General features: G+C 43.7%; 46 protein-coding genes and 1 pseudogene. 25 read left to right on the top strand and 22 right to left on the bottom strand.

What is annotated here, in order from left to right:
• Window positions 1–141: 141 nt before the first annotated feature.
• Window positions 142–1,884: a phospho-sugar mutase gene (locus tag BWI44_RS11820; RefSeq protein ID WP_044534242.1), complete on the top strand. Its 1,743-nt coding sequence runs from the start codon at window positions 142–144 to the stop codon at window positions 1,882–1,884.
• 479 nt (window positions 1,885–2,363) lie between these two features.
• On the opposite strand, the gene nudC is transcribed toward BWI44_RS11820, so the two are convergent.
• The 7 genes from nudC to BWI44_RS11785 all read right to left on the bottom strand — a co-directional run bounded on the left by nudC (window position 2,364) and on the right by BWI44_RS11785 (window position 10,865).
• On the bottom strand, window positions 2,364–3,167 hold the full coding sequence (gene nudC, locus BWI44_RS11815; protein WP_195209667.1) for an NAD(+) diphosphatase: 804 nt from the start codon (window positions 3,165–3,167) through the stop codon (window positions 2,364–2,366).
• Window positions 3,168–3,238: 71 nt separating this feature from the next.
• Complete coding sequence (locus tag BWI44_RS11810; protein WP_138292474.1) at window positions 3,239–3,730, bottom strand: GNAT family N-acetyltransferase; 492 nt, start codon at window positions 3,728–3,730, stop codon at window positions 3,239–3,241.
• Window positions 3,731–3,824: 94 nt separating this feature from the next.
• Window positions 3,825–4,547: a LytR/AlgR family response regulator transcription factor gene (locus tag BWI44_RS11805; protein WP_195209666.1), complete on the bottom strand. Its 723-nt coding sequence runs from the start codon at window positions 4,545–4,547 to the stop codon at window positions 3,825–3,827.
• Window positions 4,544–5,596: a sensor histidine kinase gene (locus BWI44_RS11800; RefSeq protein ID WP_195209665.1), complete on the bottom strand. Its 1,053-nt coding sequence runs from the start codon at window positions 5,594–5,596 to the stop codon at window positions 4,544–4,546. Before BWI44_RS11800 ends, BWI44_RS11805 begins: the two co-directional genes overlap by 4 nt.
• Window positions 5,593–6,666 (bottom strand): sensor histidine kinase, encoded by a 1,074-nt coding sequence (locus tag BWI44_RS11795; protein WP_044155076.1) that lies wholly within the window; start codon window positions 6,664–6,666, stop codon window positions 5,593–5,595. Before BWI44_RS11795 ends, BWI44_RS11800 begins: the two co-directional genes overlap by 4 nt.
• A 67-nt stretch (window positions 6,667–6,733) precedes the next feature.
• Window positions 6,734–9,127, bottom strand: coding sequence for a TonB-dependent receptor (locus tag BWI44_RS11790; protein ID WP_195209664.1), 2,394 nt, complete (start codon window positions 9,125–9,127; stop codon window positions 6,734–6,736).
• Between the two features lie 136 nt (window positions 9,128–9,263).
• Window positions 9,264–10,865: an ABC-F family ATP-binding cassette domain-containing protein gene (locus tag BWI44_RS11785; protein ID WP_195209663.1), complete on the bottom strand. Its 1,602-nt coding sequence runs from the start codon at window positions 10,863–10,865 to the stop codon at window positions 9,264–9,266.
• 462 nt (window positions 10,866–11,327) lie between these two features.
• Between BWI44_RS11785 and BWI44_RS11780 the strand changes: the two genes are divergently transcribed.
• On the top strand, window positions 11,328–13,457 hold the full coding sequence (locus BWI44_RS11780) for a GAF domain-containing hybrid sensor histidine kinase/response regulator (protein ID WP_286813858.1): 2,130 nt from the start codon (window positions 11,328–11,330) through the stop codon (window positions 13,455–13,457).
• Between the two features lie 19 nt (window positions 13,458–13,476).
• Here BWI44_RS11780 and cdd read toward each other — a convergent pair whose 3' ends face one another.
• Window positions 13,477–13,956 carry a cytidine deaminase gene (gene cdd / locus BWI44_RS11775; protein ID WP_286813856.1) on the bottom strand — a complete coding sequence of 160 codons (480 nt, stop codon included), beginning with the start codon at window positions 13,954–13,956 and terminating at the stop codon, window positions 13,477–13,479.
• 98 nt (window positions 13,957–14,054) lie between these two features.
• Between cdd and BWI44_RS11770 the strand changes: the two genes are divergently transcribed.
• From BWI44_RS11770 to BWI44_RS11680, 19 genes are all read left to right on the top strand, one after another.
• Window positions 14,055–14,981, top strand: a complete 927-nt coding sequence (locus tag BWI44_RS11770) for a glucosaminidase domain-containing protein (RefSeq protein ID WP_044533163.1) — start codon at window positions 14,055–14,057, stop codon at window positions 14,979–14,981.
• Between the two features lie 542 nt (window positions 14,982–15,523).
• Entirely contained in the window at window positions 15,524–16,771 is a 1,248-nt protein-coding gene (locus BWI44_RS11765; protein ID WP_138292479.1) for an efflux RND transporter periplasmic adaptor subunit, read from the top strand.
• Between the two features lie 60 nt (window positions 16,772–16,831).
• Window positions 16,832–18,103, top strand: coding sequence for an ABC transporter permease (locus BWI44_RS11760; RefSeq protein WP_138292480.1), 1,272 nt, complete (start codon window positions 16,832–16,834; stop codon window positions 18,101–18,103).
• A 3-nt stretch (window positions 18,104–18,106) separates the two neighbouring features.
• Window positions 18,107–19,366 (top strand): ABC transporter permease, encoded by a 1,260-nt coding sequence (locus BWI44_RS11755; RefSeq protein ID WP_138292481.1) that lies wholly within the window; start codon window positions 18,107–18,109, stop codon window positions 19,364–19,366.
• Window positions 19,367–19,387: 21 nt separating this feature from the next.
• Window positions 19,388–20,704, top strand: coding sequence for an ABC transporter permease (locus BWI44_RS11750; protein WP_138292482.1), 1,317 nt, complete (start codon window positions 19,388–19,390; stop codon window positions 20,702–20,704).
• Between the two features lie 5 nt (window positions 20,705–20,709).
• A complete protein-coding gene (locus BWI44_RS11745; protein ID WP_286813848.1) occupies window positions 20,710–22,008 on the top strand; it encodes an ABC transporter permease in 1,299 nt (432 codons plus the stop codon).
• Between the two features lie 15 nt (window positions 22,009–22,023).
• Window positions 22,024–23,313 carry an ABC transporter permease gene (locus BWI44_RS11740; RefSeq protein ID WP_007664736.1) on the top strand — a complete coding sequence of 430 codons (1,290 nt, stop codon included), beginning with the start codon at window positions 22,024–22,026 and terminating at the stop codon, window positions 23,311–23,313.
• 6 nt (window positions 23,314–23,319) lie between these two features.
• On the top strand, window positions 23,320–24,606 hold the full coding sequence (locus BWI44_RS11735) for an ABC transporter permease (RefSeq protein WP_286813842.1): 1,287 nt from the start codon (window positions 23,320–23,322) through the stop codon (window positions 24,604–24,606).
• 174 nt (window positions 24,607–24,780) lie between these two features.
• Window positions 24,781–25,446 (top strand): ABC transporter ATP-binding protein, encoded by a 666-nt coding sequence (locus BWI44_RS11730; RefSeq protein ID WP_286813840.1) that lies wholly within the window; start codon window positions 24,781–24,783, stop codon window positions 25,444–25,446.
• A gap of 67 nt (window positions 25,447–25,513) precedes the next feature.
• Window positions 25,514–26,788, top strand: coding sequence for an ABC transporter permease (locus BWI44_RS11725; RefSeq protein ID WP_286813919.1), 1,275 nt, complete (start codon window positions 25,514–25,516; stop codon window positions 26,786–26,788).
• A 14-nt stretch (window positions 26,789–26,802) separates the two neighbouring features.
• Window positions 26,803–28,065: an FtsX-like permease family protein gene (locus BWI44_RS11720; RefSeq protein WP_007664729.1), complete on the top strand. Its 1,263-nt coding sequence runs from the start codon at window positions 26,803–26,805 to the stop codon at window positions 28,063–28,065.
• 26 nt (window positions 28,066–28,091) lie between these two features.
• Complete coding sequence (locus BWI44_RS11715) at window positions 28,092–28,724, top strand: GIN domain-containing protein (protein ID WP_007664727.1); 633 nt, start codon at window positions 28,092–28,094, stop codon at window positions 28,722–28,724.
• 31 nt (window positions 28,725–28,755) lie between these two features.
• The gene (locus tag BWI44_RS11710; protein ID WP_195209659.1) at window positions 28,756–30,048 is read left to right on the top strand and encodes an ABC transporter permease; all 1,293 of its coding nucleotides are present in this window, start codon (window positions 28,756–28,758) and stop codon (window positions 30,046–30,048) included.
• Window positions 30,049–30,081: 33 nt separating this feature from the next.
• Window positions 30,082–31,320: an FtsX-like permease family protein gene (locus BWI44_RS11705; protein ID WP_195209658.1), complete on the top strand. Its 1,239-nt coding sequence runs from the start codon at window positions 30,082–30,084 to the stop codon at window positions 31,318–31,320.
• A 23-nt stretch (window positions 31,321–31,343) separates the two neighbouring features.
• Window positions 31,344–32,624, top strand: coding sequence for an ABC transporter permease (locus BWI44_RS11700; RefSeq protein WP_195209657.1), 1,281 nt, complete (start codon window positions 31,344–31,346; stop codon window positions 32,622–32,624).
• A 2-nt stretch (window positions 32,625–32,626) separates the two neighbouring features.
• Window positions 32,627–33,901, top strand: a complete 1,275-nt coding sequence (locus BWI44_RS11695) for an ABC transporter permease (protein ID WP_195209656.1) — start codon at window positions 32,627–32,629, stop codon at window positions 33,899–33,901.
• A 25-nt stretch (window positions 33,902–33,926) separates the two neighbouring features.
• Complete coding sequence (locus BWI44_RS11690; protein ID WP_195209655.1) at window positions 33,927–35,165, top strand: ABC transporter permease; 1,239 nt, start codon at window positions 33,927–33,929, stop codon at window positions 35,163–35,165.
• 27 nt (window positions 35,166–35,192) lie between these two features.
• On the top strand, window positions 35,193–36,506 hold the full coding sequence (locus BWI44_RS11685) for an ABC transporter permease (RefSeq protein WP_195209654.1): 1,314 nt from the start codon (window positions 35,193–35,195) through the stop codon (window positions 36,504–36,506).
• A gap of 141 nt (window positions 36,507–36,647) precedes the next feature.
• Window positions 36,648–39,260 carry a sensor histidine kinase gene (locus BWI44_RS11680; RefSeq protein ID WP_278704367.1) on the top strand — a complete coding sequence of 871 codons (2,613 nt, stop codon included), beginning with the start codon at window positions 36,648–36,650 and terminating at the stop codon, window positions 39,258–39,260.
• Window positions 39,261–39,262: 2 nt separating this feature from the next.
• Here the strand turns inward: BWI44_RS11680 and BWI44_RS11675 are convergent, their stop codons facing one another.
• Window positions 39,263–40,498, bottom strand: coding sequence for a fucose isomerase (locus BWI44_RS11675; RefSeq protein ID WP_138292492.1), 1,236 nt, complete (start codon window positions 40,496–40,498; stop codon window positions 39,263–39,265).
• Between the two features lie 217 nt (window positions 40,499–40,715).
• Between BWI44_RS11675 and BWI44_RS11670 the strand changes: the two genes are divergently transcribed.
• Together BWI44_RS11670 and BWI44_RS11665 are read left to right on the top strand one after the other, a co-directional pair.
• Window positions 40,716–41,915, top strand: a complete 1,200-nt coding sequence (locus BWI44_RS11670; RefSeq protein ID WP_138292493.1) for a pyridoxal phosphate-dependent aminotransferase — start codon at window positions 40,716–40,718, stop codon at window positions 41,913–41,915.
• A gap of 133 nt (window positions 41,916–42,048) precedes the next feature.
• Complete coding sequence (locus tag BWI44_RS11665) at window positions 42,049–43,293, top strand: ABC transporter permease (protein WP_195209652.1); 1,245 nt, start codon at window positions 42,049–42,051, stop codon at window positions 43,291–43,293.
• 178 nt (window positions 43,294–43,471) lie between these two features.
• On the opposite strand, the gene BWI44_RS11660 is transcribed toward BWI44_RS11665, so the two are convergent.
• From BWI44_RS11660 to BWI44_RS11620, 9 genes are all read right to left on the bottom strand, one after another.
• A complete protein-coding gene (locus BWI44_RS11660; RefSeq protein WP_195209651.1) occupies window positions 43,472–44,644 on the bottom strand; it encodes a glycosyltransferase in 1,173 nt (390 codons plus the stop codon).
• A gap of 48 nt (window positions 44,645–44,692) precedes the next feature.
• Window positions 44,693–45,334, bottom strand: coding sequence for a dethiobiotin synthase (gene bioD / locus BWI44_RS11655; RefSeq protein WP_195209650.1), 642 nt, complete (start codon window positions 45,332–45,334; stop codon window positions 44,693–44,695).
• A gap of 4 nt (window positions 45,335–45,338) precedes the next feature.
• On the bottom strand, window positions 45,339–46,094 hold the full coding sequence (gene bioC, locus BWI44_RS11650) for a malonyl-ACP O-methyltransferase BioC (RefSeq protein ID WP_007664706.1): 756 nt from the start codon (window positions 46,092–46,094) through the stop codon (window positions 45,339–45,341).
• Complete coding sequence (locus tag BWI44_RS11645) at window positions 46,079–46,777, bottom strand: pimeloyl-ACP methyl esterase BioG family protein (RefSeq protein ID WP_007664705.1); 699 nt, start codon at window positions 46,775–46,777, stop codon at window positions 46,079–46,081. Before BWI44_RS11645 ends, bioC begins: the two co-directional genes overlap by 16 nt.
• Before the next feature lie 79 nt (window positions 46,778–46,856).
• The gene (locus BWI44_RS11640) at window positions 46,857–48,011 is read right to left on the bottom strand and encodes an 8-amino-7-oxononanoate synthase (protein WP_195209649.1); all 1,155 of its coding nucleotides are present in this window, start codon (window positions 48,009–48,011) and stop codon (window positions 46,857–46,859) included.
• Window positions 48,008–50,266, bottom strand: a complete 2,259-nt coding sequence (gene bioA, locus BWI44_RS11635; protein ID WP_195209648.1) for an adenosylmethionine--8-amino-7-oxononanoate transaminase — start codon at window positions 50,264–50,266, stop codon at window positions 48,008–48,010. The genes BWI44_RS11640 and bioA overlap by 4 nt, the downstream gene beginning before the upstream one ends.
• Window positions 50,267–50,299: 33 nt before the next feature.
• A complete protein-coding gene (locus BWI44_RS11630) occupies window positions 50,300–50,728 on the bottom strand; it encodes a hypothetical protein (protein ID WP_138292498.1) in 429 nt (142 codons plus the stop codon).
• Window positions 50,729–50,841: 113 nt separating this feature from the next.
• Window positions 50,842–51,279 carry a PepSY-like domain-containing protein gene (locus tag BWI44_RS11625; RefSeq protein WP_138292499.1) on the bottom strand — a complete coding sequence of 146 codons (438 nt, stop codon included), beginning with the start codon at window positions 51,277–51,279 and terminating at the stop codon, window positions 50,842–50,844.
• A gap of 93 nt (window positions 51,280–51,372) precedes the next feature.
• Window positions 51,373–53,445: a HelD family protein gene (locus BWI44_RS11620; RefSeq protein ID WP_286813790.1), complete on the bottom strand. Its 2,073-nt coding sequence runs from the start codon at window positions 53,443–53,445 to the stop codon at window positions 51,373–51,375.
• 137 nt (window positions 53,446–53,582) lie between these two features.
• Between BWI44_RS11620 and BWI44_RS11615 the strand changes: the two genes are divergently transcribed.
• Window positions 53,583–54,167 (top strand): nucleotidyltransferase domain-containing protein, encoded by a 585-nt coding sequence (locus tag BWI44_RS11615; RefSeq protein ID WP_117707764.1) that lies wholly within the window; start codon window positions 53,583–53,585, stop codon window positions 54,165–54,167.
• 19 nt (window positions 54,168–54,186) lie between these two features.
• Here BWI44_RS11615 and BWI44_RS11610 read toward each other — a convergent pair whose 3' ends face one another.
• The 3 genes and pseudogenes from BWI44_RS11610 to BWI44_RS11605 all read right to left on the bottom strand — a co-directional run.
• Window positions 54,187–54,954: a response regulator transcription factor gene (locus BWI44_RS11610; RefSeq protein ID WP_195209646.1), complete on the bottom strand. Its 768-nt coding sequence runs from the start codon at window positions 54,952–54,954 to the stop codon at window positions 54,187–54,189.
• A gap of 131 nt (window positions 54,955–55,085) precedes the next feature.
• Window positions 55,086–55,193, bottom strand: coding sequence for a hypothetical protein (locus BWI44_RS22315; RefSeq protein WP_158580822.1), 108 nt, complete (start codon window positions 55,191–55,193; stop codon window positions 55,086–55,088).
• Window positions 55,194–55,311: 118 nt separating this feature from the next.
• A pseudogene (locus BWI44_RS11605) lies at window positions 55,312–55,524 on the bottom strand (family 43 glycosylhydrolase); the annotation flags it as partial.
• A 383-nt stretch (window positions 55,525–55,907) separates the two neighbouring features.
• On the opposite strand from BWI44_RS11605, the gene BWI44_RS11600 reads away from it, so the two are divergent.
• Entirely contained in the window at window positions 55,908–57,200 is a 1,293-nt protein-coding gene (locus BWI44_RS11600) for an MATE family efflux transporter (RefSeq protein WP_195209645.1), read from the top strand.
• Window positions 57,201–57,215: 15 nt separating this feature from the next.
• Here BWI44_RS11600 and BWI44_RS22310 read toward each other — a convergent pair whose 3' ends face one another.
• On the bottom strand, window positions 57,216–57,341 hold the full coding sequence (locus BWI44_RS22310; protein ID WP_333491877.1) for an ATP-binding protein: 126 nt from the start codon (window positions 57,339–57,341) through the stop codon (window positions 57,216–57,218).
• Between the last annotated feature and the right edge of the window lie 330 nt (window positions 57,342–57,671).

The following is a 57,671-nucleotide window of genomic DNA, read 5'->3' as shown; positions in this document are numbered from 1 at the left end:
CAGGAACTTCATTTCTCCTGTGAAATCTGTACAATACAGTGTAAATCTTTCATGAAAATGTAGGATATTTGAACTTATTCGCCTACATTTGTGTCTTACAAATAACAGATATATTTTAACCTCTAAAATAACAATAATTATATGGAGAATCAGGAACTTATCAAACAGGTAACTGAGAAAGCCCAGAGATGGCTCACCCCGGCTTATGATGCCGAAACTCAGGCGGAAGTGAAACGCATGTTGGAGAACGAAGATAAAACCGAACTGATAGATTGCTTTTATAAGGATTTGGAATTCGGAACGGGTGGTTTGCGCGGCATCATGGGCGCAGGAACCAATCGTATGAATATTTACACGGTAGGTGCTGCTACACAGGGACTTTCCAACTATCTGAACAAATGCTTCAAGGATAAAGAGCAGATTTCTGTGGTGGTAGGTTATGACTGCCGCAACAACAGCGACAAGTTTGCTCAGATTTCTGCAGATATCTTCTCGGCAAACGGTATCAAAGTATATCTCTTCGATGATTTGCGTCCTACACCGGAAGTTTCTTTTGCCATCCGTCACTTCGGTTGCCAAAGTGGTATCAATATCACTGCAAGCCACAATCCGAGAGAGTACAACGGTTATAAGGCTTATTGGGATGATGGTGCACAGGTACTTGCTCCGCACGATACCGCTATCATCGATGAAGTAAATAAGGTGACTGTTGCCGACATTAAGTTTAAAGGTAACAAAGACCTGATTCAGACTATCGGTGCTGATGTGGATAAGATCTATCTGGATATGGTTCATTCCATTTCTATCGATCCGGAAGTGATCAAGCGTCAGAAAGATCTCAGCATTGTTTATACTCCGCTGCATGGTGCAGGTCGTGTTTTGATTCCTGCCTCTCTGAAAGAATGGGGATTTGAAAATGTAAATTGTGTACCTGAGCAGATGGTGAAGGATGGTAATTTCCCGACAGTGGTATCTCCAAATCCGGAAAATGCTGAGGCACTTTCTATGGCTATCGCTTTGGCGAAGAAGATCGATGCTGATATCGTAATGGCCAGCGACCCCGATGCTGACCGTGTAGGTATGGCTTGTAAAGATGATAAGGGTGAGTGGGTACTTATCAATGGTAACCAGACTTGTCTGATCTTCCTGTATTATATCATCAAGAACCGTATTGCAATGGGTAAGATGCAGCCGAATGACTTCATTGTGAAGACCATTGTAACTACTGAATTGATTAAGGCTGTAGCTGATAAGAATAAGATTGAAATGCGTGATTGCTACACTGGTTTTAAGTGGATCGCACGTGAAATCCGTTTGAGCGAAGGTAAGCAGCAATACATCGGTGGTGGTGAAGAGAGCTATGGTTTCCTGGCAGAAGACTTTGTTCGTGATAAAGATGCCGTTTCTGCTTGCTCACTGCTTGCTGAGATCTGTGCATGGGCTAAGGACCAGGGCAAGACATTGTATGACGTGCTGATGGATATCTACGTAGAGTATGGTTTCTCTAAAGAAACGACTGTAAACGTAGTGAAACCCGGTAAGAGCGGTGCAGATGAAATCAAAGCCATGATGGATAATTTCCGTGCTAACCCGCCGAAGGAAATCGGAGGTTCACCTGTTAAACTGATTAAGGATTATAAGACGTTGAAGATTACTGATGCCCAGGGAAAGGTTAGTGAACTGGATATGCCGGAAGCTTCAAATGTGCTTCAATACTTCACAGAAGACGGTACAAAGATTTCTGTTCGTCCGTCAGGTACTGAACCGAAAATTAAGTTCTATATTGAGGTGAAGGGTGAAATGGGTTGCCCGAAATGCTATGCCAGTGCTGATGCGGAAGCAGAAGAGAAGGTGGTAGCAGTACGCAAGTCACTCGGTATTTGAGAAAGGTAAACTGTTGATAAGCAGAAGGAAAGGTGTAATCCTGCGAAGGGTTGCACCTTTCCTGTTTTTTATCTGTTGGTGTGGACATTCTTTTCGCTTTAAGGTTCTTTTGCTTTCTTTAAGTCAACTCTGAAATCATTCTCTGTTAAATGCCGTTTTATATGCAACGTATGAACCTAACCTAAACCTTAGTTAATAGCCATCAGGATGGTAAAAGGGGATTTTGGCAATTAGTGGCGTAAGAACGTTTTCAATAGTGAAAGCACCAGTTGATATAAATTGCCATTATCCTCTTTTGTTTCTGATGGATATATTTAGAATGATTTGATGAAGGTCGGATGACCGGGAGATGAGAAGATATACAGATTGCGGTTGCATGCTAATTGGTTGATGTGAATGAGAGTCGTTTCATTCGTAGTTGTTCGTTTGTTGAATGCATGTCCTCCGCAATCTGTTTTTATTTGAATGTTTTTCGTTTTTTAATTATTGATTAGCCACCAGTCTATCATCTTTCGTGCTATGCTCAATTTCCGTGGAATTTCCGGCATATTTTCTTTCGAATAGAATGCTCCGGCACTGAGTTCGTCTTTTTGTAACTTGATTTCTCCGCTTTCATAATCGGCAATAAAACCTACCATTAGCCCGCTGGGATAGGGCCAGGGCTGGTTGCCGAAATAAGTGATATTCTTCACTCGCAATCCGGTTTCTTCCATTACTTCACGTTGTACACATTGTTCCAGAGTTTCCCCTACCTCAAGAAAACCGGCTACCAAGCCATAGAATGTTCCGCGGAAGTTATGGGCATGTACCAGTAAGATTTCTTCTCCGCGACGTATCAATACGATGATAGCTGTAGAAATAGGCGGATATATTTCATAGGCACACGAAGGGCACTTCTTCATGATAGGTGTCTTGTGTTCCGTAGGCATACCACATGCAGGACAAAAACGGCTGTGTTGGTCCCAATACAATATCTGATATGCTTTTCCGGCAGCTTTATATTCATCCAAGGTGATATATTCATAGGAACCCCGGAGATTGACCATAACCCATTCTTCCGTTTCCACAACGAGTTGTTCGATGGCGAATGTACGTACCATTTCATCCGTAGGTAGAAATACTTCGTGAATCGTACTACCTGTACCGGGATTCAACGGTAGTTCTGTACCGTAAGGTACTCTGTATTTTATTTCTCCTTTTTCTGTTTTTTCCTTTTTCAGCAGCAGTTGGTCTTTAAAAAAGACGAACCACTGCGTAGGTTCTTGTTTCTCCGTATCTTCCATTATTCTATGATTTTTCTGTTTTTTGATTATTTATTCTGTGTATAACAGATTTATGTGAAAGCAATTATTGTTCAGACTATCTTTTGATATGCGATTCTTGCTGTACCATTAGATACATACACGATTCCACAGCGGATAAAGCCATTTCTTGTGAGCAGATTTTGCATGATAATATTGTCTTTATGTGTGTCCGCACGTAAATTAGGATGTTGCTTGGCGCACCAATCCAGACAGATATCGCCGATGCCTTTGTAACTTCCGTCGGAGGCGATGCGGTGAATCACATAATAAGGATCATCATTTAACCAGGCTCCATCTTCGATGATGGCATAAAAGGGGTCGGGATTCGGAACAAAACAGAATGTTCCGACGATTTTTCCGTGCTTATCTTCACATGCATAGCAATGTCCGTCGGTGATTTCTTTGGCAATCAGCTCACGTTGTGGGTAGCCATTGATCCACTGATTTCCATTTCCTACAGATGCCATAAATTTGCGGGCATGATCGAATATCTCCATCAGGCGGTCTAAATCTGAAAGCTGGCTGGGGCGAATTTGTATCATATCTGTAAACCTGTTAAGTTGCTTATTCCGGAATACAAAAGTACGTGATTATTTTGAAAAATGATAATTTACACTTTATCACCTCACCACTTTATCACTCTTTTCTTTTTCCTTTCATTAGAAATTCTTCAAAGAATGTATCGCGGTAGCTGTTACCTATGGCAATCTCATAATTACCTATGTAAATGTCATTGTTATCAAATGAATCGATGTGACGGGTATTGACGATATAGGACTTGTTTACCCGTAGGAACAGATCCTGGGGCAGGAGCTCGGAGATGCCTTTCATATTCATGCGGGTAATGATGTGCTGCTCCGGGAGTTGAAGAATTACATAGTCTTTCAATCCTTCGATGAAGAGAATATCAGTGTAGTTTACTTTGAAGTATTTCCGTTCGGATTTCACGAAGAAATACTCGGAAGAAACATTGGTTTCAATGGCCTCTTTCTCCTCTTTCATCAATAATGAATGATAGGAGAGGGCTTTCTGTACTGCCTTTTGGAAGCGTTCCGGTTCTATAGGCTTCACCAGATAATCGATAGCATCGACTTCATAGCTGTCCAATGCATATTCCGTATAGGCGGTCGTAAAGATGATGAGGGTTCGTTTGGAGACGGTATGTGCGAACTCTATACCGGTGATACCCGGCATCTGAATATCCAGAAAGATAAGGTCGACAGAATGTTCTTCCATAAACTGTGTGGCGGATACGGCATTATTGAACATGCCCAGTAAACAAAGCTCTTTATTTTCTTGCACCAGCATTTCCATGGCTTCGCGTGCTAGTGGTTCATCATCTATTATAATACAATTCATAAATCCAGTTTTAAAATTACTACATACTTATTTTCTGTCTCGGCTACTTCCAGTAAATAGCGACCGAGGTATAGGAGCTCAAGCCGGCGTCGGATATTAGTTAGTCCGATTCCCCCCACATGGCTTTTGCCTGTTGCTACGGCAGGCTTGGAGTTCTCACACTGGAATTCCAATTGATTATCCTCGACCTTAAAGAAAAGGTGAACGTATGACGGATGTTCGCTGTCGAAATTATGTTTCACCGCATTCTCTACAAAGGGAATGAATAGCAAAGCCGGTAATTGTATGGCATCGATATTACCTTCCTCTGTGATATTGTAATCAAAGTGATCGCGCCGTACCTTTTCCAGATTCAGATAGTCGTTCAGGAAATGGATATCGGAGCGGAGAGGTACATGTTCGCGGAAGTTATCATTCATCTGGTAACGCAATAAATCTTCCAGTTTGAATAAGACTTTGGATGCCTCTGTGGGATTTTTCCGAATGAGTACATTGGCATTATTCAGCATATTGAACAGAAAGTGCGGATTTATCTGATTTTTGAGAAATCTCAACTCAGAATGCAAGGTAGCAGATTGAATTTCATCTACCCGCTGATTATAGAGCATCCAGTGACGAAGCAGGAGTATGGCGGACATCCCGGCTACGGTAAATCCCATGGCCAATACTCCCGATATGGCATTTACCACGATAGGCAACAGATTGTTATCGGATGCGGGCACTGAAATGTCGATGGTGAAAATTTGGAATATAGCTACAGCTATAATGACTATCAGACTTACTCCGGACACACCGAGCGCATATATCAACAGGCGGTTTTTCAGCAGGAAGCGAGGGAATAGCCAGTAAAGATTGATATAGAAAACTGCATCAATGGAAATGAAATAGATGGCCCATCCCAATAACCTTTGAGGGAAACTGAGGGGACGCATGGGGACATTCCAGAGTATGTTCACTGTAATCATAAACACTACGAATTGCAGAAACAAATGTCTTGCCGTACGGTAACGTGGAGCAAGCAGGAAACTGGTAAAACGGTTATTAATCATTTTCCACCTCCTTTCAATTCAAGCTGGATGTTCTGGCCGGTTAATTCCAACCGGTAATTCTCACCGTATTGCAAATCGAGGCGTTGTCGGATTTTATTCAATTCCTGCTCCGGTTCCAGGCAAGGCATGGATACCTGACAGTTGAACAGAATGGTCTCATCTTCCGCTTGCAAATGAATTTCAATGGATGCGGATTGTTCTTCCTGAATTTCTATTTGCTTTACTGTGTACTGGATAAAAGGTATAAAGAGCAATGGGAATACAAATGTACGCCCTGTCTCTCCCGAGGCACTCATGTGGAAATCAAATTTATTCGAAACAAGTTGTTCCAGTTCCAGATAATTGGAAAGGAATTTGATTTCCGTATTTAGCAGCACTTTCTCCCGGTTACAGTCATACAACTGATAACGGAGTATCTGGCTCAGTTTCATTAACATTTCCGACGCTTTTCCCGGATTTACCAGTGCCTGTTCTCCTGAATAGTGGAGTACCCGGAATAACATGGAGGGGCTAATTTGTTCTTTCAGATGTTCTATTTCGGACTGTAACCTGATTTTTTCTAGTTGCATCACCCGTTGGTTTTCCAGTATCCAGAGCCGCAACAAGACAGTCATACCGCCGCCCATGATGCTGAGAAGGGTTAATGGGAAAGAGGAAAGATAATCCATAACAAATGCCACCTTAGAATATCCCACGTAAATATTAGGTACAGAGAAGATATCGGATACAATATACTCCTGTGTAGCTTGAAAAATAAAAACTATGATTAAAGCACCTGATAGGGAAAGAATATACGTCAGATATCTTTGTTTGAGCAAGTAACGGGGCACCAGATAGAGCAAATTGAAATAAAAAATGCCACCGTAGAGCAGAAACATGTTGAAGATGAGAAGATAGATCCACTTTCCCAACATCTCTATATAACCCTGACAGCTGAATAATACCAGATTACAGGCTATGACAAACAGTGCCACGACGACAGTGGTATGTCTGGCTACCCGGAAGCGTGAGCTGACGAGGAAGCGGTATAGAAAAGAATCATCATTGCCTATAATTGGTATTACTTTCATGGGAGTATCTCTCATTTGAGGTGACGAAGATAGAATAAATTCATATAAAACACTGGATTATCCTGAATTAAAACTCTATTTTGTAGCTGATATTGGTCAGACCGGTTTTCTGTTCACTTGCCTCTATCTTTCCTGTTTTTATGTTATAGAGGTGCTGAATGAACTCTTTGCTGCCTGTAAAGTTGAGGCCTTTCACGGAGAATTCATGAGATACACGGCGTTTATTGATGCGGTAGCTTACCGTATAATTGCCAATCAGCATCGGAGAGCGTTGAATGGAATATGCCCGCGTTTCATCATACTGCACTTCTTTGTCGGGGTGGGCTATCGTTGCTTCCACATCTATCGGAGCATAGCGTTCTCCACCTTGCAGGGTAAGCTTCAGGTTGACACTGAGAATGTTTTGTTTGTTGCGTCCCAGCATCCACTCTTTACCGATCAGTCCGTTCAATACATATTTCCGGTTGAAGCGTGTGTTGTGCCAGATACCATCGCCACCGCAATAACGGGAATCGAACAGGGAAGCGGTTATCATATAATAGAGTCCTTTGTTCAGTGCCCGTTCCCAAGTGAAGTCTACACCGAAGTTGCGTCCTCGGCCTTTGTTCACTAAAGCGTTTTCCACGAAGAATTCATCTCGGTTAAGTACCGAAAAGGAGCTGTCGCGCATGACGGGTACATCGTATAGAAACTGAATGTAAGGTTCCACTTTCAAGCTTATATTTTCTGAAACCTTATAGGCGAATGAAAGCATCAGATGGTGTGCTTTGGTAAAATCGAGGTTTTTGTTTACTGACCGGTCACCGGTGCTTTGCGTCTTTACGAAGTAAACGTCCATCTTTTCCATACGGCTGTACATACCGTAAGCCAAAGCAAAGGAAGTTCGGGCATTGGTTTGCCATTTCAGGCTGGTGCGGGGTTCAAGGGTCCAGCGGTTATTTAGCGTGAGCAGTTGGCCGTGCAATCCGAAGTTCAGGCTTATTTTGTCGTTTATTCCCCATGCAGAGCTGTTGTAGGCTGAAATCAGGCTGGTGTTTCCATCTCCTTTTGAGATTGTTTCCAACGGTTGATCGATGAATGGAGCAAGCTCGAAATTCATATTGTAGAACATTTGTGTAAAGGTGAATCCGGTTTTGTTGGTAAAACGGTTGCTTACTTTCCGGTTCAGTGACGAAGTCAGTATCAGGTTCGTGTTACTGCTGTTCTGTTCGATGTAAGGTGAAGAATTAAATTCTCTGTCGTAAGTGGTTTGAATGGCCTCTTGGTCGGAATAAGTTCCGGCAAGTGTGGTTTTCAGTAAGGTGTTCTCATTAAAGAAGTAGCGATGGGTAACACCTCCGGCTGCCATGTACTGGGTGGAACGCCCCTGTCCGGCATCTTCCAGGTAATCCCATTTATCCGGATTCTCTTCGAGTGAACTTTTGTATTTGTCAAGCAATGCAGTACCCCATACGGCAAAGGTACCTGCATGGCGGGTGGGGAAGTTTAGTTTGAAGTTCAGGTCCTGATAGTCCATCTTTCCACCTAAGTCAACGTTCAGTAGTCCCGTAGTGGAGTAGCGGTAATTGAAGATATATGAGGCTTTATGTTTCTTGCTTAACGGACCTTCGGAAGCGAAATCTATTCCCATGATGCCTACCTGGAATGTATTTTCATTTCGTTGGTTGTTCCCGTTGCGTAGCTTCATGTCGAAGACACCGGAAACGGCATTGCCGTATTCTGCCGGAAAAGCACCCGTGAAGAAGTCGGAGTTTCCTAAAACCTGTGCACTGAGTGAGGACAGAATTCCACCTCCCAAAGTGGCGATATCTGCAAAATGGTTTGGGTTTGGAATTTCCACATCTTCCAGTCGCCACTGCAATAAATGCGGTGCATTGCCGTGGATGGATATACCATTATTGGAAACGCTTGGCGTTACTCCGGCAAATGAGGCAACCAGTCGGGCCGGATCATCAAATCCGCCTGCATAGCGGCTTGCTTCCTCTACGCTGAGCATACGTGCTCCTGCGACAGCCATTTTATTCATTGCTTCGTTCCGGTTGTGTGCATGCACCACTACTTCGCTCAGTTCGTTTACGCTTTCCTGCAAAGCTATTTCCAGATAAACTTCTTTAGCGGAAGTCACCAGAATCTCCCGTACGGTTGCCGGCTCGTATCCCATAAACGAAGCTTGCACGGAATGGCGGCCTACCGGAACTTTGGGAAGTGCGAAACGTCCGAGACTATCGCACATCATCCCTAAACCCGGAATGTCCGTCAACTGTATCGTTGCATAAGGGATAGGATGCCCCGACGCCCGGTCATTAACCACTCCTCGTAGTGTTTGTACAGGGCGCCCACTACTTTGTGGGATATTCTCATCATCGACTGATGCTTGTCCGGGGATATTAGATACTTCCTTTCCGAAAGAGCAAATTGAAATTAGTAATGCGGCTATTACTAATACTTTAGTTTTATCCATCTTTATCGTTTTTTGTTTAATGCGACAAAGATAGGTCTCTGCTATGCGTTACTTTTTTATTTGAGACGAACCGGATGGGTTTGTAGACGAAACTCGGAAATAGCAGCTAAAGCTTGCTCTGCTTTTTCTATACTTACTATCTTTCTAACTTAACCCATGATTTACAGTTTATTTCTTTCAGGAATTCCTTATCATGTGATATGGCAATCACCGTTCCTGTATAGTCCCGGATGGTTGCCGTAATAATCTCGATGCTTTCAATATCCAGATTATTGGTCGGTTCGTCCAGTATGAAAACATCGGGGGTATTATCTGCAATCATCAGACAACAAAAGGAGAGACGCATCTTTTCTCCACCACTAAGCAATTTGCAAGGCTTGTTCCATGTAGCTACTGGAAAAAGGTAACGGTTCAATATCGTTTTCAGTTCATGCTCCGGTAGATGACGACGGTTGAAATGGTCCGCCTGTTCCAGAATGCTATATTCATTATGGATAAGAGAGTATTCCTGATCCAGATAAACAGTGCTGAAATCAATGCGGTCGAGTGTTCCGTTGACGGCAGCGAGTTCGCCGCAAATCAGCTTTAGCAATGTAGTTTTACCACTGCCGTTATTGCCTTCAATATAGAAGCGGTCGCCACTCCGTAACTGAAAGCTTAACGGTGTTGTCCACATGGGGTGGGGAACATCCGGATATTGAAAGTTCATTTCTTTTGCAGTAGCCAATATCTTACCTTCGTGCAGAGTGGAGGCATTGAAGTTTGTTTTTAGTTTCTCTGCAAGGGGAAGAGTACTTTTTATGTTTTGCATATCCTGCTGTAGCTTTTCTGTTTTCTCGGTATGTACACTTTTTAGTTTATTGGTACTTACTTCTGCTCTGTTTTTCATGGCACCCATCATAATGCGGGGAATGCCTTTCTTGATGGCGGCCTTTTCGCCCCGTACATTCTGTTTTGCCTTTTGTTCCGCCAATTCACGGGCAGTTTTCCGGGCAAGCCGCAGGGCTTTTTGTTTTTCTTCCAGTTGCTCTTGCAGGGTATTCAGTTGGATTCCCTTTTGCTCCTTATAGAAATCGTAATTGCCGCCATAGAAAGTTAGTCCGTTAGAGGATAATTCACAAATGGCAGGTAACCGGTTTAGTAAGGCGCGGTCATGGCTGATGACGAGTACAATGGCCGGAGTGCGCCGTACAAAGTCATATAACCGTTGTCGCCCCATTGCGTCCAGATGGTTTGTTGGCTCATCCAGCAGAATAGCGACAGGTGAATGTAATTCCATGCCGGCGAGGAAGATACGCGTTTTTTCTCCCCCGCTTAATCCGTCCATCAGACGGGAGAGGGGAATGTCATCCATTCCCCAGGCCGACAGGGCAGCTTGGGCACGTTCTTCAATATTCCAGTCATCATTCAGTGTGGCAAAATGCTTTTCGGATACATCTCCGTTCAGGATGGCATGCAAGGCTTCCAGTTTGCCATCTATTCTTAAAGCCTGTGCAATGGTTCGGTCATCATATTGCCCGAAATGTTGAGGCACATAATAGAGATGTTCCGGGTGGCTGACCGTTCCGGTTGTAGCAGATAAATCACCTGCAATAATCCGCATTAAAGTGGATTTTCCGCAACCGTTGTTTCCGGTTAGCGCCATTTTATCTCCCGGGTTGATAACAAGGTTCAAATGTTGGAATAAGACTTCTTTGTCGGAATGGACATAACTAAGATCTCTGATAATAATACTCATGGTAAATACTGTGTTTAAAGAGGTGAATACACTGTACCAAAAAGTGCTTTGGATACAATAAAATCTCGATTGTGGAGGGGAAAGACAAACACAGTATTGGCTAAACATTCACGTTTGTGATGCTCAGCGTTCTGAATTATAAAGCATGTAAAAAGTGATGTTTACCGAAATGTTTGTCTTTACTTGGAAATTCTCATCGTAGTAATTTTTAGTTAGTGGGTGCAAAGATAGGTATTTCTTTTGGATATTGCAATATTACTATCAAAAGGGGGATATTCTGAGTGTTTCGATAAGCCTTCGATTATTAGCCTTTTAAGTAAAATACCGTTTTTAAGAAGATTTTCTTAAATTGTAGAATAAAACCATATATTTGCCAAATAAAACTATATATTTGCAAAATATAAGGTGTATCTCGGCAGAGAACAATTAATCATTATATTTAATTATCTCAATAAATCTCGTATGAAATCTACTGATTCCGAACAAGAAGGAGTCGGCATGGAACTGGAACAGTACCGTAACCGGCTCGAACAAATGGTCGAAGAAAAATCTAAGGACCTGATTGCCATTCAAGAGAATCTGGAAGCAACCAACCGGCGGCAGGCATTATTCATAAAAGTGTTGCAAATATTACAACTGGAACCGGACATACCTACAGCCATGAATATGGCACTTGCTGAAATAGGCCGTTATACCGGTGTTGACCGATTGGCAACATGGGAAAACCATCTTGACGGGGTCACATACGGATGCACCAACGAATGGTGCAACGATGGTATTGAGCCGGCCATAGATTACCTGCGGAGTATGACCATTGAAGCGGGAAAGCCGTGGTTTGATATGCTCGAAAAGAATCATATCATCTGTACGTCCGATATCTATTCGCTCGACCCCTTTATTACCCAGATGCTCGAGGTACAAGGCGTAAAAGCTATAGCCGTTTTTCCTCTGTCGCAGTTAGGGGTGCATTTCGGTTTCCTGTCATTTAACTTCTGCTGGAATAAGCAGTGGGATGAAAAGGACGTGGAGTTAATGAGTCAAATATCGCAAATTGTATCCACTGCTACAAAACGCTGGCAGGTAGAAACGTCTCTGCAATTGTCTCAACGAACTATGCAAAAAGTATTGGATAACATCAATGCCAATATTTTTGTTTGCGATTATGATACACAGAAGGTACTCTTTGCAAACAAACCTTTCCGCGAAGAAGCCGGACAGGTTTCGGAAAATGCTGAATGCTGGAAAATGCTGAATGCAGGATTGAACGGTTTGTGTGCGCATTGCCCGAAACCACAGTTGCTTGATGCCAACCGTAAGTTCACAGGTGTTCATTTCTGGGAAGACTACAATCCCGTTACCGAACGCTGGTATACCATTCAGAGTATGGCGATTAAGTGGCTCGACGGACGATGGGCAATCATGGAATTGGCTACTGATATCACCACCCGTAAGCAGGTAGAATTGGAGTTGATTCAGGCTAAGGAAAAAGCAGAAGAATCAGATAGGCTAAAATCGGCATTCCTTGCTAATATGAGCCACGAAATACGTACTCCTCTGAATGCTATTGTGGGCTTCTCAAGCTTGCTTGCCGAAGCCGATGATGATGAGCGTGAATCGTATATGTCTTTAGTAGAGGAGAACAACGAGCTGTTGCTCAACCTTATTTCTGACATATTGGATATTTCTAAAATAGAGGCCGGTACGGTGGAACTCATTATAACAAGGGTGGATTTGCCCCGACTTTGTCGTGAAGTAATTTCTACTTGTTCACACAAAAAACATGAGGAAGCGGTTGTACTGCGTTTTGACGAAAGCTCGCCACAGATAATGATTGATGCCGACAAGAACCGAATCATGCAAGTACTCTCTAATTTCGTAACGAATGCCTTGAAATTTACGATCAAGGGATCGGTTACTCTTTCCTATAGATTGGAAAATGACACTCAGGTGCGTTTCTGTGTGACGGATACCGGTAAGGGTATTCCTGCTGAACAGCAGCATGAGATTTTCAATCGTTTTGTAAAACTCGACTCATTTTCGCAAGGTGCTGGTCTTGGATTGTCTATATGCCAGAGTTTGGTAGAGCGAATGGGAGGTGAGATTGGAGTAGACTCCCGTGTGGGAGAAGGTTCGTGTTTCTGGTTCACACATCCATATATGCTTGATGCCTCATCGGATTCGGAGGTTGTAACAAAGGATGGTGACCAGGTTATAAAGATCATTTCAAGAAATTATAAACCTCTGATTCTGGTGGCCGAGGACGTAGACAGCAACTATTTACTGATTGAGGCACTTCTTAGGAAGGATTATCGTCTGCTGAGAGCACATGATGGTAATGAGGCTGTAGAACTTTTCAATACTCAATCTCCTGATCTTATATTTATGGATATGAAGATGCCGGGTATGAATGGAATAGATGCGGTGGTTATGTTAAGGGAAGGCGGTGCCCGGGTGCCCATCATTGCCCTTACGGCATTTGCTTACGACGATGATAGGGCATTGGCACTCAATGTGGGTTGCAATGACTTTTTGACCAAACCTGTTTCGCCACTCGAGTTACGCAGGATGGTCAGTAAATGGATAGGGAAATAAACCCCAAAAATCAAAAGGATTACTCCATGGAAGATGCATCGAATGACAGAGGTAGCAAAGCACCTACATTCTTCATCTCATAGATACCCTTTTTCCCGAAAAGTAAAATGCGCATGGGGTGCTTGAAGCGTTTTTCCGTTTCAAGCATTACCTGGCGGCATGCACCACAAGGGGGAATCGGAGCATCCAGGAAATCCCGTTCATTGCGTGCGGCAATGGCAAGAGTTTCTACTGCCTGATCGGGATATTGGGAGTTTGCATAAAATAAAGTGGTACGTTCGGCACAAAGCCCCGACGGGTAAGCGGCATTCTCCTGATTGGTACCTGTGACAACCGTACCGTCTGCCAATCGGGCAGCGGCGCCTACTGAAAAGTGTGAATAAGGGGCATAGCTACGTTGGGTAGCCTCACGCGCTGAATCTATGAGTTGGCGGTCGGCATCACTTAATTCACTATAATCGTATATTTTAATGTCAATTTGTAAGGTCAAATCTTTCATAAGGCAGTGATGTATATTGTAATTAATGTTACAAAGTTAGAAAAGAGATTGGTAATTCCAATTCTTTTTAAGATTTTTGTACCTCAACTTATATTGCTATGAATAGAATGAACGCTATCAGACTCACTGCAATCCTGGCACTTCTGGTTTGTACCGTTGCCGCTCAGGCGCAGCGCAAGAATGCCCGTTACGTGGAATATATAGAGAAGTATGCTCCGCTTGCCGTACAACAAATGAAGGAACACAAGATACCTGCCAGTATTACTCTGGCTCAGGGACTTCTTGAAAGTGGTGCCGGACAAAGTGCATTGGCACGCAAAAGTAATAACCATTTCGGTATTAAGTGCGGTAGTAACTGGCGTGGACGCACAGTGCGTCATGATGACGATGCCCGCAATGAATGTTTTCGGGCTTACAGTAATCCCAGAGATTCTTATGAAGATCATTCTGCTTTTCTGAAGCGGGGTGCACGTTATGCATTCCTGTTCGATTTGAAGGTTACGGACTATAAAGGTTGGGCACGTGGTTTGAAGAAAGCCGGATATGCTACTGATCCCTCTTATGCGAACCGTCTGATAACGATTATAGAGGATTATGAACTTTATAAGTATGACAGTCGCGGTATGAGTAATCGTGAAAACCGTAATTGGGAGAAAGAACTGAAGAAGAAACCCTGGCTGGCTAATCCGCATCAGGTATATATAGCTAATGATATAGCCTATGTCGTAGCTCGTGACGGCGATACTTTCCGCTTATTGGGCAAGGAGTTCGATATCAGTTGGAAGAAGCTTGTGAAGTACAATGACCTGCATAAGGATTATACGTTGGAGGCGGGTGATATCATTTATCTGAAAGGCAAGAAAAAGAAAGCCTCTAAGCGGTATACGGTTTACATCGTGAAAGATGGCGACTCCATGCATACCATTTCGCAAAAGTACGGTATACGGTTGAAGAACCTGTATAAGATGAACCGGAAAGATGATGAATATATTCCTGAAGTGGGAGATAGGTTGAGGCTGAGATAACAGGCATTTCTGATTGGCATAAAAGTGGAATAGAATCTACTTGCTACGGATTAGATTCTATTCCACTAATTATTAATCTCCGCACCGCATTTAACTAATCTCCGTACCGCATCCAACTAATAATTAATTTCCTAATTATTATTCTTACAATATCTGTTGTAAGAAACTTATATAATTATTGTATGATACTTTTATATATGTTGTAAGAAAGAAAAATATTTGTGGTAAGAATAGTTTTTAGTATCCGTGATATTAGTTTGTAGGCACTCCGATATTAGTTTCTAGTATCTTCGAAATTAGCTTTTAGTATCTTTGAAATTAGCTTGCTTCGTTGCCATTCAAAGGCTTATTGATTTATCCGAAAATGTACAGGGTGTTCGATATCGGACACCCTTCTTTTTTCTCTATCTTCTTGTTTTCAGCTATTTACGTTTTTGGCACGCATTTAGTATATATAAATAATGTGAATAATATGCCTGTTCGTTTTTGAAAGCGGGCGAAGGCTGAAAACTGATAAAATAATAAATAACTCAATATTCAACATGGACAGAGAAATACCAAAAGCAGTGCGTAACAAAGAACGCAACAAGAAAATTATCCGTTACGGAGGCATCGGCGTGGCAAGTATAGTCGTTATCAGCGTACTCATTTCATTGATGCGTACGGGAGTGAAAACAAAAGACCTGGTACTTTCCACAGTAGATAAAGGCACGATTGAAGTCAGTGTAAGTGCATCCGGAAAAGTGGTGCCGGCTTTCGAAGAGATTATCAATTCTCCTATCAATACCCGTATCGTCGAGATATATAAGAAAGGTGGCGATAGTGTGGATGTAGGTACGCCGATCTTGAAACTTGACTTGCAGAGTGTAGAGACAGACTATAAAAAATTGTTAGACGAAGAGCAGATGCGTAGCTACAAATTGGATCAGTTGCGCGTGAACAATCAGACAAAACTGAACGACCTGTCTATGAAGATTAAGGTTTCCGCCATGCAGTTGAATCGCAAGAAAGTGGAGTTGCGTAATGAGCAATATCTTGATAGCCTGGGTTCGGGAACTACGGATAAAGTGCGCCAGGCAGAACTTAGCTATAACGTAGCCCAGTTGGAATACGAACAGCTGAAACAACAATATGATAATGAGAAAGAAGTGCTTGCTGCCGAATATAAAGTTCAGGAGTTGGATTTTAGCATCTTCCGCAAAGGCCTTGCTGAGATGAAGCGAACGCTGGATGATGCACAGGTTCGTTCTCCGCGCAAAGCTATCCTTACCTATATTAATAACCAGATCGGTGCACAGGTTTCTCAGGGAAGCCAGCTTGCCGTGATTTCTGATCTTAGCCATTTCAAGGTGGAAGGTGAAATAGCAGATACGTATGGTGACCGTGTGGCCGCCGGTGGCAAGGCAATTGTGAAGATTGGCAGTGATAAACTGGAAGGTACGGTGAGCAGTGTGACGCCGTTGTCAAAGAACGGAGTGATTTCTTTCACTGTACAACTGAATGAGGATAATAACCGTCGTTTGCGTTCGGGATTGAAGACAGATGTATATGTGATGAATGCCGTGAAAGAAGATGTGATGCGTATTGCCAATGCTTCTTATTATGTAGGACGTGGCGAGTATGACCTCTTTGTGCGTGACTCTGATAAAGAAATCGTGAAACGTAAAGTACAACTGGGTGATAGCAACTTTGAATTTGTGGAAGTTATCAGTGGCTTGCAGCCGGGTGACCAGGTGGTAGTGAGCGACATGAGCCAGTATAAAAATAAGAATAAGCTGAAGTTGAATTAGCTACGAGCTACGGGCTACAAGTGACAAGTGCCTTTCGGAGTAATTGAAAATAAGAAAGATATGTTAAGGATATATTTAAAGCAAGCGTGGAGCCTGCTGAAAGAAAATCCGCTGGTTAGCGGGCTTTCTATTGCAGGAACGGCATTGGCCATTACCGCTGTAATGATGATTATTCTTGTGATACAGGTGCGTCTGGCTGAATATGCACCGGAGACGGAGCGCGGACGGATGTTGCACATCATTGCAACCCGTGCTTTCATGAAGAGTAATGATGGAAACTGGAACAATGGCGGAATGGGAAAACGGGTGGTACGCGAGCTTTTCTATAATCTGAAGACTCCGCAGGAGGTGAGTGGTTATGCTCGTAACACAGTGTCCGTCAGTTCGATTGCTAAGCGTACCTTTACCAAATATCGGGCTACTTATACAGACGACCGCTTCTGGAAAATATTCGATTATACATTTTTAGATGGTACTCCTTTTACCTATGAAGACAATGAAAGCGGCATCCGCAAAGCAGTTATCAGTGAGAAACTGGCACGCCGACTTTTTGGGAAAACAGAGGCGCAGGGTCAACGGCTACTTATCAATCGTACAGAATATACGGTATGCGGTGTTGTGAAGAATGTGCCCCGCACTGCTCGTTATGCTTATTCGGATGTATGGTTGCCTTATAATTCCAGTGCCGGCACAGAAACGGCTGCCAATGCTTATGAGGCACTGGTAGGGTCTTTTAATATTGTGATGCTGGCACATAGTACCGATGATTTTACTGCTATTCGTGCGGAAGTGGAAAAGGCCGCAAAACAATTGAATGCGAATACGTCGGAATATGGCGTCAGCTTCTTTAACGGGCCGATGAGTAATCTGGACCTGGTGGTTACCAATAATAATGGTTTTGTTAATGATATCCCCTATGGCAATTGGTTTTTGCGGCAAGGCAGTTTCGTATTTTTCCTGTTATTGCTTCCGGCGCTCAACATGATTGGTATAACGCTGACTAACTTTCGTAAGCGGCGTGCAGAGATAGGAGTCCGCAAAGCATTTGGAGCAACTGCGGGTAATGTTTTCCGTCAGGTTATCAATGAAAATCTCATTATCACTTTTATTGGCGGCATATTCGGATTGGTGCTCTCCATTGGTGTATTGTTGCTGACGCGCGACATCTTTTTCCCATCGGGTACGGAATTCAATGTAGAGATGCTAGTACGTCCGGAAACGTTTCTGGTAACTTTGCTTTTCATCTTCCTGCTGAACCTGCTGTGTGCCGGTATTCCTGCCTGGCGTGCCGGAAAGTATAACATTGTTAAATCGTTGAATAATCAAGAATAACCTATGATACGTCATCTCATCACCCTGATATGGAACCAGCGCAAACAGAATGGCTGGATATTTGCCGAACTGGCATTGGTTCTGCTGGCTATCTTTATGATTACGGATGCCGGTTACAGCAAATATACTCTTTATAATGAGCCTTTAGGTTATGACATCGATCGTTGCTGGCGGCTTCATCTGGAGGAAACGGAACCCGGTAACGAAGGTTATACAGGCGAGGATGAGCGTGGAGCCAAATGTTGGGAACGCATCACGGAACTGACCCGGCGGTTGATGAATACCGGTGAGGTGGAAGCTGTGGGGTGTAGCTTTTACAGTTGCCCATACAGTCAGGGCAATTCGTGGACGAATGTCGAACCGGCAGGAGCGGATAGCATCAATGCTTATTCCGAATCTTTACACCGCCAACTGGGTGATGCTGGTTTCTTTGAAGTTTTCGGCATACATGACGTGAACGGAAAGCATATCCGCGAGCTGGAAAATCCGGCAAAGGATGAGGTTATCCTAACAGAGAAGGTAGCGCAAAAGTTTTTTGGCGAGAAGGAGCCACGCGGCCGGTTGGTGAATACCGGGGAACTGAATGATGCACCTGTACTGGCTGTTGCACCCACTATTCGTGAGAATGATTTTGAATCGGCTACTCCCACGTTTTATATCAAAGCTTCCGGTTCTACGATGGAGGAGCTTTTCGAGTGGTATCGTCCTTCTTCATTGGAATATTCTCTACGCATGAAGCGTGATATGACACAGGCTGAGATGGAAGAATGGCTTGCCTCTTTGGGTGAACGGTTGACGTCCGGCAATATCTATGTAAATGCCGTAACAGGGTTTGAAGAGATGCGTGCCGACCGTATAGATTATGTAGTAACGGACTGGCAAATGGTACAACTCATTGTAGCCTTCCTATTGTTGAATGTATTTTTCGGCGTTACCGGGACTTTCTGGATGCGTACGCAGGCACGCCGTTCGGAAACGGGATTGCGTATGGCGGTCGGCGCATCAAAGGGAAGGGTTGTATCTTGGCTCAATGCGGAGGGCTTATTGATTCTGTTGCTGGCTTTGGTTCCTATAGTTATTATTGTACTTAACTTTCGCCATATGGATTTACTGAGTGCGGAAGTTCCTTATACGGCAGGTCGCTGGATTGTAGAATTTGCTATTTCATTGGGAATTTTGGCAGCGATGATTATGTTGGGCATTGCAGTGCCGGCACGCTGGATTATGAAAGAGCAACCGGCTGAAGCATTGCATCACGAATAAACAAACGTAATATATTCAGGGATGATAAAAATCTATTGGAAGCAGGCGTGGGTCTTGTTGAAGCAGAATCCGCTTTTCAGTACCCTTTATATCGTTGGTACAGGTCTGGCTATTGCTATGACTATGATTGTGGCTGTGATTTACTATGTCAAAGTGGCCCCGGTCTATCCGGAGTTGAATCGCATGCAAACACTTTATCTGACTTCAGCAAGATTTCAAAAAGGAACGGAGCAGAATAAACAGACTTTTCAATGGGCTGTTTCCTATCAGGCATTGCAAGAGTGGTTTTATCCGTTGAAGAATGCTGAGGTTGTTTCAGGTTTCATGTATAACAGTGCAGATAACAATTATATTCAACCGTCTGATCGCAGCGGGGATTTCACTGTAAAATTAAAGCTGGTTGACCCGAATTTCTTTCGCATTTATCCATTTTATTTTTCGGAAGGTAAGCCTTTTACTGCATCCGACCTTGAAAGCGGTATCTGCACGGCTGTTATAACACAAGAGCTGTCCCGTCGTTTGTTTGGTACGACTGAAGGCGTAGTGGGGCGCTCGTTCAGTTTGGATTATGTCAATTATCGCGTTTGTGGTGTTGTGCGTAGTGCAAGTTACCTGACTTCGGATTCATACGCTCAAGTCTATATTCCTTATAGTGTAATTCCTAAATATCGTGACTCCAATTATGGAATACCTTATTTAGGTGCATTTGGTGTTACTTTTCTTGTAAAGGACGATGCGCAAGCCGAAGCGTTGCGTGCCGAAATTCAGGAAATTGTCCGTAAGGAAAATCTGTTGCATGCGGATGAATGGCAGGTGAATCTTTGGGAACAACCTACTTCCCATTTGCAGCGATTGTTTAAACCTTATCCTAGTATGACTACAGGTGCATGGGCACAGATACGTTATCTCCTTTTAATATTGCTGGTGCTCCTGCTGGTTCCTGCCTTGAATTTGAGCGGAATGATAGCGAGCCGTATGGAAAGCCGCTTGTCGGAGATGGGAGTGCGTAAGTCATTCGGTGCCGACCGTGGCGGATTACTTTCACAAGTGATGTGGGAGAACCTCTTATTGACATTGTTGGGTGGTGTATTGGGATTATTGTTGGCGTGGTTCGCCCTGTATACTTGTCGTGAGTGGGTATTTATGATATTGGAAGATTGGGCCGAACCGGTTCCGGAAGGAGTGAATGTGCTGGTTTCCGGTGAGGTGCTGTTTGCTCCGATAGTATTTGCTGTTGCTCTTTTGTTCTGTATCTTGCTGAATTTATTATCAGCATTGATTCCGGCATGGTATGCATTACGGAAGCCGATTGTGTATTCATTGAATGAAAAAAGATAAAGACTATGCTGAAACTTATATTAAAGAACCTGTGGGCACGCCGTCGCCGTAATGTCTGGTTACTGGCGGAATTGATTCTGGTCAGTATTGTTACGTGGATTATCCTTGATCCGGTTATCGTGATGACGTATGACCGTAGTATTCCTTTAGGTTATGATACCGACCGCCTTTGTCTTGTTACTCTCAGCACCTTGCAGCCACAAGCGCCCGGTTATGATGAAGAGGCTGAGGATTCGGCCATGATTATGAAATCTTACTTCAATCTGACCCGATTGGTAAAGGACTATCCCGGCATAGAATCAGCTGCTCCGGTATTGGGTTTCGCTTATCCCAATTCTACGGGGAATGCCAATACATCTATTCGTGCGGAAGGTGATACTTTGGATTTGCCGGTAATGATCATGGAATTTATACCTCATACGAATTTCTTCGAAACTTATGGCTTTCGCTCCGGACAAGGCAGAACACCTGCGGAATTATCGGATTATGACTATACGGAAGATGACATCGTAATGACTGAAAATACGGCTGAACATTTGTTCCATACTAAAAATGCGGGTAATAAGCGTTGTTGGTCAAAAGAGGGGAACGATACAATTTATTCACCGGTTATCGGTGTAGTGGGAAACTTTAAGGCAACCAGCGATTCCCGTCCGGCTCCTGTCATTTTTCGTCCTTTGATATCTATCGATATGGAAGATGCTTCCGATGATGATATGCGGATATTACTTCGTCTGAAAGAGAATGTGAGTATGAAGCGTTTCTTGCATGATTTTCAACCGTGGATGGTGAAAGAGTTGCGGGCCGGTAATCTTTTTGCCCGTAACGTTCGGTCTTATGAAGCATTGATAACGAAAAATGAGTCTTATGATGTTACGCCGATGTATCGTCGTAATCTGGCAATGGCGGCATTCTTTTTAATTAATCTTTGCTTAGGTGTTATCGGTACTTTCTGGTTACAGACACGCACTCGTCGCGAAGAAGTGGGAGTTATGCTTTCCTTTGGCGGTACGCCGGGATATATTGTCCGCTTGTTGATGGGTGAAGGAACAGTGCTGACGTTTGTAGCTGTATTGACAGGCTGTTTGCTTTATTTGCAATATGCTGTCAAAGAAGGACTGGAGAGAGGTAACTACTGGAGTTTGATTATTGATGAATGTTGGATCACGGATTTCACGCAGCATTTCCTCATCGTGTCATTCATCGTTTTCTTTATCCTGTTGGCGGTGGTATTGGTCGGGATTTATATTCCTGCCCGTAAGATTAGCCGTATCCCACCGACAGAGGCATTACGTGACGAATAAATAAAACACAATATTATGATTAAACTTTATCTGAAACAAGCTTGGACGCTGATAAAGCAGCATCGTCTCTTTACCGGCATCTATGTGGTGGGTACAGGGCTTTCAATAGCTCTTGTCATGACAATGTTCATTATCTTTTATGTGAAGTTTGCGCCTATATATCCCGAATATAATCGCAACCGGATGATCGTATTGAAAATGATGAAATCTTATCCTAAGGATGATGATAAGAGTTGGAACTGCTCCAGCGTCAGTTACGATGTGGTGAAAATGTTACAAGAATTGCCGCACTTGGACGCTATCGGTGCCGCGTCAGGCAGCTATCGAGAATATTACGTGGAAGTTCCTGACAATAATGAGCCTATTGGCATTACTCCGCTTTATGCCGATGCAGGATTTTGGCAGGTCTTTACCTTTCGTTTTCTGTATGGAAAGCCTTTCACACAAGCGGATATTGATGCGAAACGCAGGGAAGTGGTAGTTCCGGTAAGTCTGGCAAGGAGGCTGTTTGCTGCAGATGATGTGGTGGGCAGACGCTTTAAGATGGATGCGCAGGAATACCGGGTTTGCGGTGTGGTAGAGGATGTTTCTGCTGCTACGCCTTCTACCGTGGGAGATTTATGGATGCCAATAACGCTTAACTCTTGGATTAAGTCGGACAATTCCGAAAAGTTGGTTGGTAGTGCGGATATATATATGACGGCTCCCACTGCTACCGACAAAGAAGCTTTGAAGGAAGAAGTGCGTGAGGTTTTTCGGAAATTTAATCTTGCTGCTCCTAAATATATGAATGACCTTATGGGACAACCCGATGACTACTGGGCCAGCACATTCCGTGTAAATTCTTGCGGAGCCCCTGACCTGGCATCCGAGTTGAGGGGATATCTTTATATGTTGCTTGCTCTGCTTTTCATCCCTGCCATGAACCTGAGCGGCATGATGTCTTCGCGCATGGACGAACGCCTTTCCGAGTTGGGAGTACGCAAAACATACGGTGCTACCAACGGAAGCCTCATAAGGCAAGTGTTGTGGGAGAATCTTCTGCTCACCTGTATCGGTGGTTTGCTTGGCTTGCTAATTTCTTATCTGATAGTGCTGACGGCAAGCGATTGGATACTGACCCTGTTCGACAGTTATACGGATGCCGGGAAGACTCCTTTCCTCTCGTTTGAGATGCTATTTAATCCGATGGTTTTCTGTACGGCATTCGGACTTTGTGTGCTGTTGAACCTCATTTCTGCACTTATTCCTGCAATATGGGCATTGCGCCGCAACATTATTCAATCGTTGAACTCTAAACGTTAAGATGCTATGATAAAGATAATAAGACACCAGTTATGGAATCAGCGCCGGCAAAATGGGTGGATATTTGTGGAATTAGTCATCGTGAGCTTTTTCCTCTGGACGGTAATTGATCCTATTTATGTGCTGACTTCCAATCTTGCCCTTGACCCCGGTTATGATGAAGAACGGGCATACGCGCTTTATATGGATTATTATGATGAACTGCATGGTAAGTTTGACAAGGCACAAGATAGTGTTGCCATCAGGCAGGAAAATCTTTATCGCATTACCCGTTTGGTAAAGAATTGTCCCGAAGTGGAAAGTTTTGCCTTGGTGACTAATGCTAGTTTCCCAAATTGTAATTCGTGGAATGGCGGACAATACTTCAATGACACACTGAAGGTGCATTCGCAGTATTACCAGTTTGTGCAGGCAGAGGGTGGCGATGTATTCTGTACATTCGGCATGAAAGATGCCAAGAGTGGGCAGATCATGTCTTTGCCCGAAGACTGTGCTGCCCGTGAGGGAGTGTTTGTATCCGAACGTATGGCAAAGGAGCTTTTTGGCACTGCAGATGCAGTGGGCAAGAGGGTGCGATATGGCGACAGTACTTTCCATGAGGTGATGGGGGTGTTGCAGGACTATAAACATCGGATTAATGAACAGCCGGGTAACCTATTGATACAAGTGAATGGCAAGATTCCAAACCATAACTGGATTCAACGGATGTATATGGTCACTTTCCGGTTAAAGCAGAATGTGGATGTTGCTGTTTTTGAGAAGCGCTTCAAGGCGGAAGTGGTTCCACAACTCAATGTCGGTAATTTCTATTTCACGAAGTTGGGACGCTTCGCTGATATTCGTCGTCAATATGAAAATGAGAGTGGGGTGACGAATACTTTACGTCTGCAATATTCATTGGCGGGATTTGCCTTGCTGTGCGTGTTTCTCGGTATGGTGGGCACGTTCTGGATACGTTGCAATGCACGGAGGCAAGACATCGGGCTGATGCGAAGTATGGGAGCTACCCGGAAAGGAATCTGCAATCAGTTCCTCACGGAGGCATGGCTGCTGGTGACGGTGGCATTTGTTGTTTCCCTGCCATTGACAATACACCGTGTCTATGCATCCGGTTTTGCCAATCCTACTATGGATGGAAACCCCGATTACTGGCAAAATCAGCCGTATACGCATTTCTTTATTGTTAGCCTGCTGACTTATGTGGTATTACTCATAATTGCTTTATTGGGTACTTATGCACCCGTCACCCGGGCAGCGAAGATATTGCCTGCTGAGGCTTTGCGTGATGAATAAGACAGAAGCGGACAATTGAAAACGAACAGGGTGTTCATTTTCGGACACATGCTTGTGAACTTAATTGGCTGATAATGAGTATGTGTCTTTTTTGGCATATCATTTGATTAATATGTGTGAAGAACAAATAAATAGCGAATTGAATCAATTAATAACAATTAAATACTTACCATTATGATTAAATTGACTGAGATAAACAAGATTTATCGTACGAATGAGATTGAAACTGTGGCATTGGAAAATGTAAACCTCGAAGTAGAGAAAGGTGAGTTCCTCAGTATTATGGGACCTTCCGGTTGCGGAAAATCTACGTTGCTGAATATTATAGGCTTGCTGGATGCCCCTACAAGTGGTATTATTGAGATCGACGGTACCCGTACGGATGGTATGAAGGATAAGGAACTGGCTGCTTTCCGTAACAGGAAGTTGGGTTTTGTATTCCAGTCTTTCCACTTGATTAACTCATTGAATGTGCTCGATAATGTAGAACTTCCTTTATTATATAGAAAGGTATCCGCAAAAGAACGCCGCCGTTTGGCAGAAGAGGTATTGGCAAAGGTGGGTTTGAGCCATCGTATGCGCCACATGCCAACACAGCTTTCCGGTGGTCAGTGCCAGCGCGTGGCTGTGGCCCGTGCCATCATTGGTAATCCTGAGATAATCCTCGCCGATGAGCCGACCGGTAACTTGGACTCTAAGATGGGTGCTGAGGTAATGGAACTACTGCATCAGTTGAATAAGGAGGACGGACGCACCATCGTGATGGTAACCCACAATGAAGAACAGGCCAAACAGACAAGTCGCACGGTACGCTTCTTCGACGGTCGCCAAGTGGAATAACGGGACAAATGAAAGAGTGAAAAGTGAAAGAATGAAATAGTGAAACAATGAAAGGAAGGATATAATGATGCAAACGATTCGTCAGGCTTTTACGATTCTGAAGCAGAATCCGTTATTGAGCACTATATCCATACTGGGTACGGCTTTCGCCATTACCATGATTATGGCTATCGTGATTACCTGGCAAACGAAATATGCTGATCTGGAACCGGAAGTGAACCGGAGCCGTTGTCTTTATTTCTCTGCTATGCATGTACAGGGAAAGGAGAATAAGGATTGGAACAACTTTGGCAAGCCTTCGGCTGCATTTATGAAGGAGTGTATACAGCCGCTTCCGGAAGTGGAAGCCTGTACGGCTTTCAGTACAGCAGATGTGGCGCTGGTATCTCTGACTGATGGGAACAACCGTTTGAAAGTGGATGCCATGAGTACTGATCCCGATTTCTGGAAAATCTTCAAACTACAGTTTCTTGATGGAAGAAGTTTCACGGAGGCGGAACGGGGAGGAGATATGCAGTCAGTGGTTATTTCCGCTTCTGTTGCCCGTAAGCTATTTGGAACGACGGAGGCGGCGGGACGGCAGATGTTGTTGAACAGGGAGGTGGTACGGATCATTGGAGTTGTGAAAGATGTTTCGGTTACGGCTAAGGACGCTTATGCACAAGTATGGAGCATGTACCATTCCAATGAATTGAACGTGACCGGTTGGTGGAGCTATAATGGAAATAGGACTATTGCCGTATTGGCGCGTACTCCTGATGATTTCCCTGCTATCAAACAAGGAGTCGAGAAACGGGTGAAAGACGTCAATGCCGGTTTGGAACAGAGGCAGATAGATATTATGGAACAACCCGATAACATTGTAGCACACGTAAACCACGTATGGTCTAATATAGGACCCAACTTGCCGATGCTTTATCTGCAATATGGAATTGCCTTGTTCATTATCCTGCTGGTACCCTCGCTCAATCTGTGCGGGCTGAGTAATAGCCGCATGCAACAACGTGTCAGTGAGTTGGGTGTGCGCAAAGCTTTTGGAGCTACGGATGGTACACTTGTCCGTCAGATATTGAATGAAAATCTGGTATTGACATTGATAGGAGGTGTGGTAGGTTTGATATTCAGCTACCTTGCTGTTTACGCCATGCGTACGTGGTTGTTTACCAACAGCGATAACATTGGTACGGCGGGCGATTTCAGTCTGAGTATGGGTGCATTGTTCAGTCCGGCGGTGTTTGTGCTGGCCTTTGTCTTTTGCCTGTTGATAAATCTGCTGAGTGCAGGACTGCCTGCCTGGCTTGCCACTCGCCGCACGATTGTGGACTCATTGAACGATAAATAAGAAAAGGAGATCTTATGAAATTTATATTACATAATTTACACATGATTTGGTCGCGCCTGCGCAGTAATGGATGGGTGTTGGCTGAACTCTTCCTGGTATTCATCGTGATGTGGTTCCTTTGCGATTCTCTGGGCTGTCTCAAGTATACTTTCTACCGCCCTTTGGGCTATAGCATAGACCACGTTTACCAGCTAAACACAATTATAGGAGGTGCCACCAGTGACACCACCTTGACGAATGCCGACAGATACCTGCGTGCATTGCGGAAATTGGAGCAGGAACCCAGCGTTGAGGCGGCTGCCCTGTGTTATTGGAGCCTGCCGATGAGCGGAAACAACAGCGACAACTCACTGGCCGCGCAGGACACCATCGGAGTGAATGCACGCATTATCCTGACTACCGGCGGATATATTGACGTCTTCCGCATGAGTGACGACCCGCAACGCCCCTTTGCCAAGACTCCTGCGGGGGAGAACAACGTGATGCTGAGCCAGGCAGCTGTGGACCGTTTCAAGAAGAGAATGCCGACCTTCTCACTGGATACACCGCTGAGTTACTATGGCGATACCACGTCGGTCGTTACGCAAGGCGGAAAGATAGAAGCCTTCCGTAGCTATCGTTACGGAAGCGATGCCTCGTGGTTTTTCTTTCGTCTGGACGAAAACCTGATTAAAACGCGGTTTGCCGACAATTGGGCGCAAATCGTTTTTCGTGTGAAAGCTGTTGCCGATGGCTCGGACTACCGTGCGAAGTTTATCCGTGAGATTGCACCACGGCTGGATGTAGACGATTTGTTTGTGGCTGATGCCGTGCCTTATACCGAACAGCAGTTACAATTTGAAGTCATGAATGGAGATACGGACAAGGTGAACAGTCAGGCAATTGTAGTGCTTTTCCTGTTGGTAAATGTATTCCTGGGATTGATCGGAACGTTTTGGTTCCGTACCCGTCGCCGCCGTGGTGAGATAGCTTTGCGCTTGGCTATGGGTAGCACAAAGAATCAGGTATTCCGCCTCCTGACAGGCGAGGGACTGTTGCTGCTTGCACTGGTGACGTTGCCCGCAATGATTATTTGCTATAATATAGGTATAGCGGAGTTTACCGTCGGACGGTCGGAACTGATTTCCACATGGCCTGTAGAGTGGAGTTTTCTGCGCTTTCTGTTTGGTTCTTTTGGGGCATGGCTGCTGGTAGCTTTGATGGTAACGATTGGAATTTGGTTTCCGGCACGGCAGGCGATGAAGATACAGCCGGCCGAGGCATTACATGAAGAATAAGAAATAAATTGGTATTAATCATTAATATGAGAAAGATTATGAAGGCTTTATTTATAACCCTGAGTTTATTATTTGCCGCAGTAGCCGGTACAGTTTATGCAGCTAACGAAAAGGACCCGCAGGTTAGTGAAATTCGTAAAGTGGAGGCTTTCTCTTCTGTTGAGGTGACGTCTGTAGCAACAGTGTACTTCACGCAGGGCAATAACTATTCTCTGAAAATAGAAGGAAGGGAAGAATATGTCACCACCACGACTACGGAAGTGAAGAATGACTGTCTCATCATCGGTTTCAAAAATAAAAAGGATGGTAACAACAACCGTAATAAAGGCGTGAATATCTACCTGACTGCTCCCGACCTAAAAAGTGTGAAATTCAGTGGTGTCGGTTCATTCAACTGCAATGAAGCTCTGAAACTGGATGATGTGAAGTTTGAGATAGAAGGCGTAGGCAAGGTAAATGTGGAAGATCTGACGTGCAATTCACTTGTAGTAAAAATGGAAGGTGTAGGCAAGGCTGATATTCACGTGAATTGTGACCGTCTGCGTGCCAGTATGGAAGGTGTAGGCAGCGTTACGTTGAGCGGACGCGCCGGACAAGCCGATATTTCAAAAGGCGGTATCGGTGGTGTGAATACACGTAACCTGAAAGTAGGAGAGTGACAATGGTCATTGTAAACTGTAAGCAAATAATATGATTAAACAATATTTTACGCAAGCATGGGCGCAGCTACGGCAACAGCCGATAATCAGTGCTGTCAGCATAGCCGGTACGGCACTTGCCATCTTTCTCATCATGTTGGTGGTGATGATGCAACAAGTCAAAGTGGCACCTTTTGCACCGGAAAGCAACCGCGACCGCTTCCTGCACGCCCATTATATGAGCATTACAAACCAAAATTGGGGGGGCGGAAGCAGCAACGGTCCTATGAGTGCGAAGACTGCACGCGAGTGCTTTCAGATATTGAAAACTCCCGAAGCAGTAACTATTTATACTTGTATGGTAATCTCCACTCCGGTCAACCTTCCGGGACAACCTTCCATAGGTATCGACCTGTTGCAGACGGATGATATTTTCTGGCGTGTGTTCGATTTCTCGTTTATCGGCGGGAAGCCTTATGATAAGGCAACGTTCGATGCTGGGCTGCCGGTGGCGGTTATTACGGAAAGTGTGGCAAAGAAACTGTTTCAAAGTACGGATGTTGAAGGACGTGAGTTTCTGTTGAACCATGCACCTTATAAGGTAATAGGAGTAGTGAAGGATGTTTCTACCTTGGCTACAACCGCATACGGACAAGTATGGGTACCTTATACCTCGACAGAGATAACGAAAGATACGTGGAGTGATGAGCATATGGGCATGATGAGTTGTACCATCCTAGCACGTGATCGCGACGACTTTGATGCCATCCGTGAGGAAGCGGAACGGCGCAGACAGGAGTATAATGTATTGATTGGTGCCGATGGTTACGAGTTGATTTATCGTAACCGCCCCTACGACCAAGAGAAAAGTGCAATAGCCTTTGCTGCCAATCTGGAACCGGACGTGGACCAGGCACGCAGGCAGAGACTGATAATCTTTGTCATCCTGCTGATAGTGCCTGCCATCAATCTGAGTAGTATGACGCAGAGCCGCCTTCGTCAGCGCGTGGCTGAAATAGGCGTGCGCCGTGCATTTGGCAGTACACGGCTGGAACTGATGGGACAAATCATTGCCGAGAATCTTGTAGTGACCCTGATGGCCGGTGTACTGGGACTATTGCTCAGTGTGGCATTTGCTTATTTAGGTAATACATTATTGTTTGCGCAGGAGTTCAGTCAGACTCTAAGCCCTCCGGCAGTGAATACTAGCATATTGTTGCATGCTTCCACCTTTGGCTGGGCATTGTTGTTCTGCTTCATATTGAATTTATTGAGTTCCGGTATTCCGGCATGGCGTGCATCGAGAGTAGGAATTGTAAATGCATTGGGCGGACGCCTGCATTAATCGCTCATCACTAAACATTAATCACTGAAAGAAATGACTAAGAAACTTCTTACACAGATAAAGAATGAATGGCTCTCAAACCTATGGTTAGCGTTGGAGTTGCTGGTGGTGAGCGTAGTGATGTGGTATGTGGTGGACTACCTTTATACCCGTGCTGCCACTTACCTGGAACCGCGAGGTTTCAACATAGAGCATTGCTATCTCATTGAATTGGGTGAACTGACACCGAAGAGTCCCGATTATACGCCTGATAAGAGTAGGGATGACACACATGCGGATATTGCTGAATTGGTAGAACGCTTACGCCGCCGTCCGGAGGTGGAAGCTGTCAGCCTTTCGCAAAATTCGTATCCTTATAATGGAAGCAATAGTAGCGGGGAGGTGCGTTATGATACGCTTCAGTCACCCGGATGGACTATCCGTAGAATGGTTACGCCGGACTTTGTTCGTGTCTTCCGCTATCAAGGTACACGGGGTGAAACGCCCGAACAGTTGGCGGAGATGTTGGAACGCGGTGAGTTTCTGGCTTCTGACAACCTTTATAGAAAGTACGACCGTAAGCTGACGGAGTTTGTAGGCAAGCGTTTCCAACTTTTTGGTGATACGACTAAAACGTATCAACTGGGAGCATCCTTGCAGAATGTACGCTATCATGACTACGACCAGGCTCATTCTTCGTTTTGCTTTCTGGCTAAACAGTCTTTCTATTATGTAGGTCTGGAACTCTGTGTTCGCGTCCGCGAAGGGCAGGACAATAATTTTATTACAAAATTGAAGGAGGACAGTGAAAGCCAGTTCCGCATAGGCAACCTCTTTATTTCGGAGATTCGTTCGTTTCACGATATACGCCGCAATTTCCAGCAGGCATGGACCAATAATATCCGTAACTATGTGATGGGTATGGGATTTCTGCTGTTGAACATCTTCCTCGGACTGCTTGGAACATTCTGGTTCCGTACGCAGCAACGCCGTTCGGAGATTGCATTGCATAAAGCACATGGGGCAACAGACCGTGCCATCTTCAGCCGTCTGCTGAGTGAAGGCTTGCTGCTGTTAGCGGTTGTTACGCCTATTGCACTGGTCGTTGACTGGAACCTGGCGCATATGGAACTGAATTCATGGCGTAACGATACGACGTTGGAATGGGATAGATTGCTGTTCTGTGCAGGCATTAGTTTTGTATTAATGGCGTTGATGATTGCCATCGGTATCGGTATTCCGGCACGCAAGGCAATGAAGGTGCAGCCGGCTGAAGCCTTGCATGACGAATAAGTTTTAAGATAAAACGAAATATTATGATACGACTCTATTTTCTTCAGGCATTCTACCATTTGCGCGAGAACCCTATCATTACCTGGGTGTCTGTGTTAGGTACGGCAATGGCAATCTGCATGATTATGGTACTGGTTATTACTTTCCAGGTGCGGCTCGTGGACTGTGAACCTGAAGTGAATCGCTCGCGTACACTTTATGTTCCTTATATGTCTGTGAAACAAAAAGGTGTATCAGATAATGAGTCCGCTAATTCTTCCATGTCCGTGCGTACGGGTCGCGAATGTTTCCGTGCATTGACTACGCCCGAAGCTGTAACTTTGGCAAGTGGCGTTGATAAGGTTCGTGCTTCGGTTCCTTCCGGATCGAAGGCGACGGCAGATATGGTGCAAACCGATGAATCATTCTGGACGATTTTCAGTTTTCGTTTTCTGAGTGGCGCAGCGTTTACCAAGGCTGACTGTGATGCCGGATTACCGCGTGCTGTACTGGATGCCACCACTGCTCGTAGGCTGTTTGGTACTACCGATGCAGTGGGGCGTACCGTACAATTGAATTATGTCGACTATACCGTTGCCGGAGTGGTTGCTGATGTCTCTATGCTTGCTACGGCTGCTTATGCACAGATATGGGTGCCTTATACTGCTGCGGGTGCGGAATCTATGTCCTGGCAGAATGATACAATGGGACCTATGCATGCCATTATCCTTGCCCGTTCATCTGCGGACTTTGATGCAATTCGTGAAGAAACAGAGTTATTGCGTAAAAAGTATAATGACGGGTTGCAAGATGTCGAAGTCTTTTATCGTGGACAGCCCGATACTCAATTGGCTTATCTTTATCGTCGCTGGTATGCAGAACCTGATGTTTCGGGAGTGATGCTGCGTTATGCTATTGTTATTATCATTCTGCTTCTTGTTCCGGCTATTAACCTGTCCGGTATGACTCTTTCGCGCATGCGTCGCCGTATGGCTGAAATTGGAGTACGTAAGGCTTTCGGCGCTACGGGCGGCGAATTGATGCGTCAGGTCTTTTTCGAGAATCTGGTGTTGACGTTGCTGGCAGGTATTGTTGGCTTGGCACTGAGTTACGCTGCTACTTTTGTGTTGAACGGTTTCCTTTTCAGCAATTCGATGAACGCCTCGCTGAGTGGTGAGACTGCACTGACACCGGGGATGTTGCTGTCACCATGGGCCTTTATTGCAGCATTTGCATTCTGCCTCCTGATGAACGTGCTTTCCGCAGGTATTCCTGCATGGCGTGCTTCACGGATGAATATTACTGACGCTATTAATCAAAGATAGATATGAAGAACTTGCTGACACAAATAAAGAATGAATGGCGGAGCAATCTTTTCCTGCTCGTAGAGTTACTGTTGGTTTTTGCAGTGCTGTGGTATATTGTTGACTGGGTTACCGTCACTGCACGTGTCTATCACGCTCCGATGGGGTTCGATACGGAGCATTGCTACAATCTCTCTTTCAATAGCCTGACTCCTAAATCTGCATTATACGATCCGGCTCTGACAGCCGAAGATGATGTGGATGCTCTGCTTGAGATAACTGAACGTTTACGTCACCGTCCCGGTGTGGAGGCGGTTACTGTCTCACAAAACTGCTTCCCATATAATGAAGGGAGTAGTGGAGCATATTTTTATCTACAGGATACTATATGTGTCACTGCCCATCAGGTTTGGTCTGACCCGGATTTCTATCGTGTTTTCCGTTATCACACTGTTGATGGTGGGGATGCGGATAAACTTGCTGCCGCTACTTCCGATCAGACTCTGGTTGTCACTTCCAATGTCACTGACAGATATCCTGAACTGAATATGCCTGATGCCTGTTCCTTGCTGAACAAGGAAGTTGCTTTGACCAATCCTGATCGTGGTTACTATCGACGTGTTGCCGCCATTGCCGCCCCAGTGCGCAGTTCCCATTTTGAAACATCACATGAATGGGGTGGGGCATTTATCGGTTATAATCTGAATCGTGATGCCCTTATCAATGAGTTGGGCAACGTGCGTTACGTCCAGGTCAGCTTGCGCGTTTCTCCTGATGCGGACCATGATTTTGTTGATGCGCTTATGGAAGATGCCGACCGTCTCTACCGGATAGGCAATGTCTATTTGCTTGATGTGCTTCCTTTCAGTGATATTCGTTACGTTCGGGAACTTGAAGATGTGAACGAAGTGAAAACACAGCTTTGCATTCTTTTCTTCTTGATGCTGAATATATTTTTGGGTGTTATCGGTACTTTCTGGTTTCGTACACAACATCGGTGCCGTGAAGTGGCGTTGCGTATGGCAATGGGATCCAGCCGTCGCGGTGTGTTCTTACGCCTGATGGGTGAGGGGCTGTTACTATTATCGGTCGCTGCCGTTCCTGCTCTGCTGATTGCTTTCAATGTGGGTATTGCCGAGTTGGTAGACATTAACAAGATGCAGTTCACATTTGAGCGCTTCTTGATTGCAGCTGTGTTTACGTGGTTGCTTATGGCATTGATGATTGTTGTCGGCATCTGGTATCCTGCTTATAAGGCTATGCAGTTACAGCCTGCCGAGGCACTTCACGATGAATAGTGTTATTCTATAAAACGATATACTTATGATATTCAGACAAACATTTACACTTTTACGGCAGAATCCGTTTTTCAGTGTCGTTTCCATTATCGGCACGGCGGTGAGTATCGCTTTTGCTATGGTAGTCTACATGGTTTATGATATCCAGACTGCCAATATTCGTCCCGAATCGTATCGTGACCGAATGGTTTATTCTTCTTATGGTTATAGTTACCGTAAGGCAGATCATAGCAATTCAAATACGGGTATGTCTTACCAGGCTGCCAGTCGTGTTTTCGGCGATCTGCCCGGTGCGGAACTAGTCACTTATACCGGCTATGTCACCATGGAGTATTGTGGTGCTTCACCGGAGCAAGGACGTCGTTGCGAGAAGCGTCGTGTCGATCTGAACTTCTGGCGTCTTTATGATATCCGTTTCGTAGCCGGTCGTCCTTTCGATCAGCAAGAGTTTGATGCTTGTGCAGATGTTGTAGTCATTGCCGAGCAGTTGGCACGCGAAGCTTTCGGTTCGGCTGAAGAAGCTATTGGCAAGAGTTATTTTGTTGATTTTCGTCCCAAACGTGTAGTAGGGGTTACGGAAGATGTAAGTTCTCTTTTCACCTTTGCTTATGGCGAGGTGTGGGTGCCTTATTATACTAAAGACCCTGCATGGGGGAGTGAAGGATTACGTGGTGGTTTTGAAGCGATGGTGTTGTGTAAACCAGATGTCAGTCCCAATGAAATGAAACAACAGATAGAGAGTTCGCTGGATAGTCTGAATGCATCACTTACCGAATATGAATTGGTACTTCCCGATTTGAGCACCTATGCTGAGCGCCAGTTCTTCCGTGATGATTTCCTTAACCCTATGGCTACCTGTATCATTTTGGGGCTTATCCTACTCATTGTGCCGGCAATCAATGTTAGTGGACTTATCTCCTCTCAAATGTCTCGTCGTCTGTCGGAACTTGCGGTGCGTAAAGCTTATGGTGCAAGTCGTCTGACCTTGATGACACAGCTGCTAATTGAGAACTTGCTGATGGCATTCATTGGTGCATTGCTGGGATTTCTGCTTTCATGCCTGCTGTTATGGTTGGGGAAAGATTGGATGCTCGCAGGTGGATATACCGATACGAACTTCGAGGTAAGTATCTGGCTTTTCCTACGACCCACCGTATTTCTGACGGTATTGGGCGTATGCCTGCTTTTTAATTTTCTGTCCGTATTTATTCCGGCATGGAATGCTACTCGCCGTCCGATAGCAGAAGTTATCAGTGGAGAATAATTGTTTAAAAACTAAAGAGAAACCATTATGATAAAGTCTATCCTGACCCAAATCTGGAACCAGCGCCGTTCGAACAGTTGGCTCTTTGCAGAACTTCTGATTGTTTTCGTATTGTTATGGTATTGTCTTGATATGCTCTATGCTTTTGCTTATGCAGAACGTCAGCCTAAAGGGTATGATTTGGAACATGTATATAAAGTCCGTATTTCCACGAACCCCATGCAGTTGGTACTTTGTTCTTCTGAAGATAGTTTGCAAAATTTCTGGTTTAAGCCTATGGAGGAAGTATTCCGCCGGATCAAACAAAATCCGGATGTGGAGAGTGCCAGTATCTGGCTTGGTTCTGATGCTTATACTCGAAACACTGTATTTCAGGGATACACCACAGATAGCATAAGTGTGAAGGATGCTAATATTCGTTATGTATCTCCTGAATACTTTGATGTAATGCGTATTCCAATACAAGAAGGCACAGGAATGTTTTCTGCTGATATGAATGCCTTTGAAAGTACTTCCGGCTCTTCGCTGTCATTTGCTTCAGCCGAGTGGAATCCTGCTGTCACTCCATTGCCCGCTGTCATTACATTAGAGCTGGCCGACAGCCTTTTTCACGCTCATAACGGAGTATTGGGGAAGGAATTTTTCGATTATTATACAGGTAGCAGTCTCCGTTACCGGGTGACTGCCGTATGCGACCATCAGAAGACAGATGATTATGCCCGCTATGAATCTTTCATTTTAACCCCTCTTCCGAATTGGTTTTACAGAATGCAAGCTATTCCTTTTATTTCCATTCGCGTGCGCCCCGAAGCTGATACGAATGATTTTGCTACCCGCTTCTCCCGTGAAATGACTTCACGGTTGCAGGTTGCACCGTTCTATCTGTTTGAAGTCCGTAGCTATGATGAACAGAAAGCGGAGCGTGATGCATCCGAAGGGATTACTCCGTACATCCGCAGTGCACGGCTTATTGCTATATTCTTTAGCTTCAATGTTTTTATCGGGTTGATGGGGACTTTCTGGTTCCGTACCCGCCACCGCCGTAGTGAAATTGCTCTGCGTATGGCGATGGGAAGCAGTCGTCCCCGGATACGTTCCCGATTATTGGGAGAAGGGTTACTGTTGTTGGTGCTGGCAGCCGTTCCGGCTTTGATTATTTGCGGTAATCTGGTTATGGCGGAAGCTGTAATGACGGAACAGGCTGATGCTACCGGACTTCGCTTTGTGGTAGTCTCATTATTCACTTTCTTTCTTATGACTTTGATGGTAGTTGTCGGCATCTGGTTTCCTGCTGCGCAGGCAATGCGGGTGAAACCGGCGGATGCCTTACACAACGAATAGTCAGTTTTTCTTCTATATGTGCATCTTTTCTTTTGCATAAGGTAAAAGAAAAGGTGCATTCTATTCTGTATTTCAATATAATCCGTATATTTGCGAGGAAAATTCTTAGCACATTTATTCAAAAACAGAAGAAATCGAGATATGAAGAGACGCATTCTCCTCGTGATGCTGATAGGCCTGTTTCCTTGCATTGTATTTGCCGGACACCTTTATGCTGCAGAACGTACATACAACGTGCTTTTCATCCAGTCATATAATCATCGTACTCCCTGGAATGAACGTTTGACGGAAGGAGTGCGTGATGGTCTGTCACGTGGAGGTATAAAAGCGAAAGTTACAACAGAATATCTGGATGCCGATTACTGGACTTTCGCATCTGAGTGTGTCATTATGCGGCGTATTTGTGAACGGGCACGTCAGAAAAACACGGATATTATTATAACAAGCAGTGACGAGGCTTTCTATACATTGATGCATTGTGGGGATTCTCTGCCTTATAAATTACCGGTTGTAGTATCGGGTATTAAATATCCTAATGAAAAACTGATGTCGAAGTTACCCAATGTCTGTGGGTATACATCTAAGATCGATTTCATACATTTGCTTGAAAATGCACGTCGTGTATTCCCTAATCGTACAGAAGTAGTTTGTGTTTCAGATAGCAGTCTTTTAGGACTTAGAGGAGTTGCTGAATTAGAACGTGCGTGGCCTGATTATCAGCAGCTTCATCCTGAATATAAGTTGAAAGTAATGAATGTGCAGGCACAGGCTCCCAATCCTGTTATTGCTTCCATCTGTTATGATTATAACGCATATAACCGTATTGTCATTGCTCCCAAATGGACTCCTTTTCTCTCTTTTATCGGAAAAAACTCTAAGGCACCGGTTTTTGCCGGACAGAGTCTGGCTTTGACAAATGGAGTATTCTGTGTGCACGATATGGAGCCTTATGAAGGGGCCAGTGCAGCAGGTAAATGTGCTGCGCAAGTTTTGCAAGGTGCCACACCTTCTGTGGTTGGAGTTACGGATCTTCCAGGCAAATTGCTTTACGACTTTAAGCAGTTGGAATATTTCAGAGTAAATGCGGATAAAGTGAGTGATAGTGGTGTTATCATGAATGCACCTTTGATGGAACGTTACCGCATCTGGTTCGTGTTGTTCTACTCTATTATTGTAGGTGCATTAGTTTTCCTCGTAATCTGGCTTTATCGTTTGAATCGTCATGAATCACGCCGTCGTATGCATGCTCAAACACGTTTACTGATACAGAATCGTTTGGTGGAGCAACGTGATGAATTTGATAATATTTTCTGTTCTATTCGCGACGGGTTGATTACGTATGATACGGATTTCCGTATACATTTTGTTAATCGTGCTTTGATGTTGATGCTCGAACTGGATCCTGATACTCATACGGCACGTTATTACGAAGGTCAGATGGCTGGTTCCATTTTCCATATCTATTCGAATGGGGAGGATATTCTACAGTCTTTACTGAAACAGGTGAGAGCTGAGCGTCGTGTAATACCTATTCCGGAGAAGGCTTTTATGCAGGAAGTTCATAAAGGAACTTATTTCCCTGTTTCTGGTGAGATTGTACCGATTTATTCCAAGAATAAGATGACGGGTATGGCTATTTGTTGCCGCAATATTTCGGAGGAAGAAATGCATAAGCGTTTCTTCAATCTGGCTGTGGATGCAAGTTCCGTATATCCCTGGCAATATGACATACGTACGCATAGTTTCCATTTTTCAGGTGCTTTGCTTGATTACTTCGGTCTTCCCGGCAAGCAGACTATCTTGCGGAAAGAATTGGAGCTTTTTATCCATGCGGATGATTTGGAAGAGGCTCACCGACATTTCACGGCCATTTTCAAAGGTGAGGAAATGGATACCCGTATGAGTTTCCGTATGCGTAGCGGAGAAGGTAAATATGAATGGTGGGAATTCCGTAGTGCCTCTTATAACGGTCTGGATTCTGAGGCGCCTTATATGGTATTGGGTGTTTGTCAAAGTATACAGCGCTATAAAACTACCGAAGAAGAATTGATTGCAGCCCGTGACAAAGCTTTGCAGGCTGATACTCTGAAATCGGCTTTCCTGGCCAATATGAGTCATGAAATTCGTACTCCATTGAATTCTATTGTCGGTTTCTCCGATTTACTGAAAGATATTGATGCATTCAGTCCTGAAGAAGTAAAACAGTTTGTAGATACAATCAATACGAACTGTACTTTATTGTTGGCATTGATTAATGACATTCTTGATCTGTCTCGCATTGAGTCCGGTTCAATGGACTTCCGTTTTGCCGGATACAACCTTATGTTTGTAATGCAGCAAATCTATGATTCTCAGCGTCTGAGTATGCCTCCGGGTGTAGAGCTGGTCATGAAATTGCCCGAAGAAAGTAAATCCATAGTAACGGATTCTGTCCGCCTGAAACAGGTGATCAATAACTTCATTAACAATGCCAAGAAATTTACGACTCAAGGCTCTATAACCTTCGGTTTCCTTACAGAAGAACCAGGTTATACGATCTTCTTTGTAGAAGATACCGGAAGCGGTATTTCAGAAGAAAACCAGCGACGTATATTCGAACGTTTTTATAAGGTAGATAGCTTTACACAGGGTGCTGGTCTGGGATTGAGCATCTGCCAGACTATTGTAGAGCGTTTCAGAGGAGAAATAAATGTATCTTCAGAATTAGGAGAAGGTACACGCTTTACAGTACGTGTACCCGATTATAATGAATAGTATTACTCAACTCTTTTGCATCCGTTAGCTTGAAGAAATTCATCCAATAGTATTTCGTAATTCCCCTGTATTAATATGTGGTGGTTTCCCAATGGATTTTTGAGGAAATATTCTGCAGGTGTATCCATTTTTATGCGTACTTGTGTGCGGCACATGTTGATGTAGTTCGTGTTTTCGGTTAGTGTGCCCGTGCTCAGGTAATACTCGTCCAGACATTCTCCGCCACATTTCACTATTGTTACGTGCCCTGTAGGCAGGATTCCCTGAATACCGATACCTATTTCAGTTTCAAAGTGGTTGCGAATGATGTATTGTTCCGTTTGTGCAATACCCACAGTGCAGTGTGCAAGTACAATTTCGTTGGTGCGTGCATTGATCATGGAAGGGTTTGCCATGAAAGAGGCCTTTCCGGTCAGCACTTTTATGGCAAGTTGGGTAAAGATAGATTGCAGGTCACCTTCGCATCCGGCAATGATGCCATCGTCATTCAATAGAGAAAGAGCGAGGCATCCGGTGGTTCCGGTTTGTTCTATCAGCTTGAAGCAGCTCAGAGTGAGTGCGCTCAGTTTTTCTTCTTCCACAATCCGCTTTATGGCACGATACAGACGCATTGCCTTTATCAGATCTTCCGGACTTGCTTCTCGGCAGGCAAGTGCTTTACCTGCAAAGGTTGCACAGGCTTCGCCTACTTCATCATCCGTTATTTGATTGTAGTACTTATAAACACGATCCAGTGATATGTCAGTGTATTCAATTCCCCAACGTCGTTTGGAGAGGAGGTAATCTACATTGCTGGAAACGAGCCAGGAAGAAGGAGCACCTATTACGCCGATACGCGATCCTGAGAGTGCTCGTTGAGCTTTGAAGTTGCTGTATAGTACAAAGATACGCTTGATGATTTCGGGTAGCTCTCCGTGCAGAATTTCGCTTTTCATACCCCGGCCACGTAACCAGGACGAAATTTCGAGGGCAGCGGCAAGCGAGTTTTGCATACCATCCGCCAGTAAGATAGCAGGGCGGGGTAGAGACTCGAAGTGTTGGATAACCAACCGTTCTACACCGCCGGTAGCAATGAAAAGCAGGCTGAAATCGTCTTTTGTGAGTTTGTTGATGTTTTGATATTCTACAATATTTACAGTGAAATATTTCTCCAGTTCGTTTAAGATAAGTTCGTGGGAGCCGAGAATGGATGCTTGCTTATGAAGCAAAGATGCAAATGTTATCAGGTTTAATACCATGGCATTGTATACGATTTACGATTTGAGAATAATCAAAGGTACAATTTCTTTTGATACAATCACTATCTTTTAAGTCATAGCTAGTGTTTTTAAACTTTTTTGCCAATGCTTTCCTGTCATTTCAAATAAAGTGTTACTTTTGCACCTTTGAATGCATATATATGAAAGTGTATCGCCAATCGTTAACATTTATTTGTCAAATTGTAAATACTTAGACATGCCAGCAATATCTATTCGCGGAACGGAGATGCCCGCGTCTCCTATCAGAAAACTGGCTCCTCTGGCTGATGCAGCCAAGCAAAGGGGAGTGCACGTATTCCACTTGAACATCGGACAACCCGACCTGCCCACGCCGCAAGTCGCGATTGATGCTATACGCAATATCGACCGGAAAGTTCTGGAATATAGCCCCAGTGCCGGATATCGTAGTTACCGTGAAAAACTGGTGGGCTATTATGATAAGTTCAACATCAAGCTGACGGCAGATGATATCATCATTACTTCCGGTGGTTCAGAAGCTGTATTGTTTTCTTTCTTAGCGTGCCTTAATCCAGGTGACGAGATTATTGTTCCCGAACCGGCTTATGCCAATTATATGGCGTTTGCTATTTCTGCCGGTGCCAAGATTCGTACTATAGCCACTACGATAGAAGAAGGTTTCTCACTTCCTAAAGTAGAAAAGTTTGAAGAACTGATTAATGAGCGTACCAGAGCTATCCTGATCTGTAATCCTAATAATCCGACTGGTTACCTTTATACCCGTCGCGAAATGAATCAGATACGTGATCTCGTAAAGAAGTATGATTTGTTCCTCTTCTCCGATGAGGTGTATCGTGAATTCATTTATACAGGTTCTCCTTATATTTCTGCCTGCCATCTGGAAGGTATCGAAGATAATGTAGTATTAATAGACTCCGTATCCAAGCGTTACTCGGAGTGTGGTATCCGTATCGGAGCTTTGATTACGAAGAATGCGGAAATTCGTAGTGCTGTAATGAAGTTCTGTCAGGCACGTCTCAGTCCTCCGTTGATTGGTCAGATTGCTGCCGAAGCTTCTTTGGATGCCGATGAAGATTACTTGCGTGATACGTATGATGAATATGTAGAACGCCGTAAATGCCTGATAGACGGATTAAACCGTATTCCCGGTGTGTATTCACCTATTCCTATGGGAGCATTCTATACAGTAGCCAAACTTCCGGTAGATGATTCCGATAAGTTTTGTGCCTGGTGTCTTTCCGATTTTGAGTATGAAGGGCAGACCGTATTCATGGCACCCGCTTCCGGCTTCTATACTACTTCCGGTTCTGGTCGGAATGAAGTGCGTATAGCTTATGTACTGAAGAAGGAAGATCTGACTCGTGCGCTCTTTGTGCTTTCAAAGGCATTGGAGGCATATCCGGGAAGAACGGAATAAAGTGATAAAGTGATAGAGTGATAAGGTGGTAAAGTAATAAAGTTATATCATTTTACCATCTTATCATCTTATCACCCTATCGCTCTGTCACTCCCTATTACTCTATCGCTTTATTATTTAATTAATTAACCCTATGAGCCTGCCGTTGTTTTTGGCCCGACGTATTTACCGCGACAGAGATGCTGGAAAGCAAGTTTCACGTCCTGCCGTGCTCATTGCCCTGATAGGTGTTGCTATCGGTCTGGCGGTGATGATTATTACGGTGTCGGTGATTGTGGGGTTCAAGAGTGAAGTGCGTGGTAAAGTCGTAGGTTTCGGTTCGGACATTCAGATTACAAATTCGGATGCTGCACGTTCCTATGAAACGCGTCCTGTGGTGGTGGATGATAGTGTTATCTCCATTCTTTCCGAATATCCTGAGGTAAAGCATGTACAACGTTATTCCACTAAACCGGGCATGGTAAAGACTGCCGAAGATTTTCAGGGTATGGTTCTGAAAGGGGTAGGACCAGAGTTTGATCCTGTCTTTTTCCGTGAACATCTGGTGGAAGGAGAATTACCACAGTTCAGTGATACAGCTTCTTCCAATCGGGTCGTCATTTCTAAGGCACTTGCTACAAAGTTAAGATTGAAACTCGGAGATAAGATAGATACCTATTATATACAGGATGATATCCGTGCCCGCCGGTTGCAGGTTGTGGGAATCTATCAGACTAATTTCTCGGAATACGACAACCTCTTTCTTCTTACAGATTTATATCTTGTAAATCGTCTTAATAACTGGGAGCCGGGGCAGGTGAGCGGTGCAGAACTACAGGTACGCGATTATGATCGTCTTGAGGAAACTACCTATCAGATTGCTGCCGACCTGAACGGAATAGAGGATAAGTACGGAGAAGACTATTGTGTGCGCAATGTGAAGGAACTGAATCCCCAGATATTTTCTTGGCTCAGTATTTTGGATGTGAATATTTGGGTAATATTGATATTGATGGCTGGCGTAGCAGGTTTTACCATGGTATCCGGTTTATTGATTATCATCATTGAGCGTACTTCCATGATTGGTGTGCTGAAGTCTCTTGGCGCTAACAATACCACCATACGCAAAGTATTCCTTTGGTTTTCAGTTTTTCTTATCGGAAAAGGTATGCTATGGGGCAATGCTATCGGATTGGCATTTTATTTCCTGCAAAAGTGGTTTGGAATCTTCAAGCTTGATCCTGAAACGTATTATATGGATACTGTTCCTGTATCTTTCAGTATCCTGTTGTTCTTATTACTGAATATTGGCACTTTACTGGCATCCGTTCTGATGCTTTTAGGACCTTCTTTCCTGATTACACGTATCCATCCTGCCAATTCTATGAGATACGAATAGAAATGCCGCATTTCATCGTCCTAAATGCCACACCTCATCGACCCAAATGCCACACCTCAACAAGTGAAATGCCACACTTCGTGGGTGATAAAGTGTGGCATTTGTTCTATTGAGGTGTGGCATTCAGGACGATGAGGTGTGGCATTTGAAATGCTAACCTTGCGGCATTGGAAAATAGTCATCTTCTTAGGAAATCACTTCTTTTTCTGAACTGGCAATATAGCTTCCAGCGGAGTGATTGCATCGGCTGTAAAATATCGAATACCGGAAGGGTAAAGAAGTAACGCCGTTCTTCTCCGAGGTCCTTTGCCGTCTTATTGATAATCAAAGCTTGCATAGTGTATCGCAAGGCGAACATCAGAAATGCAATGCCGGCTGTCAGCCAGTGAAAATTCAGTATTCCAATCACCAGGGCTGCTATCCATGCTGCATGGAATAGTAACCGTGTTGTAGTTTCAAAGCCCGATAAATAGCGTTGGATACCCTGGTAGAAGTGTGCTGTACCCATATAGCTGATTTTCTCTTCCCGCCAGTCTTTGGCGCGGTAAACGGGTTGTACGCGTACCACTGCGTTGGCATCGGTCTCTATCCTCGTGTTTTCGGCTGTAGCTGTCCTGTTGATGAATAAATCGTCATCTCCGCGTTGCAGGTTCAAGTGTGCTGAGAACCCTTTTTGGGCATAGAATAACTCTTTCCGGTATGCCATGTTGCGTCCGATACCCATATAAGGCTTTCCTGCCAGTGCATAGCCCAGATAGCGCATGGAAGTGAACAGATTATCAAAAGACACCCGTTTGTGCAGCCAGCCTTTTCCACGTTCGTATCCGCTGTATCCCAGTACGATTTGTGCACGGGAGGTAAAGTTACGTGCCATGGTGCGCAGCCATTGGTTGCTTTCGGGCAGACAGTTTGCGTCGGTAAACACAAGCCAGTCATATTTACTTGCCTTTATTCCGAGAGTGATGGCCAGCTTCTTGCGGCTGATGTAGCGTGAAGAACTCGGAACGAAGCTATGATACAGGTTCGGGTACTTTTCCCCTTGCAGGGTCAGGTAGTCTTCGCTTTCATCCGTGTTGCCATCGTTGATGACGATCACTTCGAATTGCGGGTAATCTTGCTCCAGCACAGCAGGCAGATTGCGACGCAGGTTTTCCACTTCCTCACGGGCATAGATGATGACCGATAAAGGTGGCAACTCCTGTGAAAAATGTATGTCACTTCGCTTTACGGCACGGCTACGGGCATGTATACGATTATAAAGACAAAAATAATAAAGGAGTTGGATCAGGAAAAGGATACCGACAGCGGCAAGTAATACTTGTTCTGTAGTATTGAATGTTAATGTTTCCATGTGGTCGTATGACGTTTTTTGTGTTGCAAATGTACACAAAAAATATGATTATACGACAGGTACCACCACAAACTTGCTTTCCGGGAAATACTTATTCAGATACCGGCGGATATACAGCATCGTATCTTCTTGTATTGTAGTATCTTCTACGGTAGGATAGAGATTATACAGCACCGTATCCAGCTGTATTCCTCTGCTTCGGATTGCCTCGAAACTGAGCAATGTATGGTTGATACTTCCCAGCTTGCCGGAAGTCACGAATATCAGTGGATATTGTTTTTCTGCAATGTAATCAATCGTCAGGTAATCCTCGGTAAGAGGAACCATTAATCCGCCTGCACCTTCCACAAGCACTACATCGTAGCGTCGGGCAAGTTCTTGCGTGGTACGTTCTATCTTTCCGAAGTCAATCGGGCGGTTGTCGATGCGTGCAGCCAAATGAGGGGAGCAGGGATAAGAGAATATCTCAGGCATGGTCAATCCCTCACGATCCTCCTCTGTTATACCAATACCCATGAGGCGGCGGTGCAGGTCTATATCCTCGGAATGCCCGACGTTACCTGTCTGGATGAATTTTTGCGTGATAACACGTTTACCGCTGCCAATCAGTTGGCAGGCATAATAAGCTGTACAATAAGATTTTCCGGCATCCGTGTCAATACCACTGATAAAATAGACATTGTTTTCCATTGCTTTATTTGTTTTTCTTTCGTGTGACAATATAAATAGGATGGTACGTCAGAGTGACGTTGCCATCTTCTCGACTGAACTGCTCGGTATATCCGTTGCAGAAGGTCTGTAACCGTCCTCGTGTCCATACTTTCTTTTCCGTTCCTGTTACTCCGGTTTCTTTCAGATGTTGCAATACCTGAAGTGGAGTATTAAAGGGGAGAGAAACTATTTCCTCTTCTGCGTATACAGTCTCAAAATGAGGAGCAAGCAGTTCTTTTAAGGTTTCTATCGACAGATACTCAAGTCCATGGCCTGTGAGTGTGTGGATTTCGCGCATATTTTCAGCGCCAAAGGTACTAAAAGCCAGATAACCCTCTTCCGACAGGAAACGATGACAACGGGCGAAGAACGCCTCTGGATCATTGAACCATTGCAAGGTAGAACAGGAAGTGATTAAATCCGTTCCTTCGGGAAAGTCCAAGGCTTCGGCATCCCCGGGAATGAATTGCACCATATTTTGTGGAAGCAAATCAGTAAGACATTCTCTCATTTCCGGACATAAATCATTCAGCAGCAAACTTTCCGGTTGTAGCTTGTCCAACAATAACCTGGAATAACTGCCTGTACCACATCCAAATTCTACGATACGATGAAAGAGGGAAGTATGCTCTGTCAGTAACCGTAACATTTTTTCGGCTACTTGTTGCTGTACCCGTGCTTCGCGTGAGTAGGTATCCCGTGCACGGGCAAATCGTTCTGCAATCAATCTTTTGTCCATATATCCTGCAAATAGTATCGGAACAGTTCAACTTGATAATGAGCATCTTCCGTATAATGTACCCGTATCTTTTTCCGGTTATTCTCTTCTTCTTTACGCCAGGCATTCAGTTGATTATCGGGTGGAATGATACGGTCGTTACTTCCCACTACTACTTGTTGCCAATGGAATGAAGTGGTAGGTTGTGCGAGATACATGCGTTCTATTTCAGCCAGTTCTTCTTTCAATTCTTCCAATGGTCGTCTGGGAGTAATATTCAGAAACTCTTTGAATGCCTCTCCGTTGAAGCACATCCTTCTTAGAAACTTATTCAGGGAAGGACCTGTCAACCCTTCCAGGGTTCCGTGATAAATAACGGATGGAATGCCACACGTATCATCAATAGGATAGGGAGTGCCGTTAATGGCTATACTATTTTTGATTATGAGAGATGTATCTGTTTCCTGTAATTTATCCATTACCCGAGATGCAGCCCATACACCCATTGACCAACCGATGACATTAATCTTCTTATATCCTTTCAGCAATGAAGCATCAAAATCCAGTGTCCGGTAATCGTAACAGAGCATATAATCACTGTCCGCAGGTTGATAATCTTTGAATGGCGTTTCATCGGCTCCCCAACCGGCAAAAAATAGCAATAGCCGGGGATGCCTGTCTTTTATTATATAAACTTGTTTCATAATCCTGTATGCTTTTTAAGGTATGCGGACGATGCGGATGAAAAATCAAAACCTGTGTTCGTCCGCTTCATTCGCGTATCTATATAATTATCTTAATCAGTTTCCTGATTTCTTCTTCCCTTATCTCCGCTGTCAATGAAAAACGAATGCGTGATGTTCCTTCCGGAACCGTAGGAGGCCGTACCGGCAAGGCATAAAACCCATGCCGTTGTAACTCTTCCGCCTTTAGAATCGTGTCTGAGCTTTTCCCTACAATCATCGGTACTATATAACTGTTACTCGGACAAGTATATCCTTTTTCTTTTAAAGCTTCGCGAAGAATATTGCTGATATTTTTTAAATGTATTCTTCGCTCTCTGAATTCAGCCAATCGCCGCACAATAAACAAAGTCCATGCGATATTTACCGGAGGAAGAGCTGTTGTAAAAATAAGTGTCCGCATCCTGTTCACCAGATACTCCCGGATGGTGCGCCGACAAACGATATATGCTCCGGCTGATGCGGCTGCTTTGCCAAAAGTTCCTACCAGAAAATCAATCTCCCGAATACATCCGGTTTCTTCAGCACACCCCAGTCCTTGTTCACCCCGCGCTCCGAAAGCGTGTGCTTCATCCACGTAGAGTAACACATTCTCATATATACGTTTCAGTCGTACCAGTTCTTTCAGATCGGCTATATCTCCGTCCATACTGAAAATGCTTTCGGTGACAATAATCACCTGTCTGTATACCGCATGATTTTCAGCCAATAGTCGTTCCAGTTGTTTCAGATCATTGTGCCGGTAACGGATACATTTTGCTGTCGAAAGTCGAATACCGTCAATCAGGCTTGCGTGTACCAGTTTATCTGCCAGTATCAGAGTCTGTGCATCGCTCACGGCAGGCAAAATACCAGTATTAGCGTGATAACCACTGTTGAATACCAGTGCTGCTTCAGTTCCGAAGAGTTCTGCGAGCGTCTGTTCCAGTTCCTCATAAATGATGAAGTTACCTGTTAATAGACGTGATGAGGAAGATGTTGGCAAAAAACTGTCGGCTGTCAGTTCTTGTAGAAACTCTTCCCGTAAGGTTTGGTCTGCAGCCAGTCCCAGATAATCATTAGAGGAAAGATTTAGCATTCGCTGTCCATTTGCGATCACATCCCGTCCTTCATGGATCAGGTCGGGTAATGTCCGCAGATTACTGCTCTCTTTCAGTTCTTGCAGTTCCTGCTGCATTTGCTCTATTATACTCATTCCATTTCTCCTATAATCTTCAACAATCCACTTGTCAGCTTTGTCAACTGCTCCGGTTCTATGATAAACGGTGGCATGATGTATACCAGTTTTCCAAAGGGGCGTACCCAAATGCCTTCTTCCACAAATCGTTTCTGCATCCAGGCCATGTCTACTGGGTCTTGTACTTCAATCACTCCGATGGCACCCAATACACGGACATCTGCTACCTGCGGAAGTAGTAGTGCTGGTTCCAGTTCACGCCACAACTGTTCTTCAATGCGGTTCACTTTTCCCTGCCAGTCATATTCGGGTGAAGTCAGCAAGCGTATGGAGGCGCATGCCACTGCACATGCCAGTGGGTTTCCCATAAATGTGGGGCCGTGCATGAAAGCTCCCGGTGCGTGATTAGAAATCGCATCCGCTACTTCATTCGTAGTCAGCACTGCGGACAGGGTCATGTATCCACCTGTCAGTGCTTTTCCTATGCACATAATATCCGGTTCCACGCCTGCATATTCCCAAGCAAATATCTTGCCTGTACGCCCGAATCCAGTGGCTATTTCATCAAAGATTAGTAATATATTATATTCCTTGCATATTCTGGCAGCTTCCCGCAAGAATTGCGGATGATAGAACCACATGCCGCCTGCACCCTGAACGATGGGTTCCAGGATCAGTGCTGCCAGTTCCTCATGATGTTTTTCTATAATATCCAGCAGTTCCAGTGCATCATCCGCATCCCAGTCGCCATCGAACCGTGATTGCGGACGAGAAGAAAAATACCGTACCGGCAATGCCGAACCGAATAGGGAATGCATTCCAGTTATGGGATCGCATACGGACATTGCATTCCAAGTATCTCCGTGATAACCACGCCGGATGGTTACAAAGTTACTTTTTTTAGCCAAATGTGCCCGATCCGGAGCTGACTGACTTATGGCGTACCAATACTGTACAGCCATTTTCATAGCTACCTCCACAGCTACCGAACCTGAATCTGCATAAAATATCTTTTGCATAGATGGCGGTACAAGTGGCAACAGTAATTTACCCAGTTCTATGGCCGGGTCATGTGTCAGTCCACCGAACATGACGTGCGACATTTTTTCCGTTTGCTCCCGGAGAGCCTGATTCAGTACCGGGTTATTGTATCCGTGCACCATACACCACCAGGAAGACATGCCTTCTATGAGCACCTGTCCGTTTTCCAGTGTAATGGTTGCCCCGTCTCCGCGTTTCACTTTATATACAGGGAGTGGGTTAGTGGTTGATGTATAAGGATGCCATAAATGTTTCCTGTCGAATTGTGAGTCGCTGAAACGATATCCCGCATCTTCTATCAGCGCTTTGTCTTCCGAAACTTTAGATCCGAGAGTAGTCAGCAAATCTCCCACGATGGCGGAATTCACACCTATGTACAAGGATTTTTTCACAGCTTCTTTTGTCAACTGAGAACGTCCGCCTGCAAATCGCAGATAAGCTGTCGGATTGATGAAACGGAACAAAGCAATGGTGGTCAGCACTTCTTCTTCTGTCAGTTGAGTTTGGTTTTCCAGCGGTGTTCCCGGGATGGGTTGCAACAGATTCAGGGGAATGGAAGGTACTTCCAAATCTCTCAATGTAAAGGCAAATTCAATTCGTTGTTCAACTGTCTCTCCCATACCGATGATACCGCCGCAACAGATATCCATTCCTACGCGGCGGGCGGCTGCTAGTGTCTGTAGTTTTTCTTCCTGCGTATGTGTGCTGCACAGGGTAGGAAAGTGGCTTGGGGCAGTTTCTAAGTTACAGTGGTAGCGCGTCACGCCTGCTGTATACAAAGCACGTAGTTCGTCTTCGTTCAGTAATCCCAGTGAAGCACAGAGTTGAATGGAACTTTTTTGCCTCATATATCGTGCTGCTTCACACAGTTTCTCCATATTCTTTCCTGAAGGTTTCCGTCCACTGGTTACCAATGAGAAACGTGCCACGCCTTGTGATTCGTTGTGTAGTGCATGATGCAGGCATTCCTCCTTATCCACCAGATCGTAAACATCCGCTTTCGTCTTATAGTGTGATGATTGGGCGCACCATTTGCAATTCTCAGGGCATCGGCCGGATTTTGCATTGATGATAGAACACATATCAAATTCCTGTGATGCCCGTGCGGTCGTAATCTCGTGTGCCGCTTCATAAAGGCTTTCCTTATCCGGCTGTGTAGCCAGCCATTCTGCTTCTGCCTGTGTGATGGGTACATCTTGCAGTACTTTGTTTTTCAATTCTTCTACTGTCATATTCTTACGTTGGTTTTAGGAGAATACAAAACACTAATGACGCGGGGCGTGCAAATCTGAAAACAGCATTTGCATGATCCGCGTCATTTGTGTTCCACTCTTATTTATAATAGTGTTTATATCTTTCTTCCCGTCAGGACTGATGGTAGTCGGACACAATACAGGCAGCAATCCCTTGAAACCGAAGATTTCAAGCATTGTTCCCAGTCTGTTTTCACATTCCAATGGTATGCCTATATCTGTTTCCTGTCCTTTACCGTTATCTGTATCTTCTAGGTTTTGTCCGCCGCTTTTGCAGCCGGCCGATGTCCCGGCATTTTGTTTGGAAAGAGAACAATCTGCCACATTTTTTGGCAGACAACCAATAGTGACACAACGCCCCAGACTGGCAAATGCAGCATAGGCTTTCCGACTCCATTTCCGGAAGCGTATAGTCATTCTATAAAGTTGTCTTTTCCTCATGATATTGGGCTATCGGTATTGAACCGATAGCCGGTATTATTTTTGTTAATCGGCTGCAAATGTAACAAAAATATTTTCGTTTGTGCGACTTCTCGCAGATAACTCTGTTTTATTTAGTCATCAATATCAATTACCCGCATCTTCGAATCGAACTTGATTTCCCAACGGTTAGACAGCTTCACTTCATATTCTTTCTTATCTTTCTCTATTTGTACGATCTTAGCATCCGGATAGTTAGTCTTTACATAAGTGCGGATAGCTTCCGGGATGATTTGTGCAGGAACTTCACTCTGCTGGCATTTAACTTCTGTCCATTCTCCCGCCTTATCGAATTCAACTTTTTCTCCATTGGTGAAGACTACATCGTAACTCTTGTAGAACAATTCCGTTTCCTGTTTCGCCAATGCTACTTTGTGATCTTTAAAATAAGTGTTGAGGAAAGTCTGAGCCTTTGCTGGGAGTTGATTGACTTGGATGGGTTTATCATTATCCGCCATAATCATTGTGTGCATCGTGAACATACATACTAATAACAAAACTAACTTTTTCATATTCTTCTATTTTTAATAATTAATACTTTGGTTTATTATGATATTGCAAATATAGAAGGAGAATCTGGAAAGAAACTGGAATAAATTTCTTTTTTAAAGTTTAAAAGTAGGAACGAATTCACTCAGTTTCCCATTGTAAGTTAGTGTCAATTTATGCATTGCCCTTGTTACGGCCACATAGAGCATACTTTTATCAATAGCTGAGTTATAGTTTTTGTCATTGACGTAAGGAATGATAACTTCATCAAATTCCAATCCTTTTGCCATATGAGATGAGGTAACGATGATACCCTTCACAAAAGCGGAGCTTTGATTGGATAGAAAATAAACTTCGGCAGTATATGTCTGTAGACTTTCTGCCAGCTCTTTCGCTTGTGCTTCAGTTTTACATACTATTCCGAGTGACTTATAACCGGATTTCTTGAAGGATGAAATCAGGTCGATAATACCGGAGTTTTCTTTTTCTGTATTCTCAAATCGTAGGACTGAAGGTAATTCACCATGTCGCATGACGGGCTCCAATTCATCATTGGTTTGAATTTTTTGTGCAAAATCCGTAATCTCAAATGTAGAGCGGTAACTTTTGCAGAGCTTCATTACTTCGCCCATAGTGAATGCTTTTCTGATCATTCCGGCAGTTGACGAACCATAAGGATTGACAGACTGGAAGGCATCTCCAAGAATTGTTTTCCGGCAGGGATAAAGTTTCTGGATAACTTTGTACTGAATCGGAGAGTAATCCTGCATCTCGTCTATCAAAAGATGCTTGACATGGCATTGGGTAATATTCCCATCTAAAGCCAGATGTAAATAGGTTAAAGGGGCTAGGTCAGTATATTCCAGTATTCTGTTTTTCCGTAATTTGAATAATTCGGGTTTCCCAATCCATTCAAAGAACTCTTTATAAACCTGAAGATCATTGTTACCTGCAAACATTTTCTTTATTTCTTTCTTCAACAGATTCCTGTCGGCGGTGGTAACCGTAAAGTAGTATTGTACTTTCATCATTTCCAGGATATAATCCGTCATTGCCTCGAATCGTTGACGCATGGGATAACGGTTGAAGCGTCTGAATTGCTCTTCAATATATTCAGCCGGAATAGTGATGTGCCTGGTGAGTTTTACATCTGTAGCTTTGAAACAGTTATTTTCCATATAGAGAATAAACTTGTCAAGCTGTGAAATGAACTCGAAAGAGGATTTATATTTTATCCGTTCTATAAAACTCTGAGTTGTTTTCCCTAGTAATTCCGTTACCTGTTCAAAGAAGCTCTGGTATTTGTATTTGTTTTCAAGAACTCCCGAAAGAATCTGTTCCATACTGGTTTCAGGCACACTTTCTTCTCCTAACTCGGGAAGGACATTCGAGATGTAATCGCCAAAAACCTTATTAGGCGAGATTATCAGTATGTCTTTTGAAGATATATTCCCTTTCAGTGTATAGAGCAGGTAAGCGATGCGATGTAAAGCAATAGACGTTTTGCCCGATCCGGCAACTCCCTGGATAATCAATATATGGGCTTCCTCATTGCGAATAATCCGGTTCTGCTCCCGCTGGATGGTGGTAACAATATTCCTCATTTTATCGTTTGCATTACTACTGAGTTCTTTTTGGAGAATTTCATCATGAACCGTCAACGAACTTTCTATCATGTACTCCATTTTTCCTTTGCGGATGCGATACTGACGTTTGAGCGAAACATCTCCACTGATTTCACCGGCGGGAGAGGTGTAAGTTGCTTCTCCCAGTTCATAATCGTAGAACATACTGGAGATGGGAGCACGCCAGTCGTATATCAGATTCATCTTGTTTTGAGAATCGTAAAATGTGTGTATACCTATATAAATAGGTAGAATGTTGGCACCGTTTTTCTTTTCTTTAAAATCTATCCTTCCGAAATAAGGAATGTCCAGTATCCTGCCCAGCCGCCTGCGTTTATCAATCACACTTTCACCCAGTGCAAAATGATTGAGGATACTTTCGCGCATAGAACGGATTTCATGAGGATCGATATCTTTGTTCGACCAGATATAATCTTTATATTCCTGTAAGGTTTCTACATGTTCTTTGACCGAAGTATCAGTGTTATGAATCGTATCATTTATGATACTGATGAGTTGTTGCAAGTGTACTTTTTCTTGTTGCTCTGTTTGATAAAATGTCATAGTTCTTTTAATTTTTTAGCTGAAAAGTTTAGAAAGGGTGGCAAAGTTAGTCCAAATTGTCAGATTATTAAATAGCTATTTATAGCTATATATCCATCCTTTTTTCTACATTTGCAAGTCATTTCAAAAGAAAAAATATGGATATCCTTGATCTTGCCAGGCGAAATCAGCAGAAAGCTTGGAAAATAATAGAAGACACAAAAATCATCCCGGCTTGGGAAAGTGTGGGTGCCAGAGTGAATCTCGTAGGTTCTTTGAATACGGGGTTATTGATGAAACACCTGGATATTGATTTTCATATTTATACCCCGCAGTTTAGTTTGTCTGACAGTTTTCAGGCAATGGTAAAATTGACAGAGAATAAATCTTTTATGAAGATGGAACATAAGAATCTGTTGGATACTGAGGCGGAATGTGTGGAGTGGCATGCCTGGTATCGGGATGCGGATAATGAGCTTTGGCAGATTGATATGATCCATATTCTGGAAGGTTCCCGGTATGATGGCTATTTTGAAAAGTTTGCTGAACGGCTTTCTGCTGTTCTGACTGAGGAAACAAAGTATGCTATTTTAAAACTGAAATATGAGACTCCTGAGTCGGAAAAGATTATGGGAGTGGAATACTACGTAGCTGTTATTCGGGATGGCATACGCAGTTATGAGGAATTCATGGAATGGAGAATCCAACATCCGGTTACAGGCGTTATGACCTGGATGCCGTAAATAAGGTATTTCTTCCGGGTTAGCTTAGTACCCCCAATTCCAATCCTGCATTGATAGCCTCTATCGAATTTTGTACTCCTAATTTATGCAGAAGGTTTTGTCGGTGAATATGAACCGTATGAATACTTATGCGGAGATTATAAGCTATTTCTTTACTCAACAACCCTTTTTGGATAAGCTGTAAAATCTCCAGTTCACGCTGTGTCAAATGGATTCGTGGATTCGTAAGTAAGGTAGGGGAGAAAGTCTGTCCATTCTTTAGATTTAATACAGTACAATCTACCTGATCCGAATCTTTTTGATTCGGTGCGATATCCATGCTCCCGAGTATGAGCCATGCTTTCCCGGTACTGTCTTTTTCTAAAACTTGTAGCCTGCTGATAACCCGTACATACTGCTGCCTAGTATTTCGTACCCGGTAACTGTAGATATTGGAATAATCATTCCTCTGCTCCGGAGGCAGACTATAAATGAATTGACTTAACCGAATCTGCAAGGCTTGTAATTGTTGTTGGTCATCGGGGTGGATGCGAGACTCCAGATAATCTCCCTGCCTCTCCAATGTAGCTATCTTATGGCTGTCATACCCCAGTAAGTTCACAAAGTTAGAGGAGGCAAAGGCATATCTGAACTTATATACATCCACCACAAAGGTACAGCTCTGGTTAAGGCGAGACATCTGGTGGAGCATTAATTTATCACGCTCCCAGATACTATAGTCAATATCGGCAGCAGATAAATTCTGTCTGGCCCACATTTCCTCTCTTGTAATGTCGGTTGGTTTCATACAGGATAGTTCTTTATTGCAAAAGTATAACAAGTAACTGTTTATCCTTGCATGTCTATCCTGCTTTTTTGTTATTTTCCCTATATTTAAAGGTTATGTGTAATTATTAATTACTTTGATATTCAAAGAAGTCAGTCTTCACTGACGGAATTAGGACGTACATTAATAATCAGCTTGCCATTTTCTAGTTGATACCATTTTTCAAAAGGTGTTCGTAGAAAGTTCCAACAGAAACGCAATGAATCCTCATCAAATTCGTCTCTTACCGGTTCTTTCTTAAATACTACAGGGGTTAATCCGGTAGCTTTTTCAGTAGCAAGTACACGTCCTACTGTTTGAATGCTTCAATCTGTCTTTCATTTGTAGTTGGGAAGGACGATTTAGTACATATCCTATTTGCTGCCAATACATCAGGTCTTTACTGTGAAAGACAGGAATTCCGGGGAACCATTCGAAGCTGGAAGCTACCAAGTAATAGTCGTTTCCTACCCGGCAGATACTGGGATCGGGATGAAATCCGGAGACGATAGGATTCTTAAAAGTGGCTGTTTCATGATTCTGTCCTTTCATCGATATTGGCCATCCGGTAAGTGATCCGATAAAAATAAGAAGAGAAAGATTTTTTTATATTGTCATTATGTATTATTTAATCTGAAAGCAAATGTAAGAGGAAATTGGAAAACAGAATAGTGGTCATTTGTCTAAAAATAGCTCTATTTGATTATTTTTACTATATTTGCTGCGTGAAATTCAAATAAAACGATTGTTCAACTTATGAAACACCAACTCTGTATATAGCTACGCTCCACGAATAGCATCTTCCAATAAAAGCTATTCTGCTATTTGACGGATTTCTGTAGTTCGTCACAGAGTTTTCATACCTGATTTATTTATATCGAGTGGCATGCGGCTATGTATATAGTTGTGTGGCATGCGCTTATTCTAGTGGAATAATGAATTATACCTATAAACAAATATGGCTCATCAATTTTCCTGTAATGATGAGCATGCTGATGGAGCAATTAATCAATATTACTGATGCTATTTTTCTGGGACATGTGGGCGAAGTAGAGTTAGGAGCTTCTGCACTTGCAAGTGTTTATTATCTGGCCATTTATATGCTGGGATTTGGTTTCAGTCTCGGTTTGCAGGTCATGATTGCCCGTAGGAACGGGGAGGAAAGATACAAAGAAACGGGAAAAAACTTTTTCCAAGGTCTATTCTTTCTGAGCGGATTGGCCATATTCTTAAGTCTTACTTCCTATGTGTTGTCACCTGTTATCCTGAAGTATTTTATTCATTCTCCAGAGATTTATAAAGCTGCGGTCGACTATCTGGAGTGGAGATGTTTCGGCCTATTATTCTCTTTTCCGTTTCTTGCATTTCGCGCTTTCTTTGTTGGGATTACGAAAACGAGAATATTGTCGTGGGCAGCTACTCTCGCAGTTCTTATCAACATCCCATGTGATTACTTGTTTATTTTCAGTTTTAATTGGGGGATTTCAGGGGCGGCAATAGCTTCTTTACTGGCTGAAGCCAGTTCTTTATTGATATTGGTTATCTACGTCTTCTTGCAAATGAACAAAGAGAATTGGGGGTTAAGGCTTGTTTACGATGGGAAACTATTAAAGTCACTTTTTCATTTATCTGTATGGAGCATGATGCATGCTTTCATTAGTGTTATTCCGTGGTTTCTCTTTTTTGTGGCTATTGCACGGTTGGGGGAAGTACAATTGGCTGTATCCAATATAATCAGAAGTATTTCTACTGTTTTCTTTGTGATAGTCAATTCTTTTGCAGCCACTACCGGTTCGCTGGTCAGTAACCTGATTGGTGCGGGAGAGGGGAAAAGCATGTTCCGGCTTTGTGGTAAAATCCTCAGATTAGGATATGTAGTTGGCTTTCCCCTAATAATTATTGCTCTGTTATTAAATAAGCAAGTTGTCGGATTTTATACAGATAATCCTGCATTGATAGAGTTTGCTTATTATCCGTTTATTGTAATGTTACTGAATTATACATTTGCTCTGCCCGGTTATGTTTTTATGCATGCAGTAACAGGTACAGGCAATACCCGGATTGCATTTATTTTTCAGATATCCACTATAGCTTTCTATCTGGTTTACCTATATCTGTTGAGTTATAGTTTCATTGCTACCCTTCCGGTATATCTGATGGCTGAGTATCTGTTTGTGATTCTCTTGGGTGTACAATCTTACATATACCTGAAAATGAAGCAGCATTGATAAAGATCAATATCTCTATTTGATGGGTAGAGTAACAATCATTCGTGTACCTTCCTTATATGCAGGATATATTTTTATCTCTCCAGCAAGCCGTTTTGTGATGAGCCGGCAGAGATACAATCCCAGTCTATTGCCGGGCATAAAAGTGTCAAACTTGGAGAAGCGATTGAAAACTTTTAATATCAAAAAGATGTGTGCAAAAATGCTAAAAGCAAGAAAAGAGGGCATTACTGTTGCTAAATCTATGTTTATTGGACTATTTATACCCCGGTACAATTGGAAAATAACAACTTGTTACCAAATCAATGAGAAAAAAGTCGCATAGGCAAAAGAAAAGATAACAGGACTATAAACTATAAAAAATGAGGTTGTGCCAGCGTTTTGACACAACCTCTTTTTCTTGAAAGTGGTGCCACCAGGAATCGTAATTTATTTCCAAGTGGCTGGATATCATTGCTTTCTAAAAGCTAC

The sequence above is a fragment of the Bacteroides sp. Phil13 genome (assembly GCF_001940965.1).
GTDB classification, from domain to species: Bacteria; Bacteroidota; Bacteroidia; order Bacteroidales; family Bacteroidaceae; genus Bacteroides; species Bacteroides intestinalis.
This window is presented reverse-complemented; position numbering and strand designations above follow the sequence as displayed.

Coding starts and splice junctions, on each gene's coding strand:
- BWI44_RS11820 (WP_044534242.1), top strand. CDS start 142: ATGGAGAATCAGGAACTTATCAAACAGGTAACTGAGAAAGCCCAGAGA.
- nudC (WP_195209667.1), bottom strand. CDS start 3,167: ATGGAAGATACGGAGAAACAAGAACCTACGCAGTGGTTCGTCTTTTTT.
- BWI44_RS11810 (WP_138292474.1), bottom strand. CDS start 3,730: ATGATACAAATTCGCCCCAGCCAGCTTTCAGATTTAGACCGCCTGATG.
- BWI44_RS11805 (WP_195209666.1), bottom strand. CDS start 4,547: ATGAATTGTATTATAATAGATGATGAACCACTAGCACGCGAAGCCATG.
- BWI44_RS11800 (WP_195209665.1), bottom strand. CDS start 5,596: ATGATTAATAACCGTTTTACCAGTTTCCTGCTTGCTCCACGTTACCGT.
- BWI44_RS11795 (WP_044155076.1), bottom strand. CDS start 6,666: ATGAAAGTAATACCAATTATAGGCAATGATGATTCTTTTCTATACCGC.
- BWI44_RS11790 (WP_195209664.1), bottom strand. CDS start 9,127: ATGGATAAAACTAAAGTATTAGTAATAGCCGCATTACTAATTTCAATT.
- BWI44_RS11785 (WP_195209663.1), bottom strand. CDS start 10,865: ATGAGTATTATTATCAGAGATCTTAGTTATGTCCATTCCGACAAAGAA.
- BWI44_RS11780 (WP_286813858.1), top strand. CDS start 11,328: ATGAAATCTACTGATTCCGAACAAGAAGGAGTCGGCATGGAACTGGAA.
- cdd (WP_286813856.1), bottom strand. CDS start 13,956: ATGAAAGATTTGACCTTACAAATTGACATTAAAATATACGATTATAGT.
- BWI44_RS11770 (WP_044533163.1), top strand. CDS start 14,055: ATGAATAGAATGAACGCTATCAGACTCACTGCAATCCTGGCACTTCTG.
- BWI44_RS11765 (WP_138292479.1), top strand. CDS start 15,524: ATGGACAGAGAAATACCAAAAGCAGTGCGTAACAAAGAACGCAACAAG.
- BWI44_RS11760 (WP_138292480.1), top strand. CDS start 16,832: ATGTTAAGGATATATTTAAAGCAAGCGTGGAGCCTGCTGAAAGAAAAT.
- BWI44_RS11755 (WP_138292481.1), top strand. CDS start 18,107: ATGATACGTCATCTCATCACCCTGATATGGAACCAGCGCAAACAGAAT.
- BWI44_RS11750 (WP_138292482.1), top strand. CDS start 19,388: ATGATAAAAATCTATTGGAAGCAGGCGTGGGTCTTGTTGAAGCAGAAT.
- BWI44_RS11745 (WP_286813848.1), top strand. CDS start 20,710: ATGCTGAAACTTATATTAAAGAACCTGTGGGCACGCCGTCGCCGTAAT.
- BWI44_RS11740 (WP_007664736.1), top strand. CDS start 22,024: ATGATTAAACTTTATCTGAAACAAGCTTGGACGCTGATAAAGCAGCAT.
- BWI44_RS11735 (WP_286813842.1), top strand. CDS start 23,320: ATGATAAAGATAATAAGACACCAGTTATGGAATCAGCGCCGGCAAAAT.
- BWI44_RS11730 (WP_286813840.1), top strand. CDS start 24,781: ATGATTAAATTGACTGAGATAAACAAGATTTATCGTACGAATGAGATT.
- BWI44_RS11725 (WP_286813919.1), top strand. CDS start 25,514: ATGCAAACGATTCGTCAGGCTTTTACGATTCTGAAGCAGAATCCGTTA.
- BWI44_RS11720 (WP_007664729.1), top strand. CDS start 26,803: ATGAAATTTATATTACATAATTTACACATGATTTGGTCGCGCCTGCGC.
- BWI44_RS11715 (WP_007664727.1), top strand. CDS start 28,092: ATGAGAAAGATTATGAAGGCTTTATTTATAACCCTGAGTTTATTATTT.
- BWI44_RS11710 (WP_195209659.1), top strand. CDS start 28,756: ATGATTAAACAATATTTTACGCAAGCATGGGCGCAGCTACGGCAACAG.
- BWI44_RS11705 (WP_195209658.1), top strand. CDS start 30,082: ATGACTAAGAAACTTCTTACACAGATAAAGAATGAATGGCTCTCAAAC.
- BWI44_RS11700 (WP_195209657.1), top strand. CDS start 31,344: ATGATACGACTCTATTTTCTTCAGGCATTCTACCATTTGCGCGAGAAC.
- BWI44_RS11695 (WP_195209656.1), top strand. CDS start 32,627: ATGAAGAACTTGCTGACACAAATAAAGAATGAATGGCGGAGCAATCTT.
- BWI44_RS11690 (WP_195209655.1), top strand. CDS start 33,927: ATGATATTCAGACAAACATTTACACTTTTACGGCAGAATCCGTTTTTC.
- BWI44_RS11685 (WP_195209654.1), top strand. CDS start 35,193: ATGATAAAGTCTATCCTGACCCAAATCTGGAACCAGCGCCGTTCGAAC.
- BWI44_RS11680 (WP_278704367.1), top strand. CDS start 36,648: ATGAAGAGACGCATTCTCCTCGTGATGCTGATAGGCCTGTTTCCTTGC.
- BWI44_RS11675 (WP_138292492.1), bottom strand. CDS start 40,498: ATGGTATTAAACCTGATAACATTTGCATCTTTGCTTCATAAGCAAGCA.
- BWI44_RS11670 (WP_138292493.1), top strand. CDS start 40,716: ATGCCAGCAATATCTATTCGCGGAACGGAGATGCCCGCGTCTCCTATC.
- BWI44_RS11665 (WP_195209652.1), top strand. CDS start 42,049: ATGAGCCTGCCGTTGTTTTTGGCCCGACGTATTTACCGCGACAGAGAT.
- BWI44_RS11660 (WP_195209651.1), bottom strand. CDS start 44,644: ATGGAAACATTAACATTCAATACTACAGAACAAGTATTACTTGCCGCT.
- bioD (WP_195209650.1), bottom strand. CDS start 45,334: ATGGAAAACAATGTCTATTTTATCAGTGGTATTGACACGGATGCCGGA.
- bioC (WP_007664706.1), bottom strand. CDS start 46,094: ATGGACAAAAGATTGATTGCAGAACGATTTGCCCGTGCACGGGATACC.
- BWI44_RS11645 (WP_007664705.1), bottom strand. CDS start 46,777: ATGAAACAAGTTTATATAATAAAAGACAGGCATCCCCGGCTATTGCTA.
- BWI44_RS11640 (WP_195209649.1), bottom strand. CDS start 48,011: ATGAGTATAATAGAGCAAATGCAGCAGGAACTGCAAGAACTGAAAGAG.
- bioA (WP_195209648.1), bottom strand. CDS start 50,266: ATGACAGTAGAAGAATTGAAAAACAAAGTACTGCAAGATGTACCCATC.
- BWI44_RS11630 (WP_138292498.1), bottom strand. CDS start 50,728: ATGAGGAAAAGACAACTTTATAGAATGACTATACGCTTCCGGAAATGG.
- BWI44_RS11625 (WP_138292499.1), bottom strand. CDS start 51,279: ATGAAAAAGTTAGTTTTGTTATTAGTATGTATGTTCACGATGCACACA.
- BWI44_RS11620 (WP_286813790.1), bottom strand. CDS start 53,445: ATGACATTTTATCAAACAGAGCAACAAGAAAAAGTACACTTGCAACAA.
- BWI44_RS11615 (WP_117707764.1), top strand. CDS start 53,583: ATGGATATCCTTGATCTTGCCAGGCGAAATCAGCAGAAAGCTTGGAAA.
- BWI44_RS11610 (WP_195209646.1), bottom strand. CDS start 54,954: ATGAAACCAACCGACATTACAAGAGAGGAAATGTGGGCCAGACAGAAT.
- BWI44_RS11600 (WP_195209645.1), top strand. CDS start 55,908: ATGAATTATACCTATAAACAAATATGGCTCATCAATTTTCCTGTAATG.
- BWI44_RS22310 (WP_333491877.1), bottom strand. CDS start 57,341: ATGCCCGGCAATAGACTGGGATTGTATCTCTGCCGGCTCATCACAAAA.